At 42.5% G+C, this 57671-nt stretch carries 52 protein-coding genes and 1 pseudogene (1 of these 53 running past the window's edge); 15 read left to right on the top strand and 38 right to left on the bottom strand.

The annotated features are described in order from the left end of the window. Positions 1–495, bottom strand: the 5' portion of a protein-coding gene (locus BLR65_RS12575) for a DUF362 domain-containing protein (RefSeq protein ID WP_093794537.1). The gene continues 612 nt to the left of window position 1, outside the view; the window shows 495 of its 1107 coding nt (coding positions 1–495); its start codon is at positions 493–495; its stop codon lies off the left edge, out of view. Between the two features lie 241 nt (positions 496–736). On the opposite strand from BLR65_RS12575, the gene BLR65_RS12570 reads away from it, so the two are divergent. After that, entirely contained in the window at positions 737–1189 is a 453-nt protein-coding gene (locus tag BLR65_RS12570) for an aminoacyl-tRNA deacylase (RefSeq protein WP_093794536.1), read from the top strand. Here BLR65_RS12570 and BLR65_RS12565 read toward each other — a convergent pair. From BLR65_RS12565 to BLR65_RS12505, 13 genes are all read right to left on the bottom strand, one after another. Next, on the bottom strand, positions 1186–1599 hold the full coding sequence (locus BLR65_RS12565; protein WP_093794535.1) for a hotdog fold thioesterase: 414 nt from the start codon (positions 1597–1599) through the stop codon (positions 1186–1188). The two genes, BLR65_RS12570 and BLR65_RS12565, sit on opposite strands and share 4 nt — an antisense overlap. 22 nt (positions 1600–1621) lie before the next feature. Next, complete coding sequence (locus tag BLR65_RS12560) at positions 1622–2905, bottom strand: CaiB/BaiF CoA transferase family protein (protein WP_093794534.1); 1284 nt, start codon at positions 2903–2905, stop codon at positions 1622–1624. A 107-nt stretch (positions 2906–3012) separates the two neighbouring features. Further along, a complete protein-coding gene (fadK, locus tag BLR65_RS12555; RefSeq protein ID WP_093794533.1) occupies positions 3013–4650 on the bottom strand; it encodes a medium-chain fatty-acid--CoA ligase in 1638 nt (545 codons plus the stop codon). 423 nt (positions 4651–5073) lie between these two features. Then, positions 5074–6084, bottom strand: coding sequence for an electron transfer flavoprotein subunit alpha/FixB family protein (locus BLR65_RS12550; protein ID WP_093794532.1), 1011 nt, complete (start codon positions 6082–6084; stop codon positions 5074–5076). A 14-nt stretch (positions 6085–6098) separates the two neighbouring features. Then, complete coding sequence (locus BLR65_RS12545; RefSeq protein WP_093794531.1) at positions 6099–6887, bottom strand: electron transfer flavoprotein subunit beta/FixA family protein; 789 nt, start codon at positions 6885–6887, stop codon at positions 6099–6101. A gap of 23 nt (positions 6888–6910) precedes the next feature. Then, positions 6911–8044 carry an acyl-CoA dehydrogenase family protein gene (locus BLR65_RS12540; protein WP_093794530.1) on the bottom strand — a complete coding sequence of 378 codons (1134 nt, stop codon included), beginning with the start codon at positions 8042–8044 and terminating at the stop codon, positions 6911–6913. Positions 8045–8370: 326 nt separating this feature from the next. Next, positions 8371–9546 (bottom strand): CaiB/BaiF CoA transferase family protein, encoded by a 1176-nt coding sequence (locus tag BLR65_RS12535; RefSeq protein ID WP_093794529.1) that lies wholly within the window; start codon positions 9544–9546, stop codon positions 8371–8373. 104 nt (positions 9547–9650) lie between these two features. Further along, on the bottom strand, positions 9651–10700 hold the full coding sequence (locus tag BLR65_RS12530) for a zinc-dependent alcohol dehydrogenase (RefSeq protein WP_093794528.1): 1050 nt from the start codon (positions 10698–10700) through the stop codon (positions 9651–9653). Positions 10701–10768: 68 nt separating this feature from the next. Next, complete coding sequence (locus tag BLR65_RS12525; RefSeq protein ID WP_093794527.1) at positions 10769–11557, bottom strand: SDR family NAD(P)-dependent oxidoreductase; 789 nt, start codon at positions 11555–11557, stop codon at positions 10769–10771. 620 nt (positions 11558–12177) lie between these two features. After that, entirely contained in the window at positions 12178–13464 is a 1287-nt protein-coding gene (locus BLR65_RS12520; protein WP_093794526.1) for an MFS transporter, read from the bottom strand. A 25-nt stretch (positions 13465–13489) separates the two neighbouring features. Continuing rightward, positions 13490–15463: a methyl-accepting chemotaxis protein gene (locus BLR65_RS12515; RefSeq protein WP_093794525.1), complete on the bottom strand. Its 1974-nt coding sequence runs from the start codon at positions 15461–15463 to the stop codon at positions 13490–13492. 47 nt (positions 15464–15510) lie between these two features. After that, positions 15511–16731, bottom strand: a complete 1221-nt coding sequence (locus BLR65_RS12510; protein WP_342741386.1) for an MFS transporter — start codon at positions 16729–16731, stop codon at positions 15511–15513. Between the two features lie 286 nt (positions 16732–17017). Continuing rightward, positions 17018–18331, bottom strand: a complete 1314-nt coding sequence (locus BLR65_RS12505) for an MFS transporter (protein ID WP_093794523.1) — start codon at positions 18329–18331, stop codon at positions 17018–17020. A gap of 440 nt (positions 18332–18771) precedes the next feature. Between BLR65_RS12505 and BLR65_RS12500 the strand changes: the two genes are divergently transcribed. Further along, the gene (locus BLR65_RS12500; RefSeq protein WP_169716826.1) at positions 18772–19677 is read left to right on the top strand and encodes a LysR family transcriptional regulator; all 906 of its coding nucleotides are present in this window, start codon (positions 18772–18774) and stop codon (positions 19675–19677) included. A 204-nt stretch (positions 19678–19881) separates the two neighbouring features. Here the strand turns inward: BLR65_RS12500 and lpdD are convergent, their stop codons facing one another. The 8 genes from lpdD to BLR65_RS12460 all read right to left on the bottom strand — a co-directional run bounded on the left by lpdD (position 19882) and on the right by BLR65_RS12460 (position 29291). Next, on the bottom strand, positions 19882–20268 hold the full coding sequence (gene lpdD, locus BLR65_RS12495) for a prenylated flavin chaperone LpdD (RefSeq protein ID WP_093794521.1): 387 nt from the start codon (positions 20266–20268) through the stop codon (positions 19882–19884). A 29-nt stretch (positions 20269–20297) separates the two neighbouring features. After that, positions 20298–21773: a UbiD family decarboxylase gene (locus BLR65_RS12490; protein ID WP_093794520.1), complete on the bottom strand. Its 1476-nt coding sequence runs from the start codon at positions 21771–21773 to the stop codon at positions 20298–20300. A gap of 87 nt (positions 21774–21860) precedes the next feature. Further along, positions 21861–23132: a CaiB/BaiF CoA transferase family protein gene (locus tag BLR65_RS12485; protein WP_093794519.1), complete on the bottom strand. Its 1272-nt coding sequence runs from the start codon at positions 23130–23132 to the stop codon at positions 21861–21863. 108 nt (positions 23133–23240) lie between these two features. Beyond that, positions 23241–23765 (bottom strand): hypothetical protein, encoded by a 525-nt coding sequence (locus BLR65_RS12480; RefSeq protein ID WP_211285118.1) that lies wholly within the window; start codon positions 23763–23765, stop codon positions 23241–23243. A 125-nt stretch (positions 23766–23890) separates the two neighbouring features. Next, on the bottom strand, positions 23891–25075 hold the full coding sequence (locus BLR65_RS12475; RefSeq protein WP_093794517.1) for an acyl-CoA dehydrogenase family protein: 1185 nt from the start codon (positions 25073–25075) through the stop codon (positions 23891–23893). Positions 25076–25305: 230 nt separating this feature from the next. Beyond that, the gene (locus BLR65_RS12470; RefSeq protein ID WP_093794516.1) at positions 25306–27315 is read right to left on the bottom strand and encodes a (Fe-S)-binding protein; all 2010 of its coding nucleotides are present in this window, start codon (positions 27313–27315) and stop codon (positions 25306–25308) included. A 250-nt stretch (positions 27316–27565) separates the two neighbouring features. Beyond that, positions 27566–28735 (bottom strand): methyl-accepting chemotaxis protein, encoded by a 1170-nt coding sequence (locus tag BLR65_RS12465; RefSeq protein WP_093794515.1) that lies wholly within the window; start codon positions 28733–28735, stop codon positions 27566–27568. A 340-nt stretch (positions 28736–29075) separates the two neighbouring features. Beyond that, the gene (locus BLR65_RS12460) at positions 29076–29291 is read right to left on the bottom strand and encodes a Sec-independent protein translocase subunit TatA/TatB (protein WP_093794514.1); all 216 of its coding nucleotides are present in this window, start codon (positions 29289–29291) and stop codon (positions 29076–29078) included. Positions 29292–29707: 416 nt separating this feature from the next. Between BLR65_RS12460 and BLR65_RS12455 the strand changes: the two genes are divergently transcribed. The 6 genes from BLR65_RS12455 (at position 29708) to BLR65_RS12430 (ending at position 35822) form a co-directional block, all read left to right on the top strand. Continuing rightward, positions 29708–30847, top strand: coding sequence for a DUF3373 family protein (locus BLR65_RS12455; RefSeq protein WP_093794513.1), 1140 nt, complete (start codon positions 29708–29710; stop codon positions 30845–30847). 73 nt (positions 30848–30920) lie between these two features. Continuing rightward, complete coding sequence (locus tag BLR65_RS12450) at positions 30921–32057, top strand: 2-hydroxyacyl-CoA dehydratase subunit D (protein ID WP_093794512.1); 1137 nt, start codon at positions 30921–30923, stop codon at positions 32055–32057. A gap of 3 nt (positions 32058–32060) precedes the next feature. Then, the gene (locus tag BLR65_RS12445) at positions 32061–33368 is read left to right on the top strand and encodes a 2-hydroxyacyl-CoA dehydratase family protein (RefSeq protein ID WP_093794511.1); all 1308 of its coding nucleotides are present in this window, start codon (positions 32061–32063) and stop codon (positions 33366–33368) included. Between the two features lie 16 nt (positions 33369–33384). Next, positions 33385–34173: an acyl-CoA dehydratase activase gene (locus BLR65_RS12440; RefSeq protein WP_093794510.1), complete on the top strand. Its 789-nt coding sequence runs from the start codon at positions 33385–33387 to the stop codon at positions 34171–34173. Positions 34174–34184: 11 nt separating this feature from the next. Then, positions 34185–34919, top strand: coding sequence for a hypothetical protein (locus BLR65_RS12435; protein WP_093794509.1), 735 nt, complete (start codon positions 34185–34187; stop codon positions 34917–34919). A gap of 135 nt (positions 34920–35054) precedes the next feature. Next, a complete protein-coding gene (locus BLR65_RS12430) occupies positions 35055–35822 on the top strand; it encodes an ATP-binding protein (protein ID WP_093794508.1) in 768 nt (255 codons plus the stop codon). A gap of 228 nt (positions 35823–36050) precedes the next feature. On the opposite strand, the gene BLR65_RS12425 is transcribed toward BLR65_RS12430, so the two are convergent. Then, complete coding sequence (locus BLR65_RS12425; protein WP_218130634.1) at positions 36051–36764, bottom strand: methyl-accepting chemotaxis protein; 714 nt, start codon at positions 36762–36764, stop codon at positions 36051–36053. A gap of 319 nt (positions 36765–37083) precedes the next feature. On the opposite strand from BLR65_RS12425, the gene BLR65_RS12420 reads away from it, so the two are divergent. The 6 genes from BLR65_RS12420 to ccsA all read left to right on the top strand — a co-directional run bounded on the left by BLR65_RS12420 (position 37084) and on the right by ccsA (position 42102). Next, on the top strand, positions 37084–37596 hold the full coding sequence (locus tag BLR65_RS12420) for a cytochrome c3 family protein (protein WP_093794506.1): 513 nt from the start codon (positions 37084–37086) through the stop codon (positions 37594–37596). Positions 37597–37694: 98 nt separating this feature from the next. Then, the gene (locus tag BLR65_RS12415; RefSeq protein ID WP_169716828.1) at positions 37695–38315 is read left to right on the top strand and encodes an ABC transporter ATP-binding protein; all 621 of its coding nucleotides are present in this window, start codon (positions 37695–37697) and stop codon (positions 38313–38315) included. Beyond that, the gene (locus tag BLR65_RS12410) at positions 38287–38964 is read left to right on the top strand and encodes a heme exporter protein CcmB (protein WP_093794504.1); all 678 of its coding nucleotides are present in this window, start codon (positions 38287–38289) and stop codon (positions 38962–38964) included. Before BLR65_RS12415 ends, BLR65_RS12410 begins: the two co-directional genes overlap by 29 nt. Positions 38965–38979: 15 nt before the next feature. Next, positions 38980–39597, top strand: coding sequence for a cytochrome c biogenesis protein (locus tag BLR65_RS12405; RefSeq protein ID WP_093794579.1), 618 nt, complete (start codon positions 38980–38982; stop codon positions 39595–39597). Beyond that, positions 39594–39962 (top strand): cytochrome c maturation protein CcmE domain-containing protein, encoded by a 369-nt coding sequence (locus tag BLR65_RS12400; protein WP_093794503.1) that lies wholly within the window; start codon positions 39594–39596, stop codon positions 39960–39962. Before BLR65_RS12405 ends, BLR65_RS12400 begins: the two co-directional genes overlap by 4 nt. A 1-nt stretch (position 39963) precedes the next feature. After that, the gene (ccsA, locus tag BLR65_RS12395; RefSeq protein WP_169716829.1) at positions 39964–42102 is read left to right on the top strand and encodes a cytochrome c biogenesis protein CcsA; all 2139 of its coding nucleotides are present in this window, start codon (positions 39964–39966) and stop codon (positions 42100–42102) included. Here the strand turns inward: ccsA and BLR65_RS12390 are convergent. From BLR65_RS12390 to BLR65_RS30910, 11 genes are all read right to left on the bottom strand, one after another. Next, complete coding sequence (locus BLR65_RS12390; RefSeq protein ID WP_093794501.1) at positions 42077–43270, bottom strand: PucR family transcriptional regulator; 1194 nt, start codon at positions 43268–43270, stop codon at positions 42077–42079. The two genes, ccsA and BLR65_RS12390, sit on opposite strands and share 26 nt — an antisense overlap. A gap of 2 nt (positions 43271–43272) precedes the next feature. Continuing rightward, positions 43273–44514: a PucR family transcriptional regulator gene (locus BLR65_RS12385; RefSeq protein ID WP_093794500.1), complete on the bottom strand. Its 1242-nt coding sequence runs from the start codon at positions 44512–44514 to the stop codon at positions 43273–43275. 189 nt (positions 44515–44703) lie between these two features. After that, positions 44704–46434 carry an FAD-dependent oxidoreductase gene (locus tag BLR65_RS12380; protein ID WP_093794499.1) on the bottom strand — a complete coding sequence of 577 codons (1731 nt, stop codon included), beginning with the start codon at positions 46432–46434 and terminating at the stop codon, positions 44704–44706. A gap of 343 nt (positions 46435–46777) precedes the next feature. Beyond that, positions 46778–47047: a 4Fe-4S dicluster domain-containing protein gene (locus BLR65_RS12375; RefSeq protein WP_211285119.1), complete on the bottom strand. Its 270-nt coding sequence runs from the start codon at positions 47045–47047 to the stop codon at positions 46778–46780. Beyond that, a complete protein-coding gene (locus BLR65_RS30470) occupies positions 47044–48414 on the bottom strand; it encodes a molybdopterin dinucleotide binding domain-containing protein (RefSeq protein ID WP_211285120.1) in 1371 nt (456 codons plus the stop codon). The genes BLR65_RS12375 and BLR65_RS30470 overlap by 4 nt, the downstream gene beginning before the upstream one ends. Next, on the bottom strand, positions 48404–49678 hold the full coding sequence (locus tag BLR65_RS30465) for a molybdopterin-dependent oxidoreductase (protein ID WP_211285121.1): 1275 nt from the start codon (positions 49676–49678) through the stop codon (positions 48404–48406). The genes BLR65_RS30470 and BLR65_RS30465 overlap by 11 nt, the downstream gene beginning before the upstream one ends. A 150-nt stretch (positions 49679–49828) precedes the next feature. Next, a complete protein-coding gene (locus BLR65_RS12365) occupies positions 49829–50392 on the bottom strand; it encodes a hypothetical protein (RefSeq protein WP_143122568.1) in 564 nt (187 codons plus the stop codon). Further along, a complete protein-coding gene (locus BLR65_RS12360) occupies positions 50349–50672 on the bottom strand; it encodes a hypothetical protein (RefSeq protein WP_093794497.1) in 324 nt (107 codons plus the stop codon). Before BLR65_RS12360 ends, BLR65_RS12365 begins: the two co-directional genes overlap by 44 nt. Before the next feature lie 70 nt (positions 50673–50742). Continuing rightward, a complete protein-coding gene (locus BLR65_RS12355; RefSeq protein ID WP_093794496.1) occupies positions 50743–51882 on the bottom strand; it encodes a uroporphyrinogen decarboxylase family protein in 1140 nt (379 codons plus the stop codon). A gap of 49 nt (positions 51883–51931) precedes the next feature. Continuing rightward, positions 51932–52180, bottom strand: a complete 249-nt coding sequence (locus BLR65_RS30915; protein WP_245692730.1) for a uroporphyrinogen decarboxylase family protein — start codon at positions 52178–52180, stop codon at positions 51932–51934. After that, positions 52173–52373, bottom strand: a complete 201-nt coding sequence (locus BLR65_RS30910; protein WP_245692729.1) for a hypothetical protein — start codon at positions 52371–52373, stop codon at positions 52173–52175. Before BLR65_RS30910 ends, BLR65_RS30915 begins: the two co-directional genes overlap by 8 nt. Before the next feature lie 280 nt (positions 52374–52653). Here BLR65_RS30910 and BLR65_RS12345 point away from each other — a divergent pair, with 280 nt between their 5' ends. After that, a complete protein-coding gene (locus tag BLR65_RS12345; protein ID WP_093794495.1) occupies positions 52654–53583 on the top strand; it encodes a LysR family transcriptional regulator in 930 nt (309 codons plus the stop codon). A gap of 222 nt (positions 53584–53805) precedes the next feature. On the opposite strand, the gene BLR65_RS12340 is transcribed toward BLR65_RS12345, so the two are convergent. The 4 genes and pseudogenes from BLR65_RS12340 to BLR65_RS29780 form a co-directional block, all read right to left on the bottom strand. Continuing rightward, a complete protein-coding gene (locus BLR65_RS12340) occupies positions 53806–55125 on the bottom strand; it encodes a hemolysin family protein (protein ID WP_093794494.1) in 1320 nt (439 codons plus the stop codon). A gap of 159 nt (positions 55126–55284) precedes the next feature. Beyond that, positions 55285–56160 (bottom strand): zinc metalloprotease HtpX, encoded by an 876-nt coding sequence (gene htpX, locus BLR65_RS12335; protein ID WP_093794493.1) that lies wholly within the window; start codon positions 56158–56160, stop codon positions 55285–55287. Between the two features lie 479 nt (positions 56161–56639). Further along, positions 56640–57452, bottom strand: coding sequence for a CoA-transferase subunit beta (locus tag BLR65_RS12330; RefSeq protein ID WP_093794492.1), 813 nt, complete (start codon positions 57450–57452; stop codon positions 56640–56642). Then, positions 57453–57671: pseudogene (locus BLR65_RS29780) on the bottom strand (hypothetical protein); the annotation flags it as partial. It abuts the gene before it with no gap.

Raw genomic sequence — 57671 nt, 5'->3', positions numbered from 1 at the left:
TCCGCCAAAACCGGCCATTTCATGCCCTTTAAAATGGGATAAAACAATTAGGCTATCAGCACTAACAATATCTTTCGCCAATTTTACCTTATGAAAATGTTTTTTCTCAATCAGAACTTCGGCAATATTTTCGCTGCGCAAGCCATCGGCAATAATAAGCGGCGCCCCGGTTACCGTGTAATCAAAACCGTGTTCCAGAGCCGTCAGCAAATGATCAACCGCATTATGCCTGCTTCCCGAATAGAGAGTATTGGTATCGGTAAGAAAAGGCTTCGCTCCATTTTCCTTAATCTTATCAACCACCTGACGCACAAAAACCGGATTAATAAACCCATCACTGCCGCGCTCGCCAAAATGTAATTTCACACCCGTAAGATCATCCTGGTGAAGCAGTTCATTCAAGCCGGCACAATCAAACAATTTTCTAATTTTACTAACCTTATTGCTTTTATCGCTTCTTGCCCGTAAATTGACGAAATAAACTTTACTTGCCATAAATTTTCCCTCCCATAAGTTATCACTTAGTATATGCACTTAATCTTACAACTTAGAGTTAACTCTATGTCAAGAGGTTTTTATCATTTTTCACTACTATCTTCACAACAAAACCAGAGCAACGGCTCATTGTAATAAGCCATCAGCTCTGGTTTTTCAATTTATAACCAGGTTGTTTGTTTTAGTCCTCAATTGCTGTTAAAATATGTATATATACTATACAGAAAGGAATTAATTAGAAATGGATATAGTTAAAAGTACTTTGGATAAGGCTAATCTCGAATACGAATTCATCATGCATGATAAACAAATTTATTCAGCAGCGGCGGGAGCCGCCTATTTTGGTATTGAAACTGGTCAAACGGCTCCCACTTTAATTATTCAAACCGACAAAGGCTACTATTCCATCATTTTTGCGGGCAGCCGGAGCCATATTGACTTTGAGCAAATTGCAAAAATTTTAAGTGTTTCTCAAGCAAAGCTGGCAAATAAGAATAAGGTTCGGGCAATTACCGGCTTTTCCCCCGGCGACACCCCTATGGTCGGCCTTACTCTGCCAACCATATTTGACAAAAAGCTTTTACAGTACCCCTTTGTATATGGCGGCTCAGGCCAGGCAAACCGAACACTAAAAATCGCCCCGGAAGCATTAATACACTTAAATCACATTGTGGCATTTTTAGAAGCTGACTAAAGGCGGCGATTGCTATTACTCTTTTTGGGAAATACCCCCATCGTGCATCTTGAAATACAGATAAGATTTCCCGCTTCATCATGGATTCTAATATTCCATACCATAATCGTTCTCCCGCGATGAACAGGCTTGGCCACCGCCGTGACAATTCCATCCGTTTTTCCCCGGACATGATTGGCATTTATTTCTATACCAACGGCATATTCCGCGTCTTTATTGATAAAGTAATAGGTACCTAAACTAGCTGCCGTTTCCGCTAACGCTACCGACGCTCCCCCATGCAAGCGCCCAAACGGCTGACGGGTCGCCGTATTGACCGGCATGGTTGCAACAACCTGCTTATCATCTATTTCAATTACTTGAATACCAAGTGCCTCTATGAGAGTATCTTTATAACAATCACTCGCCATAATCAGATTACCTCCGTTTTGGTTAAGGGTTATAACCGGGAAGCGGAATTTTGGCAGAAGTTTTTTCAGCTTTATGAAACTGCAACGGCTCTCCTGCATATATTTTCACAACACCGTCTTTTGCCAGCTTGCTAATCTCATCTTCGTTATAACCATACTGCAGCATATATGTCTTCGTATCGTACCCCACAGGTTTAGCGATCCAGATATCCGGGTCCCCAACGCTCCACAATCGAATGGGAGTCGTAGGCATTACTTTGTCGCCAAAACGATCATAATGGAAATGCCGCAGCGCATCATTAGCGTAAGCTTCCTCATCCGCAAGGATATCATCCACAGAAAAGCATTTTTCAAATGGAATATCATTCTCAAGAAAAAGTTTTTCCCATTCGGCATAGTTTTTCTGCCGGAATGCTTCTTCCATACGTTTGATAACATAAACATGTTTCCCGTTTTCCTGAAATCCTTCCAGAGACTCCACGTCTTTCTGGCCAATCAGATCATCCAGACCAATGGTTCTGAATACCAGCTCATGATATTTGTTGTAGTGACCAAAGCAAATAATAAACCAAATACCATCCTTGGAACAATAGGAATTGTTCGTCGGACAGGGCATTGTTTTTCTTGACTTCGGATACTCAAGTCCATCCTGCCGGGAAATAATCGGTATTTGCATTCCCCAGAGAGCCACATGATAGAGATTAACAGAAACTCTATCGCCTTTTCCTGTCTTCAGTCTTCTCACTAATGCGGCCAGAACCCCGGAAGTCAAAGCCATAGAAGCGTTCCAGTCGCCGATCGCCACCGGCATATTGGCAGGCGCATCTCCCTTTTGGGGGCAATTCAACGCATAACCGCCACGGGCCGAATAAGATGTGGCGTCAAAACCTTTCGCATCTTTCATTGGCCCTCTTTCGCCATAGCCTCTGGCTTGAGCCCAAACAAGCTGTGGAAACTTCTTGCTTAGCGTCTCATAATCCAATCCCAATCGCTTCAAGGCTCCATCCCGCATATTGGTAACAAAAATATCGGCATCGCCTATGAGTTTCAGCGCAAAATTCATTCCTTCCGGATGCTTCACGTTAATACTGACCCACTTTTTATTTGTGTTGGCTTGGTCATATCCCCGATTTTCAATTTCATCAGGTATCATGCCATAGCTTGCGCCCTGTGTTCGTTGTTCATCACCAGTTAGCGGCTCAATTTTAATGACGTCCGCACACATTTCCCCCAGAATTCTCGGGCACGCCGGCGCAGCTACATATTGTGAGAAATCGATTACCCTAATTCCTTCCAGACCTTTCATTTAACATTTCCCCTTTTCCTTTCAATACTAATACTCTTTTACACAAAGTGTATTTTTTTACAAAGTTTATAGCAACTCATGGCACCGCTTGCAGAGCCTATCCTTATTTACTGAGATATCCCGGTAAGCTTATTTTTGATATCCTGGCGTAAAACATATTTCTTGATCTTACCTGACGCCGTTCTTGGCAGGCTATCGATTATCTCTATCCGCTCGGGATATTTACATTTAGCTACGCCTTTTTCCGCAAAAAACTTTTTTACATCCTCAAGATCAATCCCTTTATCACAATCATTTAGTACCAGATAGGCGCAAGTGCGTTCCCCCAGCCTTGGATCAGGCATGCCGACTACACCTGCTTCATATACATTCGGCATTTGCAGTAAAATATTTTCAATTTCCACACTGCTGATATTTTCGCCTCCCCGGATAATCACATCTTTTTTTCTCCCCGTAATTCTGATGTATCCGTCCTCATCTAATGTACAGAGATCTCCACTGTAATACCAGCCTTCCTCATCAAAGACACGAGCTGTCAATTCAGAATCTTTAAGATAACCCATAAAAACATTGGGACCGCGTGAAGCTTCCTCTCCTTCAGTACCTACAGGAATTATTTGTCGTGATGCATCCACCACTTTTAACTCTACACCGGCTACAGGCGCACCGTCGGTCTGAATTACTTTCTCCAACGAGTCATGTAAGCGAACAACAGTATGGGGAACACTTTCCGTGGAACCATAAACACCCACTACTTTTAGTCCTACTTTCATTGATTCTTGAACTAAATGCCTGGGTATTGGCGCCCCGCCACATAAAAAGAAGCGCAGTGAGGCTATATCATATTTCTTGTTTTGCAATAAACGAAGTATATCATAAACAAACGGTGTAGCCCCCATGCTGCAAGTACATTTTTCACGGGCAATTAATGCCAGGCTGGTCTCCGCAGAAAATATATCCTGAAGGACACTTTTAGCTCCATACATAAACGGTAAGGTAACACCATGGTGAAAACCAGTGGCATGAGCCATGGGCGCTGTCATTAACATTATATCTGTATAGTTAAAATTGAGTGCAGCCGCAAAAGCTTTTTCACTGGCAATAATGTTATTATGAGTAAACATAACTCCCTTGGGAGCACCATCGGTTCCCGAAGTAAATAACACTGCTGCTAAATCATCAGCCCTGCTTACATGATTGTCAGGTAATGGTGAGTACTGTCTAAAAAATCTTTTAAACGGATTATCATTATCTATCATTTTTTCTTTGTCTACTACGACAACTTCTTTCAAGCTAGGTACCTCTGGAATTAAAGATTGAACCATCGGTAAATAGGTAAACCGTCGATAGTTAGACGGGAAAAAAAACACTTTAGATTCGCATTTATTCAAAATATACACCAATTCTTCTTGGCGATAACACGGTAAAATCGGATTTGCAACTGCCCCTACTTTCAAACAGGCCACATAAATGATTGAAAACTCGCTCCACCCAGGCAATTGAAAAGATACAAAGTCCCCGGATTTTATACCTGCCGCATGTAAAAAAGACGCTACTCTGCTGGCCGCATCATCCAGTTCAGCATAAGTATAACTAGTACCTTGCAGGTCCATTACCGCTATTTTTTCCGGAGAGCTTAAAACTGCCATCCGCCAATAATCGGCCAGAGTGGCATCACCCCAATAGCCGTTTTGCCGGTAATATTGCTTACGAGACTCATTCATGTTAATTGTTGAAGCAAACATTCCACACTCATCCCCTGATTCTATCAGTCAGACTTAATAACATAACAATGGCACTTTGACTATATAGTATCCAATAAAGATTTACCGGCAGGGTGTTAGTATCAACGTAAGTCAAGCGCCAACGATGGAGCGTTACTAACGCTCTGTCAAAAGAAAATCTTTATTGGCTTTCCTATAGCCATAAAAAAAGGATGCTTAAAAATTCATTTGCCCTGTTACTTAGTGGTTTAGTATCATCATGTAAAAATCCATAATGCATTCCAAATCCATGTAGCACCCTTGCATCTTGAAATTTCAATCATCCTTTTTTTACTCATTAGATTATCAAGAAAATATACTATGTTAGCAAACTCTAACAGCATAAGCCATAGTTCTATCTGCTTAAAGACTCATTTGGAGGTAGACACTGCTAGGTATTTACAGCTAACTTGCTTTGATCTTTTTTATTTCGTCGATAAGAACAGGGATCACTTCAAATAAATCAGCTACTACCCCATAATCGGCCACATCGAAAATCGGCGCTTCCGGATCTTTATTGATAGCCACAATCACATCCGAAGAGGACATGCCTGCCAAGTGCTGGATCGCACCCGAAATGCCGCACGCAAAATAAATTTTGGGGCTCACTGTTTTTCCTGTTTGGCCTACTTGCTGTAAGGGTGGCATCCAGCCTGCATCAACAGCTGCTCTTGAAGCCCCCACGGCACCGCCTAAGAGATCGGCCAGTTCTTTAAGCAGGGCAAAATTCTCCGGCTTTCCCATACCTCTGCCGCCGGAAACGATAATTTCCGCCTCTTCCAGCTTGACGGCGGACTCACTCATGGATTTGATAAGGCCAACAACTTTTGTCCGGATCATTTCCGCCGGCGTCCTAATTTCTTCTTTAATAATAGGCGCACTTCTGGTGTTATCCGGCTGCACTTTTTTAAATACTCCGGGTCTTACGGTTCCGATCTGTGGTCGTGTATGCGAGCATAAGATCGTGGCCATAAGGTTTCCGCCAAAGGCCGGCCTGGTCCAGGCAACATCTCCTGTTTCCTCGTTGATCCCCAAGCCTGTACAATCGGCGGTAAGGCCGGTGGTGAGCCGGGCGGAAATCCGCGGTCCTAAATCCCGGCCGTTATTCGAAGCACCGATTAATATGACCGACGGCTTATATTTCTCAACAAGTTTTACCATAGCATTGGCATAGCCGTCGGTATTGTAATCTTTATATTCCTCTCCTTCCACCAAAATGACCTCATCCGCACCATAACTAACAGCCGCTTTAACTGTCGCGTCCACATCTTTGCCAATCACAACACCAACCAGTTTCTCATGATTAGCCTCAGCCAGAATTCTCCCCTGGCCTAACAACTCCAATCCGACATTTTTTGCCTCGCCATGAGCCGTTTCAATATAAACCCACACATTTTTATAGTCCGCAATATTCATGAATACTCTCCTCCTTAAACAAGCTTAGCCGCCACTAATTTTTCAAGTAATGTTTGTGCACAGGCGCTTCCCGTATCTTCACAAATTCTTATACCGGATTCTTTTCTCGGAGGTGTAAAAGTTTTCTTTACTTTTGTCGGGGAACCTTTAAGACCAATTCTTTCCGGGTTAATTTCAGGCAGGTCGGCCGCCGTGAGTACATTGATTACGGCTTTATTTGCCGCCATTTTACTCTTAATTGACGGATATCTGGGATTATTAATCGATTTTACGACCGTAACCACTGCCGGCAGTTTTGCTTCCACAACTTCATAGCCTTCATCATGCTCTCTTTGAATGGTAATAGTGTCTCCTTCTACCGCCAGCTTGGCGACATAGGTTAGCTGCGCCATATCAAGATGTTCGGCGATCTCCGGTCCTACTTGGCCGGTATCTCCGTCGATTGCCTGCTTTCCGCAGAGAACAAGATCAAATTTGCCTAGTTTTTTAATCGCGTTTGCTAGAATATAGCTGGTTGCTAAGGTATCAGAGCCGCCAAAGGCCCGGTCACTGATAAGTACCGCCTTGTCAGCGCCGAGTGATATGCATTCTTTTAAAGCATTCTTAGCCTGTTCCGGTCCCATGCTGATTACAGTTACAGTGCCGCCGTATGCCTCCTTCAGTTGGACAGCCGCTTCCAGGGCATTGGCGTCAAAGGGATTTACAATACTCGGTACGCCACTGCGAATAAGCGTATTGGTGACCGGGTCGATCTTTATCTCTGAAGTATCCGGTACTTGCTTAACACAAACTAAAATATCCATAACTACTCCTCCCCGTACTTCCCCTATTTAAACATTTCTCTTGCAATTACGATTCTTTGGATTTGATTTGTCCCTTCAAAAATCTGGAACACTTTGGAATCCCTCATCAGCTTTTCAACCGGATACTCCTTGCTGACACCATAGCCGCCAAAAATTTGCACGGCATCTGTCGTTACCCTCACAACCGTATCTCCGCAGAAAGTTTTGGTGATCGAGCCTTCTTTTACAACAGGTTTATTGTCATCCATCAGGATCATCGCATGGTGAACTAACTGGCGGGCTGCTTCCGTCTGAATTTCCATATCCGCTAAGATCATTTGCACTGCCTGAAACTGCCCAATCGTTTTTTTAAATTGGACTCTTTCCTTGGCATATTTTACAGCCTCGTCAATAGCCGACTGGCAAATGCCAACCGCTAGCGCTCCCACAAAAGCTCTGGAAATATTCAGGGTGTTCATAGCTGTAATAAACCCGGTACCTTCTTTGCCAAGCAAATGGTCTGCCGGGATTCTTACATCAGTAAATGTTACGTCGGTAGTATTGGATAGTCTAAGTCCCATTTTATTTTCATGCTTGCCAACGGTGATTCCCGGCCGGTTTCTTTCTACAATAAAGGCAGATATCCCCTTGATGCCTTTGCTCTTGTCCGTCGAAGCAAATACAACAAATATGTCAGCAACCCCCCCGTTGGTAACAAAGCATTTATTGGCATTAATCACGTATTCATCGCCGTCTCTAACGGCCGTACCCCGCATAGATCCCGCATCCGAGCCCGAATTAGGCTCTGTTAAACAAAAAGCTCCGAAAGCCCCGGGGACAATAACGTCGGCAAACAATTTTTTCTGAGCATCATTGCCTGCCATAATTACCGATCGTAAGGCAACAAAGGTCGTAACAAGCGAAATGGCAAAACCAGCATCCACTTGAGCTAACTCTTCAAAGATAATGGCTGTTGTTTTATAATCCAAACCAGAGCCACCATATTCTTCGGGTATTTCCAAACAATGCAGGCCCATGTTAAAGGCCTGTTTAAGAAGTTCCATAGGGAATTCTCCCTTTTCATCAAGTTCCTTGACATGCGGCTTTACTTCTTTCAGCGCAAAATTTCTGACCATCGCGACTAACTCTTTTTGCTCGGTTGTTAATATGTGTCCCATAGTTAATCCCCCAAATCTCTAGTTATTTATTTTATTAATTACCGTAAATAACCTGATCGCCGTAGAATTTCTCCTAGCTAATACTTATCCCCCCCGTAAGTTATCCAAAAACTCGAACTACTTTTTACCTTCCAGCTTCAATGTACTACAGTTCATTATTTATAACAATTTAACATTTTTAAATTATCTAATTACTATGAAAAGAAACTTAATTGTCAATAGGCTCTTAAGCTATACTAATAAATGGCTAAATAAAAAGACGCCCCCGGCTATCGCACAATAAGAATGCCTGGCGACAGCAGTCAAGGACGTCAGCCATTATGTTATTATTTAATACCCCCAACTACTCCCTTGTTGATAAAAGTTTCAATCTCCCCGTTGTTAAAGCCAATTCGCGCCAAAATTTCTCTGGTATGCTGACCCAGTTCCGGCGGCGGTGTTGCCGCCTGCAGCGAGGTAGGAATAGCCGATAGATGTATCGGCAATCCTGTTTGCAGAATCTTGCCGACAATAGGAAACTCCACATAATCCAGTATGCCGGTATTTCCCGCCAAAATATCCTTGGCGGCATCCCCCATATTCTTAACCGGAGTTATGCAAATGTCTTTACCATCAAGCCATTCTAACCATTCGGTCCTGGTTTTACTAGCCACCAATGAACACATTTTCTGCCACGCCTCCGGATCTTCTTGCCGCCTTAAAAATTGCTTGGGAATTAAATCCTGCATACCGGTGTTTTCACAAAACTCTTTCCAAAACTTGTCTTCTACCATGGCAAATGCCATTAACTTTTTATCCTTTGTTTCATAGGTATTGTAGCAAAGTGCCGGATATTCTATTGTCTCCGCGGAAATTTGATTCCCTTGGAAATGAAATCTGCTATATAATAGGCTGAGCCACCAAATAAAAGATTCAAACATAGCTACGTCCACGTACTGACCCGCGCCTGTCACCTCACGATGAAATAGGGCTGCGGCGATACCAAGAGCGCCAACCATGGCGGTAGCCGCATCAGCCAAGTGTATGGGAGAAGGCTTGCCGCCGTTCAGTGATAAATAGCCGCTTAATGCTTGTAAATTCAAATCATGTATTGCTTTCAGACTTAAGGGGTTATTCTGACCGAAACCTGATAAAGAACAATAAATTATTTTAGGGTTTGTTTTCTTTATTTCTTCATAATCAATTCCCAGGCGCTTAGTGACACCCGGGCGAAAATTTTCAATAATAATATCAGCCGTTTCAGCCAGCCGTTTAAATATCCGCTGACCATCGCTGCTTTTAAGGTTAATGGCTATACTTTTTTTATTACGGCATAAGGCTGCAAAATAGTAACTAACATTATTGATTTTGGGATCATCACCCCGGCAAAAATCACCTTTTTTTATTTCCTCGACCTTTATCACCTCGGCCCCAAGGTCGGCAAATACCTGGGTTGCATACCCTCCTGGCAAATATCTTGTTAAGTCGAGAACTTTTAGTCCAGCGAACGATTCTGCAAGCATACATTCTCCCTCCCAGTATAGTAAACTTTATCCAATATCAACTGAAATAGTAAACTTGGTCCCAAGTGTTTGGGACCAAGTTCCATTATACTGTTCCAGACTATTTAAGGCTCAAGGATAATGCGCAAACCCTTTCTCTGGTCAAGCAATTCCATACCTTTTTCCCACTCTTTAAGTGGTAGCGTGTGCGTGCCAATTGGCTCCACGTTCAGGCCGCCCGCAATCATTTTTGCCGCTTGAAACCAAGTCTTACGTTCATACGCCCGATTTCCCACAATACTAATCTCTCTCATTGAGATTTGCGTCATCATCAGTTCACTTGCCTTGGCCGGTAAACCAGTTACAGCAATCTTGCCATGTTTAGCTACCATCTGTACGGCCTGCTGAACCACCGAATGATGCCCGGCGGCATCAAAAATAACATCGGCACCTCTACCACCAGTAAGGTCTTTTATTGCTGCAACCGGATCCTTTTCATCAATGTTGATGGTATAGTCAGCACCTAGCTGCTCGGCAGTTGCCAATCTTTCTTTATCTGCACCCGAACCGGTAACAATTACCTTGCCAACACCCATATTCTTTAGAACAAGCAGCATTAGCAAACCAATAGCACCTGGACCAACAACAACTGCCGTCTCGCCAAATTGCGGTTTAACCCTGTCAACAGCATGGACAGCAACACACAAAGGTTCCATCAAAGCGCCGGATTTAAAGCTTACTGAGTCGGGGAGCTTTACAATATTTTCAGCGCGCACGGCGACATATTGCGCAAAACCGCCATTATAGTCAGTGCCTAAAAACGGGCGATTGTCACAAATATTAATAATTCCTTCCGCACAATAGCTGCACTGACCGCAGTAGATGATAGGGTTTACCGTTACCCGTTCACCAACCGTTATACCTTGTACCTGACTGCCTGCTTCTGCAATAACCCCCGCAAATTCATGCCCAAAAATGGAAGGAAACTGAAGCTTGTAAGAATTAGCAATTGCCTCGTTCCAATGATATAAGGAATGATCTGTTCCGCAAATTCCACTGGCTTTGACTCGGACAAGCACTTGATCTGGAGTAATCTCGGGAATTGGGACAGAGGTAAATTCCATACTTTTAGGGGCCGCCTTGGTCTTAATAACAGCATCCATCATACCTTTCATGGTAAACATCTCCTTATAATTGAACTATCACTCTATTTCCGTAGCTTACTGATTGCCTAAACCAAACATCACTGGCTAGACCAACCGCCGTCCAGAATCAAAGTTTGTCCGGTAGTATAAGATGATTGGGGAATAACTAAATATAGTACGGCTGCCGCCATTTCGTCCACTGTTCCCATTTTTCGCAGGGGAGTACGATCAAGAACTGACTGCAATCTGTCAGGATCAGCTAATAACCCCGCGACCATATCGGTATGAACATATCCGGGGGCTACCGCATTCACATTTATATTATTGGGTGCCAAATCGATAGCCAGCGCCTTCGTCATCGACATCAAAGCGCCTTTGGCTGTGCAATAAGGTACAATACCCGGTAACGCACTGATCCCTCTTTGTGATGTCATATTTACAATTCTCCCGCCACCATTTTTAGCCATAACCTTGGCCGCAGCCTGTGAAACAAAAAATGCCGACGTCATATTAAGGGCAAAAAGCTTTTCCCAATCTTCTCTGGCTACATTAAGAGTATTGCAGCGGGGAAGTGCCATACCCGAATTGTTTACAAGAATATTAACTGTTCCAAACATTTTGCAAGCTTGTTCCATAAGGTTATCAATATCGGCTTGCACTGTCACATCGGTACGGACGCCGAGGGCTTCCCCGCCGGTTGCCTTTATGGCTTCGCAAACTTCTGCCAGTTTTTCTTCTCTACGTCCGGCAACTACTACTTTTGCCCCGGCTGCAGCAAAAGTTTCCGCAATTCCTCGCCCAATTCCTGTTCCACCGCCGGTAACAACCGCGACCTGACCTTTTAACGGCACAGTATTAACCCAATTTCCCTTAGATGGATTATCCATTACACTCAGTCCTTTCCCTTACATAATCATGTTGCTACACAACTACTTATTATGGGACACTCTGAACTCCATAAGTGATTTATAGACTAGCACAAGCCAATTCCGGTTATATGCCATGCAGTTTTAAATTAAAAACTATCTTTTTAAAGAATTTTCTGATTAGTTTACGTAATAAGTTATGTTTCATAAGGTTAAACTTTGGGGAGTTCTTTTACGGCCCAAAACCGGTGATCGGCTGATTTAACGAATCCTACTTTAATGCGTGTATTTTGTCTACTCACCTCCTTGATTAAGGAGCATCCCATATAGCGTTGACTAGGTTGCAAAAGTAAAGAGGTTGACAATACGCTTTTATCCTGAGTTACTACTTTGCAAAGTGGGGAATGCTATCCATCTTTACTTTCAGTTTTACTATACTCTGGTTAAAAATTTCCAACAATTTAATAAATTTAAAGTATAACGCTTAATTAAGTTCAATTAAATTGTCTCAGCACAGTTAAGTGATTTTAATCAGTTGCAGATTGTATATAATATTTTTAATTATCGAATTTATCTTTTTTCTGTTTTTAAAGTAAAAAAAAAAAGTCCTCCCGGTGAGGGAGGACAAAATGGTCACTGGCTTATGCTTTCATACTATTAAGTCTATTGGCCTTAGGTACAATCGGTTTAACCTGGCTGGTCAGCAGGATAAGTGCACCTAAAATCGATAATCCCGCGCCCAGGTATAGTGCATAATTGTATCCATAAGCATCAACGACAATACCGGTTAGAAGCGGTGCTGTTATCCCGCCAATTGTGGCACAGGTAGCATACAAACCGACAATTTTACCTGCATTCGTCGGCGAGAAAACAATTGGCATCGAATAATACCCGCCCATGGTGAGGCACAACACGCCGTTGGAAGCAGATATTAGTGCTACGGCCGAAGTGGCGCTCGTTGCCTGGGAGCCAAAAACTAACAGGATGCCGGCGCCAACCATACCTAGCAGGGGAAATAATTTTCTTCCCATGTTATGTCCGAATTTTTCTGCCGCCCGGTCAGCTAACCAACCGCCAATCGGATACGTAAATGTTGCAACAATATAGGGCATCATCGTATAGATTGCGCTGGTTCCCATTTCGAACCCACGCCCTCTGACAAAATAAGCCGGCAGCCAGGTCATAAACAAATAAAAGAGGTAGTTCGTACAAAAAAATGATATGGCACCGGTCCAAACCGACGGTGTTGAAAATATATCTTTAGAGGTTAAAGGCACAGCCTCTGCAGACTCGGTTGGCCGTCCCTGGTCTGATCGAATATACGCTATTTCTTCTTTGGTTATTGTAGGATACTGCTCCGGCTTATCCTTACCATATTTCCACCAGATAACGACCCAAACGGGAGCAATGAAAGCAAAGGAGTAAAATACCGTTTGCCATCCCCAATTCTTGATGATCCAAGCTGATAAAGGCATCGCAGCAGCAATCCCCAGGGCAACACCCATAAGACTTAAGCCTTGTGCTAATCCTGATTCTTTTTTCGGCATCCATTGCGCAATAATCGAAGTCATGGCCGGCAGGGATACGCCTTCACCCCAGCCCATGGCAATGCGTATGACCACCATTAGGCCCAGCGTGGAGCCAAAAGGGGTTAAAAATACAAACAGCGACCACCACAGGGCGCCAATCATCGTAACCTTGCCGCCGCCAAACCGGTCTGCCAGCCACCCGCCGGGAATCTGCGTACAGGCATAGCCAATAAAGAAAGCTGTTGAAACAAGTCCAAACTCGGTTGCACTCCAATTAAAATGTTTCATCATAGCCGGCCCGGACATAGACATACAGGATCTATCCATATACAAAATCGTATAGCATAATGTTAACATAATTATGATCATCCATCTTTTATTACCAAAGCTTGCGTTCATAGGAAACGCCTCCTTAAGTACTTCATCAAACTTTAAAATTATATATGGCTTGCTGCAATTTCTCCGCCATTTTATCTAATGACTGACTTGCCGATGAGATTTGCTGCATAGAGGCCGACTGTTCCTCGGTTGCGGCTGAAACTGTCTGCGCTTCGCCGGCCGTATTTTTGCTTTCCGTATTAATTTCCTGTATCGCATCGACGACCTGCCGGCTGCCATTTGCCACTTGCTGAATCGCAGCGGATATCTCACTGATTTGCTTTGTCATGTTTTGAATCATGACAAGAATATTACGGAAATTCTGTCCGGCTACATTAACCACTTCTGTGCCTACTGTCACTTCTTTTCTCCCTTGATCCATGAATGTAACCGCATTGTTGGTTCTTTGCTGAACCTCGCCAATCAATTCAGCAATTTGTTTTGCCGCTTCCCGCGACTGTTCGGCAAGTTTGCGAACTTCATCAGCAACAACAGCAAAGCCACGCCCCTGTTCCCCGGCCCTGGCAGCTTCAATGGCTGCATTCAAGGCCAAAAGGTTAGTCTGGCCCGCTATATTGGATATCGTTTCAACAATCTGCCCAATATATTGGGATTTTTCCTCCAATTCCCCAATAACCAGGGCAGTATCCGTAGTCTTTTGTTCAATTACCGTCATTTGATTGATTGCCTTTTCTATAGCTTGCTCACCGTCATTGGCCGCCCTGGCTGTTTTTTCTGCCGCTGCCGATACTACCGCGGTATTTTCAACAACCTGCCCAATTCCCTGTGACATCTGTTCTACCACTTTTGTGCTTATATTTACCAGACCCAGTTGTTTTTCCGCGCCCTGGGCAACCTCAGTAATAGAGCCGGCCACCTGGTTAGCCGCTTGTGCTGATTGTTCGGCACTGGCCGTAAGCTCTTTGGAAGAAGTCGCAACCTGCTCAACAGCACTGGAGATTTCCCGGATAAGCACCCGCAAGTTTGCTGTCATTTTTTCAAAAGACTGTCCTAGATGCCCCAATTCATCATCAGATGTAATCCCCACACTGCTGACCGTAATGTCACCGTCAGCTATCTGGTTTGCTGCCGCCTCCACTTTTTTTATCGGCTTGATCATTCGTTTCGTAAAAATGACAACGGCAATCACTGCAAATAGTAAAACCGCCAAAGTAATCACGCCAATAATTACGGTCAATTGGTTCAATTTCCCGGTAATCTCCTGTGTTGGCACCGTTATACCAAGAGACCAGGAAACTCCCGGTATTGGCGCATAAGCTATCAGCTTGTCGACTCCTGCATAAGTATACCGGGAATAACCGTTTTCTCCGCTTATCATTTTTTCTATGACAGCTTTTACCGGTGGAGGAGAATCATGATCAGTAATGCTGTTTTGTTTTAATACATAGTCATGATTGGGATGTACAATCACCAGACCATTACCCTGAACGGCAAATGCATAGCCGGTTTCACCTATCTTGACAGCTACGATTTGTTTGCTAAAATTTTCCAAACTAACTGTACCTGATAGACAGCCGATTATTTTGCCATTTGCTTCCACAGGCACCACAATGGCTACAAAAGGCAATCCCACCGTTACTGATATTAAGGGGTCTGTTATTACTGTTTCTCCTTTAATGGCCCGCTGGAAATATTCCCTATGAGCGATATTGCCGGTAAAGCCGGCAGAATCGTAAAACGTTCCATCCAGTTGAATAAAGACAATAGAGATATAATCCTTATTGGCTTGATTGACAGATTTAAGGAAAGGCACAATGTTTTCAATGTTTCCACTGGTAATCAGGGTAGAATGAGCCAGCATTGAAATTTCCGATTTATGAGCATTGATCCATAATCCTGCCTGCTCAGCGGAATTTTGCGTTAAAGCAACGGCGCTTTCTTCCGTGTTTGTAAACAGGAGCTGCGACGTTTTCCAATAGCTTAATCCCCCCAAGGTACCTAACGCTATCAATATAATAGAAATAATTATAAGCATTAACTTTGCTTGCAAACTTTTCATATTATGACAATTACCTCTTTTTCTGTTTTTCAGAAGTAAACTATCTCTCAACAACAAACTGCCGTTTTACTTTCAATCGGTTTAACCTTACAGGCAACTAGCAAAATAATTGCCCCTACCATAGCAACAGCGGCACCGACAAATAACGCATATTCGTACCGACCAAAATAATCAATAATATAGCCAGTAATAGTGGGGGCACTTATTCCGCCAATCGTGGCGAACGTAGCAAATAAGCCAGTTATCTTACCGGCATTTTGCTGAGAAAATACCATGGGCATTGAGTAAAAGCCACCCATAGTCAAGCATAGCAGGCCATTTGAAGCCGATATGAGCACCATAGCAGCAGTGGCGTTGGGTGCTTGGGAACCAATTGCCAATAAGCCGCCGGCTGCCACCATGCCGGCAATGGGATAAAGCTTCCGGCCTATATTGTCACCAAATTTAATTGCAGCGCGATCTGCTAAATAACCGCCAAGCGGATACGTAAAGGTGGCAACTATATACGGGAACATTGAATAGATACCTGTCTTTTCCATGTCAAGGTGCCGGCCCAGTGCAAAATAATTAGGTAACCAGGTCATAAACAAGTATAGTAAGTAGTTGGCACAAAAGTAAGCAATTGCACAACTCCACACGGAACTGTTTGAAAATATATCCCGTACGGTCAGATTGGCAGGCAAATCCGTACTTTTCTGTATGCCTTGATCAGTTCTAATATAGGCCAATTCCTCCCGGCTTATTGTTAGATGCTGTTCCGGTCTGTCCACCCCAAATTTTAGCCACAACAAAACCCAAAACGGTGCTATAAAAGCAAAACTATGAAATATCAGTTTCCAGTCCCATGTCTGCATAATCCAAACGGAAAGCGGCATTGTAATAACCAGTCCAATAGGAACACCCATAAGGCATAGTCCCTGGGCTAAGCCTGATTCATTCTTGGGCATCCATTGCGCCACTATCGAAGAGTTGGCGGGCAAAGTGACCCCCTCACCCCAGCCCATCAAGACACGTATCACGATCATCAGGCCAAGCGTTGAACCATAAGGAGTCAAAAAAACAAATAGCGACCACCACAATGCACCAATTATAACAACTTTGCCCCCGCCAAACCGGTCGGCTAACCAGCCACCTAGAATTTGAGTACAACCATAGCCAATAAAAAAGGCTGTTGAAACCAAACCATAATCGGTAGCGCTCCAATTAAATTCCTTCATCATAATTGGACCTGCTATGGACATACAAGATCGATCCATGTACAAAACCACATAACATAAGACAATCAGAACAATAATTTCCCACCTTTTATTGCCAATCTTTGCCTGCAAACTATTCCTCTCCTCTCTCAAATTTAGCTGAAAATGTAACCAACTCTTACCAATACCGTCATGATAATTTTTACTATTAATTCTGAAAACAATAGTTATTTTCCGAAGTAAAAGCAACACTCCATCTTAAAAATAGATCTAAGGAGTGATTGTTAATAGGTTACAGGAATAATAAGATAGAGCCTTGCAAAAATATGACAATAACAGTTCATTTCTACCACTGACATTAATTACGGGAATTCATATCAGTGGTAGACTGGGAGATACCGACATAGGTTTTACTTTCAACTGCTTTAACAGTGCAAATCGTCAATAAGATAAGTGCACCTACTATGGCTACAGCAGAACCAAAATACATAGCATAATCATAGCTCTTAGTGTAATCAATAATGGCCCCGGTTAATATGGGTGCACTTAAACCGGCACAAGTACCGCAGAAACCATACAAGCCGATGATCTTGCCCGCATTTTTTGAAGAAAAAATTGGTGGCATAGAAAAAAATGGCGCTTGCGTTATGGATAAGAAGAAGATGGATATGGTGATAAGCATGATAGCGCCTTCCGCACTGCCGACGCGAGTGCCCAATATTAGGAAAACTCCCGCCCCAATCAACCCAATAACGGGATATAGTTTTCGCCCCATATTGTTGCCAAATTTTTTGGCAGCCTTATCAGCCAAAATACCGCCAAGAGGGTATGCGATCATGGCAAACATATAGGGAATCATCGTCATATACCCGCTCTTGACCAGCGTAAAACCACGTCCATTGACAAAATAAGTTGGCAACCAGGCAAAGAACAAGAAAAAAAGGTAATTACTTGTAAAATACGCTAGTGCAGAAGTCCACACGGATACATTCTTAAAAACATCTCCTGGTGCCACGGCAGCAGCCGCGCCACTTATTTCTACAGGTCCCTGGTCATTTTTAATATATTCCACTTCTTCTTTCGAAATTGAGGGATGCAATTCCGGTTTATTTTTTCCCAGTCGGCTCCATAACAATATCCAGATAGGACCCAAAAACGCAAATGCATAAAATACAGTTTGCCAATTATAGTTTTGCATAAAGAAGATTGCCAGCGGCATAGTAAGAGTGATACCCATCGGAGTACCAATCATAACAACACCTTGCGCCGTTGCCGATTCTTTTTTAGGTACCCATTGAGCCAATAATGAGCCATTGCACGGCAAAATTACCCCTTGTCCTATACCCACTATGGCACGAAGCAGGATCAACATGCCTATTGTCGCTCCAAAAGGAGTAAGAAACGTAAATAAAGAATATAGCAGAATGCCAAATACCATAATCTTCCCACTGCCAAACCGGTCGGCTAAATAACCGGCAGGCATCATGGTAAGCGCATAACCGATAAAAAAAGCCGTCGATACCAAACCAAACTGAGTGGCACTCCAGTTAAAATCTTTCATCATCACAGGTCCGGCAATTGACATACTGGTTCTGCTGATATACATAACAGCATAACTCAGTAGCATCAAAGTCACGATAATCCATCGCTTATTCCCAACCTTTGCATTCATAATGTTTCCTCCTTTAACTATAACTTAATTATCTTCATAAAACTCATTAACAGGATTACTTTATACAGAACCTCCTTTGCTGTAAAATAGTAAAATTCCAGGTTTGGTTTATATTAAATGTACTATACTTAATTATCTACAACAATTTAATTAGTTTAAAGATTAAAAATATTATGAAGCATTAGCATATATTCATTTTTTTATTAGCAATACTACATGAAGTAAAAATGACAACAAGCAAAATTTCAGCATACTATCTGTATTTAGCTTTCATTAATTAAAAATACTTAAAAATCATTTGATTATAAAAACTTGATTGAGAAGTTTTAATTTAACATATTACGCTATTTTTCGAATAATTCGACATCTTGCATTGGCAGGATATTGTCGAAATTTACAGAATGTTGATACTGTGTATAACATGCGAAAGGAGAATTTACATGGAAATGTATCAACTTCGGTACGTCCTGTCAGTAGCCAAATACCAAAATTTTTCTCGAGCGGCCGCTGAAGTATGTGTAACGCCCTCCTCTCTGTCACAGCAAATAAAAAAACTTGAAGATGAATTGGGTGTTGTATTATTCGGAAGGACTACACGCTCAGTCCACCTGACGCCAGCAGGTTTAGAGTTCGTTGAAAATGCCAAAAAAATCATGCTGGATATGGTGGAAACTAACAATTCAATGCAAAAATATGTAGTCGGTGAAAGCGGACAAATAACTATTGGCAATACCCCGGCGCTTGGCGCATATGGCATTACTTCACTTATTGCCACCTTCCAAAGAACCTATCCGAAAATTTCGCTTGAATTCCACGAAGCCGAATGCTTTGATCTATACCCATTAATCTATAACGGGAAGATTGAAGTAGCATTTCTTACGGCTTTTGATAAGCACAAACCTGGAAAATTTCCTTTAGACGCCTATCCTCTGGTCAATGATGAAATTGTACTAATAACCAGCACCTCCCATCCATTCGCTGCTAAACAGGTTATTGATTTACGCGAGGCTGCACAAGAAACGTTTATTTGTTTTTCCAAATCTTCCGGTCTTTTTGTAGATACGATTGAAGCCTGTGGGGCGGCTGGTTTTAAACCAAAATTTGGTTATGATACTCAGTACACAGATACCTGTTTGGGACTCGTTGCTGAAGGATTAGGTATTGCGATGATATCTTCGCGAACGGTTATGGCTGCCCAGCGAAAAAATATTGCCATTGTTCGTTTTACGCCAACAGCGCGTAGAACTCTTTCCGTGGTCTTTCCCAAAAAGCGGAAACTTTCTCCGGTTCTTTCGAACTTTAAAAACTTTTTTATTCATTGGCTACAAGAACGTGAATATGCATAAATTTACGAATTTATTAACTTTAACTGTGAACCTACAGGAATCGAATCTATAATATTCAGATATCATAAGTTGATCGACCATTATAACACTGGCTTTATCTTTAGGCCGGCAAGAGTTCGCCAGCTTAAAGATAAAGCCAATTTCGAAAAACAGAATATAATTACGCAGGCAGCGTTTTTTTGAAAAAAGCGAATCTATCGAAACTTATATTAATTTCTGTATTAACCTGTCGGTTAAGCTCTCCACAAGTTTGATGGTATCCTTGATTTCCTCGCTTGTTATGTTATCAATATGAATACCGCAAATAACAGCCACATTTTTATTTAATTTAGCGGAAAGTGAGTGTGATACCGACTGTGCAACCTGATCATCTTTATGTCCTATTAAATTCAACACAGATGTTGTAGTACTAGGAGTGCTGCCATCCTTCCAACTTGGTCGAAAAATACTTAAGGTTACGCAACCAATATGAGGACTATCGCCCCCATAAATAATTACACATATATCCTCCCCTACTGTGATAGCCTCCAAAGTGATTCCTATTCTGCCGCTCGCTGCTGTTAGCTGCCGCACTCTATCACCACTTTCCATTTGCTGTTAACTAAATAATGGCTTCCTATTTATATATCTGTTGTAAATCTTCTTGGATCCACCTCCTTAAACTTTGATCTTTTAAACTTATCTTTTAAATGATAAGGCACCGTACAGTCAAAAATCACCTTGCAGGAGATACCTTTATCCTTAAGGGCCGGGTTATAATCAGGGCTTTGAGATGGATCAAGCGGATGGCAACGTACGCCGGGAATAAATATGGTATCGACATCGCCTTGATAGCGAGTATTCAGTGCCCACATGATATCATTGCTGTCAAACAGGTCGACATCTTCATCAACCAGGATTACATGCTTAAGTTCGGAAAATGCGGAAAATGCGAGCAGTGCAGCTTGTCTTTGCCGTCCTTCGTCACTTGGCTGGCTCTTTTTTATTTGTAAAATAGCCATATATTTGCCACCGCCTGAGGAATGCGCATAAACATTCAGCAATCTGCCCGGCATAGCTTTTTCTACCATTTGCAGAATACTTGCCTCAGTGGGGATACCAGCCATATTTACATGTTCCTCACTTGGTCCTATACAGGTCTGCATGATAGGCTGCACACGATGCGTAACCGCTTTTACTTTGATCACAGGTAATTCAGGATTAGCCGGGCCGGTATAGCCGGGGAACTCCGGCATCGCTTTGCCTGTGTTTGTATGCTGATCTTCGCGAACACACCTGCCGGGCAGCAGTTCGCCCTCAATAACATATTCAGCATTGGCAATTGCTTTTTCATTAATGGTCAAACATGACACTAATTCAACAGCTTCATTTCTAATTGCTCCGGCTATACACAATTCATTATAACCAAGAGGTGTTGTCGGCGGCTCGAAACAAGCCGCAATTTCAATAGCGGGATCAACACCGATACTAATTGATATCGGTAACGGTTTTCCGGATCTTTCCGCCCGCTCGCGAAACACGCCTAAATGACGGGCGCCCGGAACAAAATACATCGATATTTCATCTTTACTCTGCAAGCATAAACGATGAATGGTAATATCTGATTCTCCGGTAGCCGGATCAGAAGCATAGCACATCCCCATAGTAATATAGGGACCGGCATCTTCTTCCGTATTCGTTGGCGCAGGAACTAATTTTCTAATATCAAAGCCCGGTTCATGGGCGTAGTGAATAACTTCTTGACAGCTAGCTTTATCTTTCGAAACTATGATGGGTGCTACAGGGTTGCTCACGGCTTCCTTTAAAAGAAAACCAAGTCGTTCCGGATCGGTGCCAAGCATAAGTCCGACTCTGCTTCGGCTGGCCAATAAGCCAATAATTACTCGTGCATCTTCATGACCATTTATCGTATTAAACAGCATTGCCGGTCCGGTTTTTGTAGGGCGCATTACGGTTCCGCCCGCACCGACATGACGATACACCCCGGATAATTCGGCATGTGGATCTACGGGTTCATTCGTTTCAAGTAATTGTCCCGGCACTGACTTTAATAATCCAATCGCAGAACGTAAATCTGTTACTTTTTTCTTTAACATACATGAACCTCGCTTTATCATTAATACACTACTATTAACTGATTGGCTCTGCAGACTTTTGTACCGTTTTTAATGAAAGATCTGCTTTTAGGAAAGAGGCTCTGCTGCCGATGAATCATTAAGTTTATTGAATGCTAATGTCTTGCCTTCATACACTTTAATTACGCCATTATTAATAAATTTTTGCACATCGTTTTCGGAATAGCCATATTTAAGCAGATAAGAACGCGTATCATAACCGATTGGTTTCGAAGTCCATAACTTAGGATCGCCGACACTCCTCATTCTGATCGGACTTGTAGGTATAACGCGTTTGCCGTAAGACTCATAGTGAACGCGTCTTAAAATATCATTGGCGTAAGCTTCTTCATCCATAAGGACATCGTCAATCGTAAAGGCTTTCTGATAAGGTATTTCATTTTTCCTGAAAATCTCTTCCCATTCGGCAAATGTTTTTTTGGCAAACGCTTTTTCGAAAAGTTCGACTACATAGCCATTGGTTTTATTCGCGGTAAGTTTTTCCAGGGTATTGTACTCTTCATTGTTTATGAGTAATCCAATCCCAAATGCTGTAACCATTTGTTCATAATACTTGTTATAATTGCCCTGGCAAATTAGAAACCAAATCCCGTCTTTAGATTGGTAACAGTTGTTGGACGGCGTTGGCACCAATTTGCGTGATCTTGGATACAGCGCTCCGGACTGACGGGAAACAATGGCATGCTGCATGCCCCAACAGGCGACATGATAAAGATTTACAACAATTTTATCGCCCAAACCTGTTTTTTCTTTGCGAACTAAGGCAGCCAAGACACCGGCGGTCAAAAAGCCGCTCGCGTTCCAATCGCCAAAAGCTGCCGGAACATTGACCGGGTTTTCGCCCACCTGGGGGAATGCGGTTAATATGCCGCCCCTGGCGGAATATGCCGTAGCGTCATATCCCCTGGAATCCTTCTCCGGGCCTCTTTCGCCATAACCTCTCATTTGTGCATAAACAATATGCGGAAACATCTTACTGATCGTCTTGTAATCCAATCCTAATTTAACCAAAGCCCTGTCCCGAAAATTTGTAACCAGGACGTCGGCCGTTGCCAGCATTTTATAAACAAATTCCAGACCTTCCTTGCTTTTAAGGTTGACACTTAACCAGTTCTTATCAAGGCTTGCCATATCAAAGGCGGGGTCTTCAATATCATCGCGCAGCATGCCATAGCCCGGCCCTTGCGTACGTTGCTCGTCACCGGTAAATGGTTCAATCTTAATAATTTCCGCTCCCATTTCCCCAAGGATTCTGGGGCATGCCGGCGCGGCTATGTAAGAAGTTAATTCAATTACTTTGATTCCTTCCAATCCTTTCAAGGCAAAAAACCTCCTTCAATCTAGCTTGCTATTGGTAAAATCCTTTGCATATGGTTTGGCCTGTCCGGTAGTCTGTTACCCCTCTTAGGGAACTCTAATATACCACTTTTAAACTTTGAAGTAATCAGACATTTTTTCTAAAGGGATTTCCAACAAACCTCTTGTCTTACTGTACAGATAAATCATAAAACCGCGCTTGCAGCGAAAAACGCACTCCTGACAAACTTGCCTGTCACAATATACATAAGCGTCTTCGTCGGCTAAGGGGAATACCAGGGGCGGCCGCTTCTTGGAAGCAACATATTTGATATAACCACCGGTAAAAGTCTTCAGCAAAATCCACTCCGGTTTGTCTTCCGGTTTTGTTTCCCAGAATACCTGCACAGCACTCTGGTTAAAACCGCCAACGATTTTGTAATCCACGTTAAATTCGGGCATTACATCCTCGATATGCAGCGGGCTCAGACATTCCATGGTCATATTACAACAGCTAAGCGCCTGAGCCGGCTGATCCCCCCCCAATCCTTGATACAGCTTTCCACAATGACCGCAACGGTAGATTATGATATCAGGGCATTCCGGCCAGGGTTTTCTGGATGCTCTGCTTCTAAGTGGTCCAAATTCATGTTCCACCAAATTTCCAGCCCTCCCAATCATCAGTCTATTCCGTCTCCGGTGGTGATCTATGATTCAAAGGAAAAAGAGGATCATCGGTTTGATTTGCTCCTGATGATCCTCCGGCATGTCCGTAATTGGTATTAATCCAGGTATTCTAAGCGGCCACCATGTTTGACAGTCTGACGGGAAATAGTGATGCGCTGCACGGTAGGAGTACCTTCCTCTAACCACATGGCGCGGGAATCACGATACAAGCGTTCAACAGGACCATATTCGCAATCTTCGAAGTAGCCGATACCACCGAAGATTTCCAGCATTTCATCGCCGCACACTTTCGTAACTTGGATACTGAACAATTTACACATAGCCGCTTTTTCTTCAATATATTCTCCATGAGGATCCTTTTCATAATCCTTGGCAAAATCATAGACCATAGTACGCAAAGCATGGACATGAGTAGCCATATCGGCAATTTTCATCCTAATGGCCTGGCGTTCAATGATAGGTTTGCCAAAGGTAACACGGTCATGAGCCCGCTTGAGGGAGATTTCCAGCATACGCTGGGCCATGCCTAAATTGCTGGCGGCAATGTGAGCACGGGAAACAGACAAGGAATGAATAGAGATATGAAGACCATCGCCCTCCTTGCCAAGAAGGTATTTTTTATTGACTCTCATATTGGTAAATTTTAAACCGGTATGGCCTGCACCGCGGCACCCCATCATATGCGGCATGGGAGTGACTTCATACCCGGGAGTGTTGCAGGGCACCATAAAGGTGGAAAGACGATGGTCCTTATCGGCATTCGGATCGGTAAGAACGGTAATGTAGGCATAATTACAGCAGTCAGTATGGGAAATCAGGAACTTTTCCCCATTAATAATGTAATCGTCTCCGTCTCTTACCGCCCTTGTTTGAATATCGGCACCGGTTCCGCCTGTTTCTTCGGTTACAGCCCAGCAGGTAAAGACTGTTCTATCCTGAAAACCAGGCATTAATTCCTTCTTAAGCTCTTCCGTACCAAAATCATACAGCGGACGCCAGTTCAAATCCATTGCATAATGCAAATGCATACGCATGCCGCCCGGTCCGCGGCTAAATTCCTCCTGAATTTTTAGAATTTCCAGTTCGGAAAGACCCCAGCCGCCATACTCAACCGGAACCGAGCAACGATACAAATTATTTTTAATACAGATTTGATAGAACTCCTCCGGGAACACATTCGTAACTTCGATGTCTTTTTGCATCTCGTCAAGTTTACCTTCTGCCAATTCTCTGATTTGTTTTAAATACGCTTGAAATTCTTGTTCATTCAATTTTCCCACTTTTTTTCCCCCTTATCATTTTAAGAACTTTCGGAAATCCGAAAGCATCTATAGTGCAAGGCTTACGCCTTAGCTTTTTAATTCGGCTCCTTCCGGACTTGTTAAGAGTAATCCGCCTCTTAAGCCCCAATATACTATAGTTAAATATTTACGACAATTTAATAATTATAAACTATCAAAATATTATGAAGTAAAACCACATTGTCCAGCCGATTTTTAGCACGACTATATTAAATTTCCTGCTTAATGGACTGGGCAAGAATTTCCGCAATATCCAGTGTTCGAACCCGTTCTTCGGCATTATGCGCCTTAGTACCGTCAAGCATCATCGTCAGGCAATACGGGCAAGCCGTAGCAATGACCTCTGCCCCGGTATCCAAGGCTTCCTTGGCTCTAACCTCATTAATACGCCGCTGGCCATCGCCGATTTTTTCCTCCATCCAGTTCCGTCCGCCACCGGCACCGCAGCAAAATGAATTCTTATGGTTTTGCCCCATTTCGGTCAGACATACTCCCGGTACGGACTGAAGGACTGCCCGCGGCGCCTCAAACACATCATTGTAACGTCCAAGGTAGCAGGCGTCATGGTAGACAATCTTGGCGTCAAACGCTTTTTCTACCTTGATTTTTCCGGACTGAATCAGCCTGGCAAGAAACTGGGAATGATGAATGACTTCAAATTCACCACCAAAATCAGGATAATCATTTTTAAGAGAGTTAAAGCAATGCGGACAAAGGGTAATAATTTTTTTAACACCCAGATTTTTAAACAATTCCACATTACTTTCAGCCAACTGCTGAAACTCAAACTCGTTGCCCAGCCGGCGAGTGGTCTCACTGCAGCACGGTTCGTCGTTGCCAAGAACGCCGAAATTGACGCCGGCCGCTTGCAAAACCTTTACCAAAGCGGCACTGACCTTTTTAGCCCTGTCGTCATAAGCCCCGGAGCACCCCACATAAAGTAGATATTCGGCCTTATCCGACCAAGCGGGAACATCCAGACCCTTCATCCAGTCGCCGCGGCTGCTACTGGGAAGTTTCCACGGATTGCCGCTCGCATAACAATTGAATGTACGCTGTACGTCTTCCGGCATTTTGGCTTCCGTCATGACCATATAACGGCGCAAATCGATGATTTTCTGCACATGTTCGTTAGATACAGGACAGGCTTGTTCGCAAGCGCGGCAGGTAGTACAGGACCAGATAAATTCTTCGGAAAACACACCGTCAACAATCGTCTTATTGAGGATTGTTTGTTCAGCCTCAGTAAATTCCGGTTTCTCCCCGCCGGCCGCTTTGATCTTATCCAAGAGTGGTGCTTTTTCCTCCATATGAGCCCGCAATTCAACATGCAGGGCACGCGGATCCAACGGCTTTCCGGTCTGGAAGGCCGGGCAATGCTCGGTACACCTGCCGCACCGCACACAGCTATACGTATCGAAAAGCTGTTTCCAAGTGAATTGCTCCAATTTGTTAACACCAAATTCTTCCTCAGTTTCGTCGTCAAAGTCGACCTTAGTCAGAGAACCTTTGGGTCGCAAAGTATGCCAGATGGCGTTGGCGGGTGCAAAGGCAAGATGCAGATGCTTTGAGCCGGGTATCAAAATGGCCATAAGCCCCATCGCCAAAAAATGTGTCCACCAGGCGGCATCGGCCAAAATATGAAGTATGGCAGGTGAAGTTCCGGCCAGCAATCCGGCTATGAAGTTAGCGAAAAAAGCGGCGCTGCGAATGTCTGCTCTTTCTCCCAGAGCAAAACCGGCGCCATTATACAAAAGATCTCCGGTAACTATCAGACTGATCAGGCCAAGAATGGCAAACGCCTCAGCGGAGTTTTCTATCCGGGCCGGCTTCAGTACTGTTCGCCGCAATACCGCCAGGATAACCCCGATATAAACCAAGAGTAAAAACAATTCCTTTAAGCCGATAAACAGCCAATTGTCACCAATGAACGGCACTGGAACGCCAAACAGCCCCTCAACTGCCAGGTTGATTGCACCAAAGCCAAGCACAACGAAGCCCCACATGATCATAACGTGGGACAAACCGGAAATCGGATCCTGCAATACCTTGTCCTGCCCTACAACATTTGTCAGGAAATAGGTAAGACGATCTCCCAGCCGATCAGATCTGTCATCCGCTTTCCCGTGCAATGTATTCTTGAATTTTCGAAAGATCATATACGTCATTAAGCCAAATGAAAAACCCATCCAGAGTAAAAATACCAGGATCTTTGCCATAATAAATTGCTCCTCTCTTATCTCTTAAAATTTTTTTGAACATAACGTCTATTCTCCGGTTGTCGTCCTAAATGTACTATACTTAATGATTGACAACAATTTAATTAGTTTAATGATTGAATTTTTATGAAGTTTGAATATATAGTCATTTCGATTGATAGTAATGCTAAATAAAACAGCAAAAATTAAGCTCTCCGCCTTGAAAGGCTTAATTTTTGCTGTTTCAATTTTATGTTGTGCCCAATATTTTCTATACTTTGAAATAACTTATGGCCTGAGTTAGATCTGTTGCCATCCTGGCAAGAGCCTGACTGGAAGCAGCGATTTCTTCCATAGTGGCTGATTGTTCCTCCGTTGCAGCAGATACGGTCTGTGCATGCCCCGAAGCCTCTTTGCTTATTGTTTCAATTTCATGCACTGAGCCTACAATTTGTTGGCTACCACTTGCCATCTGTCGAATCGCAGTTGATATTTCTTTCATCTGAACTGACACGTCATTGATGGATCTAAAAATTTCTTCAAAGGTTTTACCGGCGCCATTTACGACTTCAGTACCGATACTAACCTCCTTAGTGCCGTCATCCATTGCAAGCACCGCGCTATCGGTATCTTTTTGAATTTCTGTGATCAGTTTCGCAATCTGCTTAGCCGCATCTTGCGATTGTTCCGCCAGCTTACGCACCTCATCGGCCACTACGGCAAATCCCCGTCCCATCTCGCCTGCCCGGGCGGCTTCTATTGCTGCATTCAAAGCCAGTAAGTTGGTCTGCCCGGCAATGCCGACTATGGTATTCACAATTTGACCAATTTCTTGTGAGCGTTCACCCAATTTTGTTACAACCTCAGCTGATCGATTTACCGTTTTTTCGATATTTTCCATCTGAGTCATTGCTTTTTCTATCGCCTGGCTGCCCTCTTGCGCCGAATCCGCTGATTTTTTCGAAAAGCCAGAAACCACATCGGCGTTGGCGGCAATTTGTTGAACCCCTTCGGCCATTCGATTTATTACTAAAGCCGTATCGCCCACGGCCTTCATTTGCTTTTCCGCTCCATTCGCCATCCCGGCAATAACTTGAGCTACCTGGCTTGACGCCTGGGCCGACTGATCCGCATTGGCACTGAGTTCTTCAGAAGAAGCCGCCACCTGTTCGGACGCTTCTGTAATTTTGCGGATTAAGCCGCGTAAATTTTCCGCCATCTGTTCAAAACTTTTTCCCAACCGCCCGATTTCATCATTCGATACAATCCCCAGCCTAACTTGCGAAATATCGCCGGCGGCAATCCGCTTTGCCACCATTTCCAATGCCTGAATTGGTTTAGCCATACGGCGGGCATACCAGGTAATAAATAAATGCGCCTCCCCATTGAACCTAATACGTGGCCGGAGCCTTCTTTTTCTCCTGATGCCTGCAGAATTCATTTTTCCCGTTAAAGCTACAAAAAACCGGGGACAGAGAGTAATTTCTTAAATCCCTGTCCCCGCATTTTTAAGGTACCGCAACTCAACATAACAAATTTGTTCCACAGCAATAAGCTTTTGAGGTAATGTTTTGATCGCTCGCAACTAAATTTCGAACACCATTTCCGACTTGTCATGTTAAATGTACAATACTTTATAATTGATAACAATTTAATTATTTTAATTATTTAAAAATTATGAAGTTTTTATTAACAACTATATTGTATATAGTTGTATTAAATAATGGTGCCTTATATGACATCATTATTTTTTTGTCAACAAATCTCCTGGGCAACAAATGCTACCCAGAATGCTTCATTTCTTTTCTAGCCTTGGTTCCAACCGCCAAACTTTCCTCTTTCTCCGTATTAGGACTATTTATTTCATTGGCCGCTTGCCGAACTTCTCGAATATTTCTGCCTAAGGCTTTGCCAACATCAGGTAGCTTTCCCGGACCAAATACCATGAGGGCAATTACTAAGATTATTCCTAATTCAGCCATACTGAAATTAAACATGCTAAATTCTCCTTTTCATCATGTTCACCTGCTTCTAGTTCCTCCACTGGCAGATGACATTTTATATAATATGTATTATTGTTCTGCATAATGTAGCAATTATAGATAGATTAGCTTCGGCAATCCAGAGGACTTATTAACTAGTGTACGACAAAATGTAAAGTATTTCTTTGGATAAATAGCCAATTAGACTAAATATATTTTGTCGAAATATATAAAGTGATGAATGCCTAACTGCAAAAAACTACCAGAAAAAGCGCTTAATCCATAGATAATGCACAAAAATTCAATCTCAGTTATCAGGATAAAGCACTAGTAAATTATCCGATAATTTGTATAAATGCAAAATGACGAACAAATTTGAACCTGCTAATATAAATGAAGGAAATAAAAATTGGTAGGAGGAATTAATAGAAATGAAAAAAAAAGTTGCTATTTTAGCAGCCACGGTAATTTTGTCAATGGTAGGACCCGTATATGCGGCTCCAGCAGACAATAGCGTCGAAACAGAAATCGCTGCATTAAAAGAACGGATTTTAGTCTTAGAAAAACAGGCGGCGGAAAATAAGGCCAAAAATGAAAAGGCGGCTGCCGCTAAGTCAGACTCCAAACAAGTAAAAATCACTGGTGATGTTCGGGTTCGCTATGAGTATGCCAAAGACCGGGATCAATCTCCTGAATCAAATAACCGTATACGTTTAAATATATTTAAACCGCTTACGGATAATTTGATTTTTAGTGGTCGGATTGAATCCGAAAATCATGCGGGTGGAGATGCCGATATGTCTGTAACGCAAGCGTTTATTGCCGGTAAAGCACTTGGTGCAGATACACTGCTTTTTGGCCGCATTCCGCTATATCTCGGACAAGGTTTGATCAATGGTATTGGCGCGGAAGGAAATGTGACAACAGGTGCTGATGGCTTTATGTATCAAAAGAAACTGGGTGCTTTTAAGTTGACTGGGGCTGTCGGTAAAGCTGGAAATATCTCATATCCAACTGCCATCGCAGGTCAGAAAAGCCTAAATCTGATGGCAGGTAATATGGAGTATCTTGGTTTGAAAAATACAAGTATTACTGCGGCGTATTTACAAGATAAACATCAAGAAATTATCGATACGTATGCTGTCGGCTTCAAATATACCGGGTTACAGAATTACGGTATAAAATATGAATATGGAAAAAATAAATCTGATATCGCTAAAGCTCTGTCCGGCAACGATGGCGCTACAGCCTATGTAGCAAGTGTAAAATATCGTGGTGCCGACCTTAATAAGCCAGGATCATATGGTGCGTGGATTGGATATCGTAATGCGGATACCGGCTTCGATGTACTTTCAATGGGAGATTCCGATGCGCCTGAAATTATGAAAAATTTTGACGACAATAATCCGTTTAATGCGTATAATATGTCAAACATTAAGGGTTTTGAATACGGATTAGAATATACAGTATTTCAAAATGCCACATTGACATTACAATATGGTGATCATACAAGGAAAACAGATAATAAAAACGCCGAGAATTTTATGGCAGCAATGGAATATCATTTCTAAATTAAAATAGCGAGAGATTCATATTCTTTAGGATGTGAATCTTGCTATATATTTAATAAAGGAGCAAAATGCGATGAAAAAAGCAATGGAAATTTTTAAAGAAGCCGCATCAACCATCTATAATTCCGAAGTCGCCGCCTGGAAGGAACAAGGCGGAAAAGTCGCCGGCTATTTTTATCCGGCTGTACCGGAAGAAATTCTGACCGCCGCCGGTGTTCTTGCGTTTGGTATCCGGGGAACAGGCAGTACGGGAACAGAACTGGCCGACGCCTATTTCCGCCAGTTAAACTGCGGCTATACGCGCTCTACCTTCGAACAGATCCTACAGGGAGAATATAAATTCCTAGACGGCGCGGTTGTATTTAACCAGTGCGATCATATGCGCCGAATTTATGATAACTGGCTTACCATACCTGAAAATCCTTGCTATGCATTTATATATTTACCTAAAAAAAATGACGCTCTTGCCAGAGAATTTTACGAAAAAGAAATTATACAATTTAAACAAAAAACAGAAGAAAAATTTGGTGTAACCATTACAGATAACATGCTCAAAGAGGCCATCATGCTGCATAATGAAACCCGAAGACTGCAGCGCAAAATCTATGAGCTTAAAAAACGGCCCGTCCCGCCGCTCAGCGGCGCTGACACCAGGGCCGTCATGCTTGCCGCTACCGCTATGCCGCGCAAACGCTATAATGAATTATTGACAGAACTGCTGCATGAATTAACAGAAAAAGCTCCTGAACAATCTCAGAAAAAACAAAAAAGGTTGCTTTATATTGGCATCCATGACGATGATATTAAGTTCATGGAAGCTTTAGAAAGCCAAGGTGCGACCATTGTTGCCGATTATAACAGTATAGGCTACAAAGCAGCTGAAGGCGAAATTTCCACAAGCAGCGATCCCCTGCAGGCAATTATTGACTTCTACTTTTATACCAGAGCAGTTACCCAGCGTCAATTCGGTACTTTGGACAAACGTCTTGAAAGTATGACAGAGATTGTCAAAGCATTCCAAATCGATGGCGTTATTACCGCCAGGCTCACAGAATGTGATCAAATGGCCTTTGTACAGTTTATTCTGCCGAATTTCTTTAAAGAGCAGAATATTCCTATTTTAAATTTAGAAGTGGAATATATTTTAGATAGCGTGGGGCAGTTAAAAACACGCGTGCAAGCATTCTTAGAAACAATGGAGGAGGCATGAGCCATGGCAAAAATGAGAAAAGATTTAAAAAGAATTCATGAATATCATGAAAGAGTAGTCGGAGTGTTAAAAATGCTGGAATCGGCACCGGCCGAAGAGCAAAACCCGGTACAGATAAAATTTTTAAAATTAATGCTTGATTACAACGAGAATATTACCGACGCTGCTGAGAATCACAAGCCCCTTATCTGTACATGGTATGGCAATGCCCAGGAAATTGCAGCCGGAATGGGGATTAAATACTATAATCCGGTATTCGAGCTATTGTTTCATCTGGAATTAACAGATTATCAAGATGCCAAGGAATGCGACCATTTTCCGCTTGATGAGAAGATGTGTTCGCTTATCCGTTATGCAGTATACTCTGTATATAACCAATTCCATCCGAAACCGGATTGTTTTTTGGCTATGGGCGAACCTTGCGACGGTGAACTTATGTTGCATCAGGCCTTTAAGGTCAACAAGGAATGGAAAGACGTACCTCATTTTATCATTGACCCCAGCTACGGGCATACTGACGAAGATTATAAATATGTTGCCAAGCAGCTCAAAGATATGATTGCCTTCTTAGAGAAAACAACAGGCACAAAATATGAATTTGCCAAAGTCCGTGAAATTGTTGAAGAAACCAACAGACAATATGAAGTATGGAAAGAAGTCAATGAACTGAAACAGGCCCGTCCCTGCCCAATCGGTTCATTCATTACTGATGATATGTTCTGGGCCCTGACACAGCATTTGCCGTGCGGCGACCCGCGGGCAACAGCGCTCATGACAGTGGTGCGCGATATGATGAAAGATGCGGTAGCTGCCGGCAAAGGTGTGCTGGAAAAGGAACAGATCCGTATTTTATGGCCGGACTTAGCGCCGCAGTGGGGAGAAAGGTTAGGCAAATGGCTGGAAGAAGAATGGAATGCGGTTGTTGTTATGTCTTTCCAGGGGAATACGCCGTATGAAAAAATTGATACCTCTACCGAAGAAAGCATGCTGTTTGGGCTAGCGCGGCGGTCAGTGTTTGAAGTGCCGATGATTCGCCAGGGACGCGGCTTTGTAGATGTAATGATTGATGATGTAACAGATCTTATTAACACCTATAGCATCAACTGTGTAATTGACGGCGGGCATATGGGACATAAGGATCAGTCAGGTTCCAAGTATTTCCTGCGTAAGGTATGCCGCGATATGGAGGTGCCGCTTTTAGGTCTGACAACAAGCCTGTTTGATGAACGGTATACTCCCCTTGACCAACTGAAAAAGGATATCTCTAATTTCTTAAGCACCACAGGTTTTAAGCGGGCCAAAGACATGTAATGCGAGGTGATTGTAAATGTTTGTTGCAGGATGTGATATTGGTTCTACCACAGGTAAGGTTGTAATATTAAAAGATGATCAAATTTTAGCATGGTCGATTGCTCGCACTGCCCATGGACCGGAGGCCACTGCCCAACAAGTCATGAAAGAGGCTGTAGCGAAAGCTGGGCTTGATTCAGTTGATGCCCTGTCCTATATTGTTGGTACAGGTTATGGCAGAACTAATGTTTCCTATGTTCAAGATGATATATCGGAAATTTCGTGTCACGCTAAAGGCGCGCATTGGCTTCATCCTGCTGTTAGAACAATTGTGGACATAGGCGGCCAGGATTGTAAGGTTATTTCTTTAAATAAAGCAGGCAAAGTCGTTGATTTTTCTATGAATGATAAATGCGCAGCAGGAACAGGGCGGTTTTTTGAAGCTATGTGCAGAGTGTTAGACTGTTCCTTGGATGATCTGGTAAACTATTCGCTGCAATCAACATCGCCGAAAACAATATCAAAACAATGCAGTGTGTTTGCCGAATCGGAAGTAATAACATTGGTGAATAACAATGTCAAAATTTCCGATATAGCTGCGGGTATTCATGATTCTATAGCAAGAAGAATCCATGCGATGGTTTATAAAATTGGTATTGTAGAAGATATTGTACTAACAGGTGGTTGTGCCAGAAATCAGGCATTAATTCGAAGCTTGGAACAGCAATTGCATAGCAAAATTACAAAGCTTAATGAAAACCCGCAAATTGCAGGTGCGTTAGGAGCGGCGCTTTTTGCTAGAGATAGGGCTATGTGTCCAAAATAAGGCGGTGTATTATGGAGCAATTTAAAGCGTACGAGGCACAAATAGATAGCGTAATGGCATCCGAGTGCTTTCAGAAACTATCTTTAGCAGATGTGAGAACGTCTTATTTTTTACAAAAAGGCAGAGGCTCGGGAATTGTGCTAAAAAGTGATATGAAAATTGAACTCGGCGGCTGCCAAGCAACATTCTCGATCATTGTCCCCAGTGATATTAAAGACAGTGGCGTCTTCCTGTGCGGCGAAGATCTTAATACAACGGAACTCTCTTTACCTTTTGGTCAAATTGTGAAAGTGGCCGGACATAATTTTGATGAAGAAACGTATTACCTGTTAGGACAAGCGCTGCACGGATTGATGCAGGTGGACGGCTATATGGTAAAGAAAAGCAATCAAACTTTCTGGTGTCGTATCAGCAACCAAGCAGCAAAAGACGGATTATCTTTTGCTGCCTTAGGAGAAATATTAATTCAACGCATAAAAAAAAGATTTGCTAACATAACAAATGTCCAAGTTTTTTATCTTACTTCTCCCACAGCACAATTCCAGCATTGGCAATCTATCGCCGGAAAGATTTATGAGTTTCAGAAAAAAATCAAAGAATCTGTCTGGAAAAACCGGGGAATTAATGTCAATGAGTGCATAAAAACCGGACATTGCGGAAAATGCTCGTCAAAAGAACTATGCGCTACAGCACGTGAAAATGGGCTAGAAGTCGCAAATAAACTGAAACCTTTATATGCGAAATAGTTATTCCGTCCATAGAATATGTATTCAGCATTAAAAATACATGTTGCAGGCAGGTGGCGTATTTGACTTTCATTTTTGCCAATACACCACCTGCCTGCAACATGTTGGATACTATATAGAGAAAGAAGGATTAAATTGGAACGAAAAATAATAGCTGTCTGCGGTAAGGGCGGTGTTGGCAAAACAGCCTTTACTTCTATGATGACGAAAGTTTTGTCCCAGCAACAAAGCAGCGGGAAATTATTGGTGATCGATGCGGACCCGGCGCTGGGGCTGCCCTTTTCATTGGGACTTACAACAGATTTGACAATAGGAAAAGTCCGGGAAGAAATAATAAAAGCGGCGCAGGCGGGCGAAACGGACCAAACCGCTATTGTGGAGAAACTCGATTATATGATCTTTAAAGCCTTGGTTGAGGAAAAGGGCTTCTCTTTTCTAGCAATGGGGTGCATGGATAAAAAAGGCTGCTTTTGCGCTCTAAATGATCTGCTACGAGATGCCATCGCCCAGCTTTCCAACACCTTCGATACTATTTTAATTGACGGTGAAGCCGGCCTGGAACAAATTAACCGTCAGGTTGTAGATAAAGTCAATACCCTAATTATTGTCACAGATACATCGTATCGAGGCATGCAGACTGTAAAACATATTAAACAGCTGGTAGACAACGGCTGTGTTCCGGCCTGCGATCAAATAGGTGTCGTCTTAAATCGAGGCAAAGACAGCGTTACCCCTTTGGAAACTATGGCACAAGAAATCGGTGTACCCATATTGGGCATAATTCCTTATGACAGGTTAGTTGAAAAACATGACTTTGCAGGAAAACCACTATTAAAATTACCGGAAGAGTCTTTAGCTTTACAGGCTGTAACTAGGATTGCAAAACACATAAACCAGCTATGATCTTACTATTTAGCAAAATTCCAAACGTACAGCTCTTAGATAGTTTTCAAACCAATCCTGCAAAAACGAGAGAGTATAATTAAGTTTATTCATGTTTACATCTCTCGTTTTTTTTACATTTTTTGGGCAATATCCGCTAAAAAATGTGCTGAAGAGCTTAGTTCCTCAACAGAGGCATTAATTTCTTCCAAAGCCGCCGATTGCTCTTGCAATATCCCGCTTTCTTTATTAATACTCTCGGAAACATTGGCTATATGATTTTGAATGGTCTGTAAAGTATCCTCTATCTTTTATACTATCCGCACTAGAACTGGAAAGTTTACGGATTTCTTCAGCAACCACGCCAAATCCTCTGCCATGCTCACCTGCCCTTGCTGCCTCTATAGCCGCATTAATTCCCAAAAGATTGGTTTGGCCTGCCACATTTCTAATAAAATCAAGCACATTGTCGGTATTTTGTGTTTCCAGCTTTGTTTTATCCATTTTCTCTAAATTTTGTTTGCTATAATTGGCGATGTCCAGTACACCTGCCGTAACCTGACTGATAGCTTTTGCCAGTTGATCTAAAGAACCCGAAATATTATGGGATATGTCGGCAAGTTCATTTTGCCGGTCCAAATTGATACCGATTCCCAGTGCGCCAATTATCGTATTGTTGCTATCTTTTAGCGGGATGCTGACTCCCTTAAAAGAAAATCCGTAGAACTCTTTCGGCAGTACCATAGATACGAACCTATTGTCTTTCATGGATAGGCTCAGGCCCTCTTCTCCTGTTAACTTATCGCCTATACTTATATTTTGAGGAGTTTTCGAATGCGATAGCAGCCCTACCACTTTTTCTCTATCTGTAATAATAAAACTAATAGGATCTGCGAATAGTTGTTGGATAAGTGGCGTAATTTTGTTGAAAGCCTCCACTATTTCCTGTAATTCATTTTCCATAATGCCCTCCGTACTGATTTTATTCCCCATTGCTAAACCGTTATTTCAATTTTATAATTAATTCGCTTTATTTTCTTTAGTGATTTCTATAATATGTAGCATACTTTTGTATACAGTTCACTAAAGAAATCTATTTTTTTTAGGTGTTTTATCCCCCAGTTAGCCGTTCATTTCCTAATCAACAGGCAATCCCCCGTCGTTATTATCTACAAAGAGCAGCTTTAATTTATTGTAGAAATCGTCAAAGAAAAATCTTACTGTTTATTATAAAATAAGATAAACCGATTGTTGTCAATGATTACTTAAAGGAGGACTCATAATGGCTTTTTTAATTGATTTTATCAAACGTAAGCCATTGCTTGTTGCAATTTCATTAGTTTTTTTTATTGGCGTTGCTGCGTTTGCAATGAAACAGGTCGAAGCCTACCCTAACATTTCCTGCGCCCCCTGCCACGTTATGGGGCCATATGTAGAAGGCTACAATTCCGGAGAACTTTTATCCCGTAAGCATGCTCAAGCTGGAGTAACGTGCATTGAATGTCATGAAAATACAATTTCTGATAAAGTAGAAGAAACCTGGGAATATGTCACAGACGATTTTGATGATCCGCCGGAAAAACGTAAATTTGATAACGCGATGTGTCTTAAATGTCACAATATCAATGACATCAAAGCCAAAACTCAATATGGAAATGAAAATCCTCACGACTCTCATTTAGGCGACTTAGTGTGTGCTGATTGTCATAAGATGCATAGCAAATCCAAGACATCCTGTGCGGAATGCCACAATTTCGACTTTATGAAAAAGCTTCCCCCTGAATGGGAAAAATAAATTTTCGCAGCTTGCAGCGGTAGAGACAATAATTAAGTTAAAATAAGGGACTGCTATATTTTTCCGTTGGCAGTCCCTTATTTTCTAGGGGAATAAAATTGGGAATATCCATTCATTTTTCCGGAATAGAAAAAAGATACCCAAAACGATCTTTATACGGTCAATTTAGCGGTGCTATTGCCGCCGGCGCCTGTACTTGCATTACGGGAGAAAATGGATCGGGAAAATCCACTTTCTTAAAGATTATCGCTACGCTTATCCGCCCATCTGCCGGAACAATTACCTATATGCTGAACAATCAGCCCCTATCGTCAGATGAGATACACAGCCAAATTGCATTTATTTCGCCTGAGATGCAGTTTTATGAATCATTGACAGCCGCAGAAAATCTTGCTTTTTTCCTCGGCATGACAGGCAGTTTTCTGTCTGCCGGCCAAATTAACAACAGCCTGCAAATAGTAAATCTGCCGCAAGCGTCAAGCATGCAGCTAAGCAACTTTTCTACCGGCATGAAACAGCGATTGAAACTTGCCTTGCTATATGCAGCGAACAAAAAAATTTGGCTGCTTGATGAGCCATCTTCTAATCTAGATCAAAATGGAAGGAATCTTGTTAAGCAGTTGATTGGTATGGCCAAAATTGAACAACGCACTATACTCCTTGCCACAAATGATTCTGCGGAGGTAGCCTATGCCGACACGCTTTACCGGCTTACATAAAACCAAACTGATCTTTTTAAAAGAAATAAAAACCGAGTTGCGAACTCTCTCCGCCATTAATTCCCTCCTCATGTTTGCACTAACAACCCTTGCCGCCGTTAGCCTGTCGCTTGGCAGCCAGCCATTAACGGCAAACCTAATCGCCATTCTTTTCTGGACCATTTTCTTTTTTTCGGCAATGGCCGGACTTTCTCGCGTCTTTTTGCAAGAACAGGCCACAGGTACCCTCCATACTCTCCGCAGTTACAGCAGTAGCCAACCGGTGTTATGGGGAAAGTTTTTCTATAACCTTTTATTGCTGCATGTCTTAGCACTATTCTTGCTGCCATTATTTATAATTTTTCTGAATGTTACCTGTTATCACTTCGGCTATTTATGCTTGCTTTTATTTGCCGGAAATATAGGGATTGCTGCTATAACAACATTAACAGCTTCGATGATTATTTATACTAAGAGCCAAGCTTCGCTCTTTACCGTCCTGAGCTTTCCCATCATTTTGCCGCTATTTTTAGTATCTATTCAACTTACTGAAGGCGTACTAACAAATACAGTTTTTACCATGCAACACCAACTCTGCTTGGTCTTCGGCTATGATATTTTTCTGCTTGGCATTGCTTCTATTTTATTTGATTACATTTGGTACGATTAAGGAGAGCGCATTATGATGATTAATACATTACTATTCTTATTTACTGCCGGCGTTGTCTGGTTGGTATTTTCCCTGGTACCGCCCGCCATTGGCCTTGGCCATTTAGTCCGTTTAATTTTTTTTCATATTCCAACTGCCTGGGTTTCCGTTCTGGCTTTCCTGCTGTCAGCGTGGTGGGCTTTTCGCTATCTTAGAAACCGTCGTCTAGAAAACGATTATTTCAGTTATCGTTCTGCCTTACTCGGATTTTTCTTTTGCCTTTTGGCTACTGTCAGCGGCGCAATTTTTGCCAAATTAACCTGGGGGACGTACTGGAACTGGGACCCCCGCCAAATAACCATCTTTATTTTACTCTTGCTATACGGCGCATATTTTGCGCTACGTACTTCCATTCCAGAACAAGAAAAAAAGGCCAAGCTGTCTGCGATATATTCACTTTTTTCCTGCTTAACCATACCTTTTTTAGTTTTCGTTATTCCCCGCTATTACTTCTCTCTCCATCCCGAGCCGGTAATAAATGCCAGCGGGCATATCGAAATGAACCGAATCATGCTCTATGTTTTATTAGCTTCACTAATCAATGTTACCCTCATTTTTTTTAGACTGTTATTCAGCCGGAGGATTAGCCTATGAAAAAACGTCATTCTATTATATTTATTTTTCTTGCCTTTCTCATCATATACTTCCTAACTGAATTCAAGTTATCGCTTAATCCCTACGTTAGTTTCGCCGAAGCGAGGACAGCTCATTCCACTGTGCAAGTCAAAGGAACGCTGGTAAAAGAGTCAGACATGATTACCTATCGGAATCAGGAGTTAACATTCTTTTTAGTGGACGAAAAAGGGAATAAGGTTCCCGTATGCTACCAGGGAACAAAACCGGATAACTTCGAGCATGCTACGGAAATTGTTGTTGTCGGCAGGCAAAACGGCGAGACATTTTCCGCTGAAAAGTTACTCATTAAATGTCCGTCCAAATACGAAAAGAGAGGATTGTAACATGATTGGTGTTATTAGTCTGTTTCTTGGTTGTATTTGTTCAATAGCAGCGCTCTTTTCTGCCATTAGCCGCTATAGTCGTGCCAAATTGCTGCCAAATTGCGCCAAAATCTCTGCATTCAGCGTGTTTCTTTATCAGTTGTCGGCTATTTTCAGTATCCTTGCTGCCGCTTTTTTAGTATATGCCATTCTTACCGATCAGTTTCAGTACAATTATGTCTGGAGTTATTCTGCCGCAAGTCTCCCCTTGTTCTATAAGCTTGCTGTTTTCTGGGCCGGACAAGAAGGCTCTTTCTTATTGTGGTTATTGTTCCACAGCCTGATTGGACTCTATCTGCTAAAGAAAGGATACCTGCCGAAGCCAGCTTTTATTGCTTATTGTATGGTGCAGACTGTTTTACACATTATACTGCTTCTAAAAAATCCGTTCCTGCTGCATCCTGGCCCTTTTACGGAAAGTATGGGACTGAATCCTCTCCTGCAGGATTTTTGGATGGTTATTCATCCGCCGCTTATCTTTATGGGATATGCGCTCCTGGCTGTTCCGTTTGCCTTAGCGATTGGCGGACTCATTGCGAACAAGCCTAAAGAATTAATCGAACATGCCTTACCTTGGAGCATGCTGGCCTGGGGATTTCTTGGCTCGGGTATTTTTCTTGGCGCCTACTGGGCATATAAAACACTGGGATGGGGCGGCTATTGGAGCTGGGATCCTGTTGAAAATGCATCTCTTATTCCTTGGCTTACCTGCACGGCGTTAATTCATTTTTTGTTTATCGCCCACAAAAAAGCAGGCGCTTATCGCGCCGCCTATTTTTGTGCTATTTATACATTTATCCTGGTCTTATATGGAACTTATCTTACCCGCAGCGGTGTGCTCAGCGATTTTTCTGTACACTCTTTTAGTCAGGACAGCAGTGCCAGCATGCTAGCTATGCTTATGCTTAGTTTAGGCGTTATGGCAACCGTTATTCTGATAATAAAATGGCGCTTGCTTCCCGCTGTGCCGCTATACCAAAGTTTTTACAGCCGTGAGTTTTCACTTGCGGCCGGCGGTGTCACCCTGCTTGGATTGGCAGGGCTGATATTACTGGGCACATCAGCGCCCTTAATCACTCAGCTATTCGGCTCTCCCCAAAGCATTGATCCCGGCTTTTACAATCGGTCTACCCTGCCATTAACCGTTATTTTGCTTGTATTTACAAATCTCTCCCTGCTGCATAACTGGAACCAAGGCAAGTTAAAAAGCAAAAAATATTATCTGGCCTTGCTGCCGTCACTTTTTCTGGGTTTGTTATTTTGCTCCTGCTATTCAATTTTTCAGCCTCTGGCCATACTCGTTACCGGTCTGTCCTTTGTGCTGATAGCCATTCATGCCTCACTGCTTGTAAAAAAGAGGTTAATAGCCGCCTCGCTTAGCCATATGGGCCTCGGCTTTCTTTGCATTGGCATTCTTGTCACTTCGCTTGCCAGTGAAAAAACAACCGTAAGCCTGCAGCCCCAACAGGCCGTTTCCATTTTTGGCCAGGCTATTGAATATACTGGCAGTACGGCAAAAAAATCGGCTCAGCAAAAAATTGAGAGTTTCAAAATAGACCAGGGAAAATATATTTATGCTGTAACAAAATATTCGGCGGACGGAAGAGCATCTGCCCACGAGCCTGCCATTTTAAAAACACTTCGCGGCGATCTTTATCTAACACCATCACAATCCAATACTGAGAAAAGGCAAGTCCGTTTAGCTCTTGATACTCCTCAAACCTTAGACCATATGACCTTTACACTAAAAAACATCTTGGTAGACAAGCAAGCCGCGGATTCCCTTAAAATTACTGTGCAGGTGCTTGTTGAAACCAAAAATACAGAAAATATGTATACCCTGGAAATGGTACAGCAAGATGGCAAGTTTCATGCACTCCCCCGCAAAATTAGCGATACCTGCCAGCTTTCTCTGCAAAGTCTCAATACCAATACCAAAGAGATTAGTCTGCGCATAGATGTACTGCCGCAAGACAACCGGAATATTGATGTTGAAATAAGTTTCAAGCCTTTAATGTGGCTGGTTTGGCTTGGCTGTCTCTTTATCATCGCCGGTATCTTGACGAAAGTGTTTGTCAGCAAAAAAAATTATTCTCTATAACGCCTATATTGGTTAATACATCCCACACAATCAGTGCGGCAAATGCCTCGTTGCGGTCTTTACCTTTGGATAAATCAAGCTTAAGCATTTTTTCGATTTTATCATATCGATAATATATCGTATTGACATGAACAAACATTTCTTTAGCAGTTTTGGCCCAGTTAAAATCATTATGCAATAAAATTCTTAGTGTATCGACAAGCTGCATATTAACTTCGTGATCATAAATCAATATGGGTCCTAAAATTTCTAAGACATATTCCTTCAACGAACCAATCTCTTGTGAAAAAATCATACTGAAAACCCCGAGATTATCAAATGCTTGTACAGAGCCCGATTTTCCCATGATGACAGGAAATGCTAAAGAAATTTTTGCTTCAATATAGGATTTATGTAAATTGGCTAACATATAAAACCGTCCTATTCCACAATTTGGTTGAACGCCAAATTGTCCGGCTAATTTTTCTTGCCAATTCGCAGCCATTTTTTCTATATTTGCCATCGCTTGCCTATCTTTGCTATCTAAAGCCTCTATAATTACAACAATCATATCATTCCAAAGAATAGGCGGAAAAATTTTACTATTTTCTACTTGTTTGCAAAAATTTCCGAGTGTCGTACTTATATCCACAATATTTATTATATTAGCAAATTCCAGCAATAAAATTCCATAAAATTGATCTGTTCTTAAATCAATTTTATGGAATCCGATAATATCATGGATATTAGTACTACTTTTTATTAATGTTTCTATTAGATTTTTTTCAAAGGATTTTGCCTGTTTTTCTAATTGTTCCTGCATATCTAAATACGTTTTCAACGCTAAGCTGCGCATATGTATTTTTTCAATTAACGCTAAAATATCTTTTTGTTGGACGTTATAGACACCAATAATTAAACGATGTTCTAGATTACCCAGTTGGTAGAATAACATTTTTTGGGTCTTATGAAAATAATATTCTGTTTCTTTAATTACGGGGATCTGGCGGAGGAGCATGCAAGTTTTTTCATCATGCATATAGTTTAACGGATAAAATATTTTTTCACGGTTATCCGCTAAAAGAATACTTTTCCCTAATGCCATTTCTAGATCCTCGATAATACGCATAATACCTTCATCTAATAGCTGTTCCAAAAATTTCATTTCCACAGCAATATTATTCCCCATGACTAACTCTCCCAACTAGCCTCCGCTTTATTTAATGCTTTCTCAATCGAGCCAACATAATAATTATCAACTACATCTAATGCATTTAATATATCCCATAACTTTAATGCCACAAATAATTCAAATTTAACGCTGGAATCATGTAGGTTTGTCTGCAGCATTTTTTCAATACGTTCAACACGGTAATATATCGTATTCACATGAACATCACATTTTGCGGCTGTCTCTTTCCAGTTAAACCCGTTATCCATTAAAATTCGCAAAGTATTTAAAAGTTCTCCATTTTTTTGATTATCGTAATAAACAATTGCCCCTAATTTATTCATTACAAAATTTTTATTTAATTCTAGATCTTGTGTAAAAAGAAAGCGGAAAAACCCTAAATCACAAAACCGTTGTACGTAGCCAACTTCTCCTATCAATCGGCGAAATATCAGGGCAACGCGAGCTTCATTATAACTTTTATATAATTCATGCAACGAATATATCTGGCCGATTCCAATAGAAATTTTTATATTATATTTCCGCTCAGCTGATTTGCGAAAAATTTCTGAAACTTTTATTTCCGGCCATTCTTTTCGTAACTCAAAAGTGTCATTTTTATATAGAGCCGGTATAATATGCACTAGATTTTTTTGCCAATATATCGGCCGCAAGGCAGGCAATTTATTTTTGTCCGTATATTTGACCACATCGTTAATTATGTTGTTTACTAGTACCGGATCATCCGTCTTTTCGAGATGAAATAGCTGAATAACATATGGTTTATCGGTATTTAAGTTGAAATGGCCAAACGGTAAAAACTCATCTACTTTCCCGCGTTTTTTGCCAAATAAGGTTTCCATGAGATCATTTTCAATGTTTGAGCATTGAGTTTGAAATTCAATTAGAGTATTTAGATAAAAAGACAATGCTAATCTTGTATCTTCTAACAGTGAAATTACCTCTGGCACATCTGTTTTTGCTACCGGATGCAACACTAAAAATAAACATATTCCATTTTTCTCAACCTTATAAACAAATATATTTTGCTCGCTATCATGCCAGTGTTTGTTTTTTATCTGCAAAATAAGCGAACTATCTATTTTTTTAAAAAATTTCCCTGTTGCATAGATTTCTTTACCTTGTCCATCCACAAACGCAAATTGTTTTCTAAATCGCTTCTGAATATAAGAAATAAGTGCCGTTATGCCATGTTTTCTAACTTTCTCCAAAATACACACAGAATGCGGTACTCCCCTCATAGCACTTACTCACTCCTTCGAATATATAAGAAAAGACTGGCTTGTGCCAAATCCTTCAGGATGCCGACAGAAGCCGTCTGTACCCCTTTAGGGTTAACCGTTCTTACTTATTGTCAGAAAGGTTACGCTTTCTGATAATATAAAAATGCATCTATGAACTTCATAGATGCATTTTAAAGTTCTTGCAATTTAATTCGATTTTAATACGTTTTTTCCTGCTAAGTAACCAAACGTATAGGCACGGCCATGACTATTTCCCATTACCGTTACACAATAATCGTTTGCATAAAAACTACCGGAATTATTACCTGCTGCAAAAAGGCCCGGAATTACCTTCTTATTTTTATCTAAAACCTGCATATTTTCATTAATTTTAAGTCCGCCTAATGTTACCAACAATGCCGTGTCAAGGTGGGCCGCATAAAATGGCGGCCTCTCAATTGTCGTCATACAGTCCGTACGTTTGTAAAAATCTTCATCAAAGCCTTTTTTAGCAAGTTCATTGTAGCGTGCTATGGAAGTTTTTAATTTATCGGCGGGAATATTCATCTTTTGAGCTAGCTCGTCAAATGTATTCGCTGATTTTATAACATTATCTTTAATAAGCTGCTCAACCCGCTTGGGATCATGGTATTCACTTTTTAAAGACTTACAAGCGGTTTGATGAAAACGCGGAGCTTCTTCCGGCCATTTTGCGTCCCAAATCGTCCAGCGTTTATACCCGGGTTCTTGCCGAACCGCATTACTTACATAAGCATAAGGCAAATCTTCATTTGCATACCGGTCCCCCTCGTCATTTACGCTAAGCCAAGGCTGACGCATAACCGAATCCGCTAAGCCGGGTGCCTCTGCCATGCCTATATCAAAATACATGGGGGCATGCGGTGGCTCATCAATGGCAGCGCCAACCCACATTCCCATTTTTTGGCCATCGCCGGTATTCGCCTTACTTGGATATAATTTTATTTTGACGGTTGAACTACTTGGTATGTAATAGTGCAGCATCTCATCATCATTGCCATAATCACCCGCACATAAGATAATGCCTTTTTTGCCAACGCATTTAATATATTTGCCGTTTTGCTCCTTCGCAATGACAGCTGTAACCCTGCCGGTGTTTTCATTTTCCCTGATAAGCTGTACAGCCGGCGTATTGAAATGAATGTCCACCCCTTTTTTCTCAGCTGTCGAAAACAAAGTAAATGCCATGGCAATCACCGGCTTCCCACCAATCATTCCTTTTGGTGCTTTTTCCATTGCTTCTTGGGTGGGCTCAAGAACAAATGTCATAGATGGCATAGTTGGTAAAGTTGCCCCCTCTGCCACCATTTCATCACGGGTCCAAATGTGTTTAACCTTACAACCGGCGCTAAGCGCCATTTCTAATAGCCAATCATTGACTTTTCCACTTTCATTTACATATTTCATAACAACGCGTTGATCATTTCTATAACCTGCATAACGCATCATTTCTCTAGTAAGCGTTATAGGCTCCATATCGCAGCCAACTTGTTTTTGCACTTTTGAATTAACGGCACCATAATCATACCCCCGGAAATTAACATTAGGAGTTTTTTCCAGAAGGATCACCTTGGCCCCTTCCTCAGCGGCAGAAATTGCTGCACATAGCCCAGACATACCAGCACCCACCACAACGACATCCGCTTCCAAGGTGGAAGAAATTTCGCTATCTTTAATGAGTTGCGGCGCCTTCAGAAAACTGGGTTCACTTATAGTTCCTTTGGCATCACCAGCTTTGCTAGTTTCTGAGGTTCCTTGGTCTTCTTTTCGTCCTTTACCGCAGCCGCTGATCATAGTTCCCGCAACAACGCCTGCAACCGTAACTACACTGCTTTTCAGAAAGGTACGGCGTGATAATCCGCCATTTTTTTTCCCTTGTTCCCCACCTTGCTCTAACATCTCCGATTCCTCCAAAAATATCTTTTAAATTTATTACATTACTTAAAAAAATCTAAAATATCTATAATTAATCATAGCATTTCATTATTGTTAAGTCATGTTAGATTCCTACGGGACAATCAGAGATTTTATTGTATAAATTACCGACAACTTAGTTTTATTTCATAAATAATATATGAGATACTTCAAGAATAAAACAATTAAACTGCTTTAAGCAAGAAATTGAAGATTTCTAAGCAAATTAACCCTTTAGACTATACTATTAAAATAGTAATCTAGAATACAACAATATATTCATGTTAAGGAAATATACAAAAGCCGGCAAATACAATTGTATTTTTTTCTAATATAAATTGGTGATACTCCCCTTAGAGGCGCGAATGCAGGGTGCATCTTCACAATGCATACAGGGGGTTGGCCTGTACGCCACATCAACAAGCGGGTACTGTCCCCGTTCTGTACGCTTAATATTGATCCAACGCTGGCCATGCCGGGGCTGAGGCCGGGTATATCCCGGCCAATCATTATCAACATGTTCATCTTTGCAGGCCATGAAACAATTATTGCAGTCTACACATTTTTCAACATCAATAATCAAATGCCACTTTTTCATGAAAATCTCTCCTCGTCACTCCATTTGGTGATTTCAATAAGACATGAATTAGCGGCCATGCCATGGGATTTTTTTATCATCATCCGACTGGGAGTAAGGAGGTTAACGCAGCCACCAAGATCCGGCGATCTTCCAGGTTCACCCACCGGTTTGTAAACAGCAGAAGATTCATAGGAGTGTACAATTCCCGGCGGAATACGTTCCGTCAATTGGGCTGCACAAATCACTGCCCCCCGGTCATTAAATGCCTTGACCAAATCATTTTCCCTAATGCCACGGGCAGTGGCGTCTTGCGGATTAATCCTGATAATCCAATAATAGTGGCCGTTAATTAATACTCGATGATCCTTTATATCATTAATAATGCTATCCTTGCCGTCACTCTGGGTATGAAAGGTAAACTTGGGATGTGGCGAAACAAGCTGTAACGGATACTTGGCAAATAATTCGGTGGCATGTGGACCTTCCCAGGCAGGAACGTATTTCATTATAGGTGGCCGCTCCGGATCGTTGGGGTCATAACGTTTGAGACTTGAGGATTCGAACTCTAATTTGCCTGACTGCGGTTGCAGACCCATGCGGTATGCTTCCGTATAGTCAGACGGTGCCGGAAAAGGTTCCGGGGTGTCCTTAGGCCGGCCTTCCGCATACCAGCGGAACGAAACCGGATCACGTCGCTCTTCCGGCAATGGCGGAATAACATAGTAACCTTTCTTGAGAAACTTTTTCCAGGATATTTTATAAGGCAAATCCGTTCCGTCAAATAACCGTTTACACCATTCCAGTTCTGTAGATCCTTCGGAAAATACCGAGCCCAAACCCAAGCGTTTCGACAACTCCAGGAAAATTTCGATATCAGATTTTGACTCGCCCAGCGGTTCAATGCATTTATGCTGTAAAACAGCAACCCGATGATTGACCTGGGTAAAGGAATGGTGGATATAGCCGCCGCAATTGGCAAATTCACTGATGTCCCAGCGTTCAAAGTTCGTACAGGCTGGTAAAATTACGTCAGCAAACTGCGCTTCTCCCTCAAACCAAATTGACTGATTGACAACGAACTCAAGGCCGTCGGAGCGATACATATTTGCATAACGGTTAGTGTCAACCATAGTGCCAATATGCGAGCCGCCATATTTATAATACATTTTTACCGGTGAATAACCGGGAGTGGGGTATTTGAGCGGGATGAACTGTCCTTCAATCGTGGTAGCATCCGCGTTATAAGTTTCACAGTGACCCTCCATAATGGCCTCGGGAATTTTAAGCCGCGGCACCCCCTGCTTAACGGTATTCATGGTTACGATATTCGGCATCCGCTGATATAAATTAAGGAAGTTACCGGTGCCAAAGATGTCACCCGACATCCCCCTTATCCACATAATCCTTATCATAAAGGTTCTCGGTAATCCAGACATAAGCGATAGCCAACACCATAGCACTGTCCGTACCTGGCTTAGGTGCCAGCCATTTACCGCCTAAAAGTCCGACCGTATGATTGTAATAAGGATCAATATGAACAAACTTAATGCCCAACTCTTTTAACCACTGGCGCCGTACTGTGCCTTCGGCTGCACCATATACACCACTGGTAGATTCAGGGTCGCTAGACCAAAAGACCATCATTTCGCAGTTCTGCAGGCAGTCCTCCACTAGATTATAGAACTCCGAGCCCCCATTCCGGGCACTTTGGCCCCAATGGTGCGTTGCTCCCCAGAACCAGCCTTCCCAGCTATCCGGATTATGAACTACCGGTGTCCAGCCAATCGAGTTAAAAAAACGCAGTCTGGCACTAAGCCAGTATCCTAACGCTCCCCAGGTATGGTGCGAGCCACTGCCGTTCATAATGGCACCCGGACCATGTTCTCTTTTTACCCGTTTAATTTCATTGACAACAATATCGAGTGCTTCGTTCCAGCTAATCCGTTCATAGCCGGATATGCCCCGGTTTTGTGGATTTCTTGCGCCATGCGGATCAAAGTCCACGCGTTTCATGGGATACAGCAACCGATTTGGGGAATAAATCATGGATTTCCAGGCCAGAGTATGCGGATTAACCGTAGTTTTCTTAGGTGGCGAGAAGGTTTGGCCCCGGGCTTTAACCACCCACGGATCTGCATCCTCTCCGTCAAAATCAGTAGGCGTAATACGGAGAATTTTGCCATTTTTTACATACACAAAGACAGGACCGCAGTTAGTGTTGTTCGTATAACGCTTAACACCACCGCCCATATCCAGGCCATAATCCGGATTATGATTCATTGTCATATTCAAGGTTTCCGCAAACCATATCGCTAATTCGTCCGGCCCCCGCATATCAAGCTGAAAACTCTTAGCGGAACTGATAAATTCTAAAAAAGTTTTGGTAGGGCTCATGATTCTCACTGCTGTTGCTGCATCTTCAAACGACATAACAATATCAGGATCGGGATGAATACCTGCTTTTGAAGAAATTTTGCCATCTTTAAAAATAAAATACCTGCCTTGGGAATTGTCTCGCAGCTTAATTTGGGCTGTCAGATTCTTTTCTTTCAATCGCTCCGCAAAAATGGCCGAACGCAATGCCGTCATTTTCAAAACCTTTTCCAGGCCAAATAGAATAACTGAAAATTGCGTACTGTCTAATATCATCTTACTTTTTCCCTCCAGGATATGTTCATATAACAAACGTATGCAAAAGGAGCAGTCTAAAAGCATTGAGACTGCTCCTTAACTACTAGCTTAAAACTTTTCCAATACTTTATTAAAATAGCATGATAATGCTAAGAAATAAAACAGCCCTTAGAAATACAACTTCAACTTCGCCAGGACATAACTGCGGTCATCCGGAACGCCGTTCATATCCTTAACCCGCTTGACCGGTGCATAGTCAATCTTAAATACCGTGTTGTCAAATACGGTCCGCTCGTAAGAAGCCACTAAGCCCTTGACATTATCAATATTTGAGCCGTTTGTCGGATAGCCCCAGCCATTGGGGGTAGTCTCAAGCAAAGTGTTACTGCATGGATCAAAGTAAGGATCCGCCTTTATATACGTTAATGACGCCCCACTGGAACCTACCTTTGACGGGATAGCTCCTTGACATTTTATGCGTGCAAAAAAAGCGTTGGCGGCTCCACCATTTTCATGTTGTGCTAGATTGGAGTCATTTCGCCCATACTCACCGGAAAATACCCATTTGGAGTTAAGCTGCTGCTGATACCCCAAAGTAACAGTATTATACGCATTTAACAATTCTTTATCATCGTCTTTCCATAGAGTAGCTACGATCTTCTTATCTTTGTCAATTGTATAGGCGGTATCAACTGCGTAATAAGTACACCATAGTAACCGATGTGTTATCAAATCTGTCACTAGCGGCATTGCGTGACCCGGCAAATACGGATCCTGTAAACGATACGTCTTTAGAAACCGGAACAAACAAATTTATATCTGTCCGATGATAATAACCGTTTGTATCCACATCACTCCCATCGAAAGTATACATTCCTTTATCGTTGGCATTGCTATACCTAAGATCAACGGTACCGGTTATGACTACATCGGCTCCCGAAATAGCTAAACAAGCAGAATTAGCAGCTGCTCCTACCATTAGCGTTGCTAACAAGGCGGCTATCTTTTTCATAATACAAACCATCCTCTTCCTAAATTTCTTTAACGGCCTCTATCAAACCGTCTTACCTAAACTCTAGAGATTAATTATAACGTCCGTACTTCTCTACCGCGTCAAAGAAGGCTTTCATATTTTCGTGTTTTGCGTTCATAGGAACACAGCAGCCTGATGAATAAATGAAACCGCCGCCTTTGCCGACAACCTCAAACAGCTTTTTAGCGTACGCGTCTACTTCACTTGGCGATCCTACCGCTAAAAGCGCGGCCGGCATATCTCCCATAATGGCGCAATGGCCGTTTAGTATTTCTTTCGCCTTGAAAATATCTGTAGAACCGTCTAATTGCACAACAAATTTTTTGGCCGGCAGTTCCAATAAATAGGGCAAATTTTTCGTCCAGTCGGAATCAAAGTGCAATATCGGAATAATTTCTTTTTGGTTCAAACCATTCACAAGCCGCTTCATTACCGGCAAAAATAATTTTTCGAACTTCTTCAGCGATATCCATTGCGCACTGCTGCGGGAGTCACCGATAAACGTACGCCGAATACCGACCTGATCCGCCTGAACGGAAAGCAGCTCAATCATGCCATCGGTAACCACATTCATAGCTTCATATACTGTATCCGGTATTTGAAATACATCTTTAAAAAATTTTTCCAGCGACCGGCTCATTGATAACACGTCGGGTGCCGAACCACCCAATATTCCCCAGGTTGAACTTTGCCCGCGGCGCTGCGTACGTTGGTTTTCATCTATCAATAATTTGCCTTTTTCTTGCATCGCCGCAAGCTGCTCCTCCAGAGTTGTGCCATGGGCTACTTGATTAAACTTACCGACATAGGCCAAGAGCCCTTCATTAATGAGCAGGTCATAGTCTTCCCGGGTTGTAATTTCCACTTCGTGCATCTGAAAAGAAGCATTGTCCGGCAGTTCCACACCAGGCATTGCCGTACGCATGAGTCCGACTTTTTTCATAAGCGGCGCATACCGTTCACACATGATAAAAGGGTTGCTGTCCCAAATCGGATAAGCTTCTTGTACTTTATCAAGAGCATTCATGCACTTTTTCCAGTCCCACATAAACTCCTTATTAGTAATTCCTGCAAATTGCCCGGCATACTGGTCAATCATCGGCGCACACACTACCCGGTCGACCGGTTCAAGATTAATGGTTGCTACCAGTCTCTCTTCTGCTGTCATTTGATCTTTTTTTACTGTCATTTGAACCATCCTTTGCTAATATTTTTTGCTTTAAAAATGGTATTGAAAATTATTTTCCGTTTGCCGCAGCGATCATGGCTTTTACATTTTCAACTTTGGCATTCACCGGAACAGCGCAGCCTGAGGCGAGGATAAATCCCGTTCCCATATCTTTAATTAATTTCGTACAATAATGATATACATCTTCAGGAGTCCCTAGCGTAAACAGGGCGGCCGGCACATCCCCCTTAATACACATGCGGTCACCGAGAATCTCTTTTATTTTATAAATGTTGGTTGCGCCATCTGTTTCAATCAAAGCCGTCAATATCGCCCAGGTCTTTGATCGATTCCACCATTACCTTGTTAGACACTTTTAAACTTGAACAAAACTCTGACAGTTTGACCCCCATATGGGTCGCACAAAAACCATCTGCTAACGTTACTACCGGAGTCCGGTCAGTTTTTTCCAGCGCGACGGCTTTTCTTATTCTTTCCTTACGTTCGTTCAACAATTCTGCGGTGTTTTCATCGTAACCCCTCCTTTAAAAGTTAGAAACTATCCTCTACAGTAGGCACTCGCAACATTTAAAAAATTCACAATTATTATTTTTTATATTATAGTAAAACATATTTTTAGGGAAATTCAGATTACTCATTATAGCGATAAGCAAAAATAATACCCATTCATCATACCTTTCGGCAATGCACGTATTGTATTGTTAACTAATTAAAACTACACTATAATGAAATTATCCTATACTTTTTGACCAAATTTTCTTGGAGGGAAGCATGGAAACTCGTCAATTGGAAATTTTTGTTTGCGTCGCAGAACGATTAAATTTTACCGAAGCAGCCAAACACCTATATCTCACACAATCCGCAGTAAGTTTGCAAATAGCTGATTTAGAAAAGCAGCTAGGTGTCAAATTATTTAAAAGAAATTCGCACTCAGTTCAATTGACAGAAGCTGGTCAAGTTTTTTTAAAAGAAGCTAAATCCCTTATTGCTACACTGGAAGAAGCAATAAAAAAAACCCGACATACTGCGTCTGGTTTTGCAGGTACTTTAAAAGTCGGGTTTCTTGAATCGCATACTAAACATTTTTTACCCAAGCTAGTAAAAGACTTTCGAAAATCATATCCCAAGATCAAATTAATGTTAATCCAATTGAATTGGGGTGATTTAAATATGGCTTTAGAGCACAATGATATCGATATAGGTCTTACTATGTCCGTATCATTACAAAATGCGCCCCATGTAGTCTGGCAGCCACTTTTACGGGATGTGGAATGTTTTGTCATTCCCTATGACCATCCGCTGGCAAATCAGCCTGAATTGGATTTAGCGGCAGTAGCTAAAGAGCCCTTTATTGTCCTAAACCGCGAAGTTGCACCCTGCCCCTACGATTTCACTTTTCAGCTATGCGCCAACCGGGGATTTACCCCCAGGATAGTCGAACGACCTTATCTCACCGAAATCCTGCTTACGTTTGTCGAATCAGGTGAGGGAATTGCCATTCTCCCTTATTTTGCTACAAAGCCCTATGCCAGTCCCAATCTTCGCTTCATTAAACTGGAAGGCGAAGATGCTCAAGTTGATTTGGTGGCATCCTGGAAAAAAGTAAATCGAAATCCAGCTATCCCTTTGTTTCTGAACAAAGCAAAGAAAAATATTCAAATCATACAAAATGGTATGATATTTCCTTGTACAACTGAGTAATTTAACTGTCTGTAAAGTAAAAATGAAATAGAAAAAAGTAGAGTTTCAGTCTGCGAATCTCTACTTTTTTCTATGGTGCGCCCGGCAATTCGTTATTGCAAAAGCCCCCATCAAACCAGATACTATCTAATTTGACAGGGACTACTTTTTTCCTATTAGTTAAGTCGTAGTTTTTTAACCAATTATTACATTGATTATGCAGAGGCCAAGAAAATAATAAAATTACTCTTTAACAGCTACCTTCCGTAAATCCGTCCGCAGTAACACCCGGGTAACCCGCATATTATCGACTTCTTCGACCACAAACTCATACTCTTCATGACTAATTTTCTGACCGGGATGCGGTGGCATCTCCACCCGGGCCGACACCCAGCCACCAAGAGTATCGATATCATCCGAATCCAGCTTCAAGCCAAAAACTTCATTTACTTCCTCCAGTAACAGCCGGCCATCAACCGAATGAATATTATCTTCCCGGATTTCAACAAATGGCCGCTCCTCGTCAAACTCATCCTGAATTTCCCCGACGATTTCCTCCAATATATCCTCGACCGTTACCAAACCGGCAGTACCGCCGTATTCATCAATCACGATCGCAATTTGCGCCCGATTCTTTTGCAAGAGTTTCAGTAAATCACTAATCGGCATTGATTCAGGAACAGCCAAGACTCCCCGCACCAGGTCCCGCAGTGCCGGACTTTCTCCTTTCGCCAGTACGGCAAGCAAATCCTTGATATGCACAAACCCGATAATATTGTCTTTATCCGGGTCACAGACCGGGTAACGGGTAAGTTGCTCGTCCAAAGCCTTTTCCATGTTGACGGCAAAGGGATCCTCGGCATAGAGGCACACCATATCAGTCCGCGGAATCATAACTTCTTTCGCATGTCTTTCAGCAAAATCAAAAATATTATCGACTAGTGTGAGTTCTGTCTTGTTTATATAGCCTTGTTTTTGACTCTCTTCCATCAGAATGCGGATTTCTTCTTCCGTATGGGCGGCTTCATGCTCACTCGCAACCTGGATGCCCACCCCTCGGAGAATCCAACCAGTCATTGTATTTAAAATCCATATAAACGGATACATAAGCTTGTAAAAGCCAATCAATGGCACAGACGTCCAGATTGTCACACTGTCGGCTTTCTGGATGGCCAGCGATTTAGGGGCCAATTCACCCAGAATGATATGCAACGCGGTAATCAGCGAAAAAGCAATCCCAAAAGATATTGTCTGAATAACGGCTTCCGAAAAGCCCAAGTCTAACAATACAGGCTCAATCATGTGGGCAACAGCCGGCTCGCCAATCCAGCCGAGACCCAGTGAAGCCAGAGTAATCCCTAGCTGGCAAGCCGATAAATACGCATCCAGATGATCGACCAGTTTTTTCGCATACTTAGCACGCGTATTGCCTTCCTGTAACAGCGTTTCGATCCGCGTACTGCGCACCTTAACCATAGCAAACTCGGCAGCAACGAAAAAACCATTTAACAATACCAAAAACACGACAAGCACTACATTAAACACAGTAGACGCAGGGTCCAATAAGTTCCGATTCCCTAGGCAGTAGAGAGATCGGTTCACCTCCTTTTTTCACAATAAAACTACATAGTCTCTCGCTAATTTGCCAATCACCGCGTCCCATTATTTAGGTAAATAGTTATGGCAAAAGGAGGTTGCCTATGACACAACCTCCTTTTGCTGTCAGCGGCCCAGCCGCTGTGCCAGTTCCTGCAATTTTACCGCCCGCTGGGCGGTAGTAGGGTGCGTACTAAAGAGATTAGCCAGCCAGTCGCCGCCCTTAAGCGGATTGACGATAAACATATGGGCGGTTGCCGGTGTCACCGCCGGCAACGTCTGATGTTTGGCATAATACTCCAGTTTTTGCAGCGCATTGGCTAAAGCTTGCGGATTGCCGGTCAGTAAACCACCGCTTTCATCAGCCAGAAACTCCCGGGTCCGGGAAATACCAAGCTGAATGAGGGTAGCCGCTAACGGAGCTACCACCATCAACAACAGTGACCCGATAATTCCACCAACACCATTTTCTTGCTCTTCGTCATTATTACGGCCGAAACCGCCGAATAGAACCGCCCATTGCGCCATATTGGCGATCATACTGATCATCCCCGCCAACGTGGCCACAATGGTACTAATTAAGGTGTCGCGATTTCTCACGTGCGCCAGTTCATGGGCCATAACCCCTGCCAGCTCCTCACGGTTTAAAATGCGGAGAATGCCGGTTGTGGCCGCCACCGCCGCATGCTCGGGATCGCGTCCGGTCGCAAAAGCGTTGGGCATCTCGGTATCCATAATATAGACCTTAGGCATGGGCATCTTGGCCTTGCGCGCCAGATTGACAACGATTTCATAGAGTATCGGGGCTTCCTGGGCGGTCACTTCCCGTGCGCCGTACATATTGAGCACAATTTTATCACTAAACCAGTAACTGCCGAAATTCATGGCCACCGATAGCAAGAACATGACCAGCATGCCGCCTTTTCCGCCAAACCAGTTGCCGATCGCCAACAATACTCCTGTCAGTGTCGCTAGAAGAAGTACCGTTTTCATACGGTTCATATAAGGTTCTCCACACTCCTCATGTTTTTTACTGTCGCATTACTACGAAGTTAGCGAGCAATCAAGTGCTCCATTTTCGTGTTGATACCTATTATACAGGATGGTGCCTTGTTATTACAATTTCCTTTCCAGCTTTGCCCAAACGGTTTGAGACGACCTGACGCAATTGTTTCATACTGAATCGCTGCCAATCATGCTGGCTTTACCAGGCTTGTTCACACTTGCGTTTTCATAATATCCAACCGTCAATGCCAAATCTAAATTCTATTTAATTATGATCGATCATTGTAAAATGAAATGCAACAAACTTCTAAAAACGTCTAGTTTCATATTGATTGCTTGTCATGAAAAAATGCACCGCTCATGTAATATAGTTTTACTATACGGCATAAGAAGTGCTTTTTTCTTTTTTCCCATGTTATGGGTTCAGACTAGTATTCTTTTTTAGGAATAAGTATTCATCAACAAGCTAACTGTTATTAGGGCAGGAAGATCCCCTCCGGGTCAATTACCTTATACAATAGTTCCACTTGCTTTCTGGTAGGCGGCAGTGTTTCCCCCGCTACCCGTGACACATTCAGGGTAAAGCCAACGTTATCAATAACATTTTGCACGGTAAAGCCGGGATGCACGGTATCCAAATACATTTCTCCGGTTTCGTCAAAACGAAATACGGCCATGTCGGTAATGACGGTGGAAACACCGCCTTTAAAGTAGGAGCGGTAGACCTCCTGTTTGGGCACCCATTCGCCGGAGGGCCATTTTTTTATCCGCCAGCCGGGTGAGGTCACATAATCAACCTGTTCCTTGAATCGCCGTTTTTCCTGTACCATGATGAATACTGTCCGTTTGGCATAGGAACAAATGTCCGCGTTGCCGCCGCTGCCGGTAAACCGTTTTTGCGGATGATTGTAATCACCAAGTACCGTGCAATTTACATTGCCATATTTGTCAATTTCCGCGCCGCCTAAAAAGCCGAGATCGACTGTTCCGGAATGCAGTTGCCCGTAAAAAGCTTCAAATAACCCCGAAGCCCGGGACGCCTGGTAGGTGCAGCGGGCATCCCCCACGGATGTGGGCGTATGCAGAGGTCTGCCGTCAATACTGCCGGCTTCGTAAATACAGACGGCGCTCGGCGCATGTTCATGCTGGGCCAGGGTAATTGCCAGCATGGGCAGGCCGGTACCGGCAAAAACGACGTCGCCGTCACATACCTCTCTGGCTGCCGCTGCCGCCAGCAGATCAATGGGCTTAAACTCGCCGGGTTGGCAATATTCGCTGGTATGGCTCACCTATCTCGTCCCCCTTTTGGCTCTGGCTGAATAGCCCAAAATCTGACTGGCCCGCAATTCTTCCAGCCGTCTGACCCCCAGCTTTTCCAAATATTCTTCATGGGTTTTAACACTAAAAATCCATTTTTCCGCAAACTCGTCAAACGCCTGCTGATCCCGTATCCGGTTAAAAGCTTTTAAAAAGTCGGCGTCAGAGTCATAGTAATACTGGGAACCTGT

The sequence above is a fragment of the Sporomusa acidovorans genome (genome assembly GCF_900101845.1).
In the GTDB taxonomy this organism is placed as follows: domain Bacteria; phylum Bacillota; class Negativicutes; order Sporomusales; family Sporomusaceae; genus Sporomusa; species Sporomusa acidovorans.
The sequence above is the reverse complement of the archived record's forward strand: the minus strand, read 5'-3'. Positions and strand labels throughout refer to the sequence as shown.

What these genes read in the sequence shown, in the direction of transcription:
- BLR65_RS12515 (WP_093794525.1), bottom strand. Translation starts at nt 15,463, where the DNA reads ATGAAAAGTTTGCAAGCAAAGTTAATGCTTATAATTATTTCTATTATA.
- BLR65_RS12560 (WP_093794534.1), bottom strand. Translation starts at nt 2,905, where the DNA reads ATGAAAGGTCTGGAAGGAATTAGGGTAATCGATTTCTCACAATATGTA.
- BLR65_RS12425 (WP_218130634.1), bottom strand. Translation starts at nt 36,764, where the DNA reads ATGGAAAATGAATTACAGGAAATAGTGGAGGCTTTCAACAAAATTACG.
- fadK (WP_093794533.1), bottom strand. Translation starts at nt 4,650, where the DNA reads ATGTTTGCTTCAACAATTAACATGAATGAGTCTCGTAAGCAATATTAC.
- BLR65_RS12525 (WP_093794527.1), bottom strand. Translation starts at nt 11,557, where the DNA reads ATGGATAATCCATCTAAGGGAAATTGGGTTAATACTGTGCCGTTAAAA.
- BLR65_RS12565 (WP_093794535.1), bottom strand. Translation starts at nt 1,599, where the DNA reads ATGGCGAGTGATTGTTATAAAGATACTCTCATAGAGGCACTTGGTATT.
- BLR65_RS12405 (WP_093794579.1), top strand. Translation starts at nt 38,980, where the DNA reads ATGATTAATACATTACTATTCTTATTTACTGCCGGCGTTGTCTGGTTG.
- BLR65_RS12470 (WP_093794516.1), bottom strand. Translation starts at nt 27,315, where the DNA reads ATGGCAAAGATCCTGGTATTTTTACTCTGGATGGGTTTTTCATTTGGC.
- BLR65_RS12520 (WP_093794526.1), bottom strand. Translation starts at nt 13,464, where the DNA reads ATGAACGCAAGCTTTGGTAATAAAAGATGGATGATCATAATTATGTTA.
- BLR65_RS12360 (WP_093794497.1), bottom strand. Translation starts at nt 50,672, where the DNA reads ATGAAAAAGATAGCCGCCTTGTTAGCAACGCTAATGGTAGGAGCAGCT.
- BLR65_RS12540 (WP_093794530.1), bottom strand. Translation starts at nt 8,044, where the DNA reads ATGGGACACATATTAACAACCGAGCAAAAAGAGTTAGTCGCGATGGTC.
- BLR65_RS12400 (WP_093794503.1), top strand. Translation starts at nt 39,594, where the DNA reads ATGAAAAAACGTCATTCTATTATATTTATTTTTCTTGCCTTTCTCATC.
- BLR65_RS12345 (WP_093794495.1), top strand. Translation starts at nt 52,654, where the DNA reads ATGGAAACTCGTCAATTGGAAATTTTTGTTTGCGTCGCAGAACGATTA.
- BLR65_RS12535 (WP_093794529.1), bottom strand. Translation starts at nt 9,546, where the DNA reads ATGCTTGCAGAATCGTTCGCTGGACTAAAAGTTCTCGACTTAACAAGA.
- BLR65_RS12450 (WP_093794512.1), top strand. Translation starts at nt 30,921, where the DNA reads ATGAAAAAAGCAATGGAAATTTTTAAAGAAGCCGCATCAACCATCTAT.
- BLR65_RS12545 (WP_093794531.1), bottom strand. Translation starts at nt 6,887, where the DNA reads ATGGATATTTTAGTTTGTGTTAAGCAAGTACCGGATACTTCAGAGATA.
- BLR65_RS30470 (WP_211285120.1), bottom strand. Translation starts at nt 48,414, where the DNA reads ATGTCGGGTGACATCTTTGGCACCGGTAACTTCCTTAATTTATATCAG.
- BLR65_RS12570 (WP_093794536.1), top strand. Translation starts at nt 737, where the DNA reads ATGGATATAGTTAAAAGTACTTTGGATAAGGCTAATCTCGAATACGAA.
- BLR65_RS12465 (WP_093794515.1), bottom strand. Translation starts at nt 28,735, where the DNA reads ATGAATTCTGCAGGCATCAGGAGAAAAAGAAGGCTCCGGCCACGTATT.
- BLR65_RS12385 (WP_093794500.1), bottom strand. Translation starts at nt 44,514, where the DNA reads ATGAGGGGAGTACCGCATTCTGTGTGTATTTTGGAGAAAGTTAGAAAA.
- BLR65_RS12550 (WP_093794532.1), bottom strand. Translation starts at nt 6,084, where the DNA reads ATGAATATTGCGGACTATAAAAATGTGTGGGTTTATATTGAAACGGCT.
- BLR65_RS12390 (WP_093794501.1), bottom strand. Translation starts at nt 43,270, where the DNA reads ATGGGGAATAATATTGCTGTGGAAATGAAATTTTTGGAACAGCTATTA.
- lpdD (WP_093794521.1), bottom strand. Translation starts at nt 20,268, where the DNA reads ATGGAAAGTGGTGATAGAGTGCGGCAGCTAACAGCAGCGAGCGGCAGA.
- BLR65_RS12375 (WP_211285119.1), bottom strand. Translation starts at nt 47,047, where the DNA reads ATGAAAAAGTGGCATTTGATTATTGATGTTGAAAAATGTGTAGACTGC.
- BLR65_RS12355 (WP_093794496.1), bottom strand. Translation starts at nt 51,882, where the DNA reads ATGACAGTAAAAAAAGATCAAATGACAGCAGAAGAGAGACTGGTAGCA.
- BLR65_RS12440 (WP_093794510.1), top strand. Translation starts at nt 33,385, where the DNA reads ATGTTTGTTGCAGGATGTGATATTGGTTCTACCACAGGTAAGGTTGTA.
- BLR65_RS12460 (WP_093794514.1), bottom strand. Translation starts at nt 29,291, where the DNA reads ATGTTTAATTTCAGTATGGCTGAATTAGGAATAATCTTAGTAATTGCC.
- BLR65_RS12420 (WP_093794506.1), top strand. Translation starts at nt 37,084, where the DNA reads ATGGCTTTTTTAATTGATTTTATCAAACGTAAGCCATTGCTTGTTGCA.
- BLR65_RS12530 (WP_093794528.1), bottom strand. Translation starts at nt 10,700, where the DNA reads ATGAAAGGTATGATGGATGCTGTTATTAAGACCAAGGCGGCCCCTAAA.
- htpX (WP_093794493.1), bottom strand. Translation starts at nt 56,160, where the DNA reads ATGAACCGTATGAAAACGGTACTTCTTCTAGCGACACTGACAGGAGTA.
- ccsA (WP_169716829.1), top strand. Translation starts at nt 39,964, where the DNA reads ATGATTGGTGTTATTAGTCTGTTTCTTGGTTGTATTTGTTCAATAGCA.
- BLR65_RS12445 (WP_093794511.1), top strand. Translation starts at nt 32,061, where the DNA reads ATGGCAAAAATGAGAAAAGATTTAAAAAGAATTCATGAATATCATGAA.
- BLR65_RS12505 (WP_093794523.1), bottom strand. Translation starts at nt 18,331, where the DNA reads ATGAATGCAAAGGTTGGGAATAAGCGATGGATTATCGTGACTTTGATG.
- BLR65_RS12435 (WP_093794509.1), top strand. Translation starts at nt 34,185, where the DNA reads ATGGAGCAATTTAAAGCGTACGAGGCACAAATAGATAGCGTAATGGCA.
- BLR65_RS12455 (WP_093794513.1), top strand. Translation starts at nt 29,708, where the DNA reads ATGAAAAAAAAAGTTGCTATTTTAGCAGCCACGGTAATTTTGTCAATG.
- BLR65_RS30465 (WP_211285121.1), bottom strand. Translation starts at nt 49,678, where the DNA reads ATGATATTAGACAGTACGCAATTTTCAGTTATTCTATTTGGCCTGGAA.
- BLR65_RS12410 (WP_093794504.1), top strand. Translation starts at nt 38,287, where the DNA reads ATGCCGACACGCTTTACCGGCTTACATAAAACCAAACTGATCTTTTTA.
- BLR65_RS12500 (WP_169716826.1), top strand. Translation starts at nt 18,772, where the DNA reads ATGGAAATGTATCAACTTCGGTACGTCCTGTCAGTAGCCAAATACCAA.
- BLR65_RS12380 (WP_093794499.1), bottom strand. Translation starts at nt 46,434, where the DNA reads ATGTTAGAGCAAGGTGGGGAACAAGGGAAAAAAAATGGCGGATTATCA.
- BLR65_RS12490 (WP_093794520.1), bottom strand. Translation starts at nt 21,773, where the DNA reads ATGTTAAAGAAAAAAGTAACAGATTTACGTTCTGCGATTGGATTATTA.